Annotated in this window: 69 protein-coding genes, 1 pseudogene and 2 other annotated features (1 of these 72 running past the window's edge); of the genes and pseudogenes, 63 read left to right on the plus strand and 7 right to left on the minus strand. The window is 37.1% G+C overall.

Features of this window, described 5'->3' with window-relative positions; translation table 11 throughout:
* Positions 1–98: 98 nt before the first annotated feature.
* From B1B04_RS22220 to B1B04_RS22230, 3 genes are all read left to right on the plus strand, one after another.
* A complete protein-coding gene (locus tag B1B04_RS22220) occupies positions 99–1,898 on the plus strand; it encodes a DUF5906 domain-containing protein (RefSeq protein ID WP_079563532.1) in 1,800 nt (599 codons plus the stop codon).
* 390 nt (positions 1,899–2,288) lie between these two features.
* Positions 2,289–2,492 carry a hypothetical protein gene (locus B1B04_RS22225; protein WP_079563533.1) on the plus strand — a complete coding sequence of 68 codons (204 nt, stop codon included), beginning with the start codon at positions 2,289–2,291 and terminating at the stop codon, positions 2,490–2,492.
* 44 nt (positions 2,493–2,536) lie between these two features.
* Entirely contained in the window at positions 2,537–2,764 is a 228-nt protein-coding gene (locus B1B04_RS22230) for a hypothetical protein (RefSeq protein WP_079563534.1), read from the plus strand.
* A 123-nt stretch (positions 2,765–2,887) separates the two neighbouring features.
* Here B1B04_RS22230 and B1B04_RS22235 read toward each other — a convergent pair whose 3' ends face one another.
* Complete coding sequence (locus tag B1B04_RS22235) at positions 2,888–3,040, minus strand: YjcZ family sporulation protein (RefSeq protein WP_079563535.1); 153 nt, start codon at positions 3,038–3,040, stop codon at positions 2,888–2,890.
* A gap of 305 nt (positions 3,041–3,345) precedes the next feature.
* Between B1B04_RS22235 and B1B04_RS22240 the strand changes: the two genes are divergently transcribed.
* The 7 genes from B1B04_RS22240 (at position 3,346) to B1B04_RS22270 (ending at position 8,138) form a co-directional block, all read left to right on the plus strand.
* The gene (locus tag B1B04_RS22240; protein WP_079563536.1) at positions 3,346–3,744 is read left to right on the plus strand and encodes a hypothetical protein; all 399 of its coding nucleotides are present in this window, start codon (positions 3,346–3,348) and stop codon (positions 3,742–3,744) included.
* Between the two features lie 258 nt (positions 3,745–4,002).
* On the plus strand, positions 4,003–4,653 hold the full coding sequence (locus B1B04_RS22245; protein ID WP_079563537.1) for a hypothetical protein: 651 nt from the start codon (positions 4,003–4,005) through the stop codon (positions 4,651–4,653).
* 203 nt (positions 4,654–4,856) lie between these two features.
* Positions 4,857–5,126 carry a hypothetical protein gene (locus tag B1B04_RS22250; protein WP_079563538.1) on the plus strand — a complete coding sequence of 90 codons (270 nt, stop codon included), beginning with the start codon at positions 4,857–4,859 and terminating at the stop codon, positions 5,124–5,126.
* Entirely contained in the window at positions 5,098–5,403 is a 306-nt protein-coding gene (locus tag B1B04_RS22255) for a hypothetical protein (RefSeq protein ID WP_079563539.1), read from the plus strand. Before B1B04_RS22250 ends, B1B04_RS22255 begins: the two co-directional genes overlap by 29 nt.
* Positions 5,400–5,747 (plus strand): HNH endonuclease, encoded by a 348-nt coding sequence (locus B1B04_RS22260; protein WP_079563540.1) that lies wholly within the window; start codon positions 5,400–5,402, stop codon positions 5,745–5,747. Before B1B04_RS22255 ends, B1B04_RS22260 begins: the two co-directional genes overlap by 4 nt.
* A gap of 133 nt (positions 5,748–5,880) precedes the next feature.
* Complete coding sequence (locus B1B04_RS22265) at positions 5,881–6,420, plus strand: phage terminase small subunit-related protein (RefSeq protein ID WP_079563541.1); 540 nt, start codon at positions 5,881–5,883, stop codon at positions 6,418–6,420.
* Positions 6,417–8,138 (plus strand): terminase large subunit, encoded by a 1,722-nt coding sequence (locus tag B1B04_RS22270; RefSeq protein WP_079563542.1) that lies wholly within the window; start codon positions 6,417–6,419, stop codon positions 8,136–8,138. Before B1B04_RS22265 ends, B1B04_RS22270 begins: the two co-directional genes overlap by 4 nt.
* Positions 8,139–8,178: 40 nt before the next feature.
* On the opposite strand, the gene B1B04_RS22275 is transcribed toward B1B04_RS22270, so the two are convergent.
* Positions 8,179–8,421: a DUF1883 domain-containing protein gene (locus B1B04_RS22275; protein ID WP_079563543.1), complete on the minus strand. Its 243-nt coding sequence runs from the start codon at positions 8,419–8,421 to the stop codon at positions 8,179–8,181.
* An 82-nt stretch (positions 8,422–8,503) separates the two neighbouring features.
* Here B1B04_RS22275 and B1B04_RS22280 point away from each other — a divergent pair, with 82 nt between their 5' ends.
* From B1B04_RS22280 to B1B04_RS22390, 24 genes are all read left to right on the plus strand, one after another.
* Positions 8,504–9,718, plus strand: coding sequence for a phage portal protein (locus B1B04_RS22280; protein WP_079563544.1), 1,215 nt, complete (start codon positions 8,504–8,506; stop codon positions 9,716–9,718).
* Entirely contained in the window at positions 9,687–10,271 is a 585-nt protein-coding gene (locus B1B04_RS22285; RefSeq protein WP_079563545.1) for an HK97 family phage prohead protease, read from the plus strand. The genes B1B04_RS22280 and B1B04_RS22285 overlap by 32 nt, the downstream gene beginning before the upstream one ends.
* Positions 10,264–11,667: a phage major capsid protein gene (locus B1B04_RS22290; RefSeq protein ID WP_079563546.1), complete on the plus strand. Its 1,404-nt coding sequence runs from the start codon at positions 10,264–10,266 to the stop codon at positions 11,665–11,667. Before B1B04_RS22285 ends, B1B04_RS22290 begins: the two co-directional genes overlap by 8 nt.
* A gap of 4 nt (positions 11,668–11,671) precedes the next feature.
* On the plus strand, positions 11,672–11,929 hold the full coding sequence (locus B1B04_RS22295) for a head-tail connector protein (protein ID WP_079563547.1): 258 nt from the start codon (positions 11,672–11,674) through the stop codon (positions 11,927–11,929).
* Positions 11,910–12,248, plus strand: coding sequence for a phage head closure protein (locus B1B04_RS22300; protein ID WP_079563548.1), 339 nt, complete (start codon positions 11,910–11,912; stop codon positions 12,246–12,248). Before B1B04_RS22295 ends, B1B04_RS22300 begins: the two co-directional genes overlap by 20 nt.
* The gene (locus B1B04_RS22305; protein ID WP_079563549.1) at positions 12,245–12,673 is read left to right on the plus strand and encodes an HK97 gp10 family phage protein; all 429 of its coding nucleotides are present in this window, start codon (positions 12,245–12,247) and stop codon (positions 12,671–12,673) included. The genes B1B04_RS22300 and B1B04_RS22305 overlap by 4 nt, the downstream gene beginning before the upstream one ends.
* Positions 12,670–13,152, plus strand: a complete 483-nt coding sequence (locus B1B04_RS22310) for a phage tail terminator family protein (RefSeq protein ID WP_079563550.1) — start codon at positions 12,670–12,672, stop codon at positions 13,150–13,152. Before B1B04_RS22305 ends, B1B04_RS22310 begins: the two co-directional genes overlap by 4 nt.
* A 3-nt stretch (positions 13,153–13,155) precedes the next feature.
* Positions 13,156–14,211, plus strand: coding sequence for a phage tail sheath C-terminal domain-containing protein (locus tag B1B04_RS22315; RefSeq protein WP_079563551.1), 1,056 nt, complete (start codon positions 13,156–13,158; stop codon positions 14,209–14,211).
* 12 nt (positions 14,212–14,223) lie between these two features.
* A complete protein-coding gene (locus B1B04_RS22320) occupies positions 14,224–14,661 on the plus strand; it encodes a phage tail tube protein (RefSeq protein ID WP_079563552.1) in 438 nt (145 codons plus the stop codon).
* Positions 14,662–14,686: 25 nt separating this feature from the next.
* Positions 14,687–15,079 (plus strand): phage tail assembly chaperone, encoded by a 393-nt coding sequence (locus B1B04_RS22325; RefSeq protein ID WP_079563553.1) that lies wholly within the window; start codon positions 14,687–14,689, stop codon positions 15,077–15,079.
* 209 nt (positions 15,080–15,288) lie between these two features.
* On the plus strand, positions 15,289–17,286 hold the full coding sequence (locus B1B04_RS22330; protein ID WP_079563554.1) for a phage tail tape measure protein: 1,998 nt from the start codon (positions 15,289–15,291) through the stop codon (positions 17,284–17,286).
* Between the two features lie 13 nt (positions 17,287–17,299).
* Positions 17,300–17,722, plus strand: a complete 423-nt coding sequence (locus tag B1B04_RS22335) for a hypothetical protein (RefSeq protein WP_079563555.1) — start codon at positions 17,300–17,302, stop codon at positions 17,720–17,722.
* A complete protein-coding gene (locus B1B04_RS22340) occupies positions 17,722–18,699 on the plus strand; it encodes an XkdQ/YqbQ family protein (protein ID WP_079563556.1) in 978 nt (325 codons plus the stop codon). Before B1B04_RS22335 ends, B1B04_RS22340 begins: the two co-directional genes overlap by 1 nt.
* A complete protein-coding gene (locus B1B04_RS22345) occupies positions 18,700–18,987 on the plus strand; it encodes a hypothetical protein (protein WP_079563557.1) in 288 nt (95 codons plus the stop codon).
* Complete coding sequence (locus tag B1B04_RS22350; protein ID WP_079563558.1) at positions 18,977–19,423, plus strand: DUF2634 domain-containing protein; 447 nt, start codon at positions 18,977–18,979, stop codon at positions 19,421–19,423. Before B1B04_RS22345 ends, B1B04_RS22350 begins: the two co-directional genes overlap by 11 nt.
* Before the next feature lies 1 nt (position 19,424).
* Complete coding sequence (locus B1B04_RS22355; RefSeq protein ID WP_079563559.1) at positions 19,425–20,465, plus strand: baseplate J/gp47 family protein; 1,041 nt, start codon at positions 19,425–19,427, stop codon at positions 20,463–20,465.
* Positions 20,462–20,809 carry a phage tail fiber protein gene (locus B1B04_RS22360; RefSeq protein ID WP_079563560.1) on the plus strand — a complete coding sequence of 116 codons (348 nt, stop codon included), beginning with the start codon at positions 20,462–20,464 and terminating at the stop codon, positions 20,807–20,809. Before B1B04_RS22355 ends, B1B04_RS22360 begins: the two co-directional genes overlap by 4 nt.
* An 8-nt stretch (positions 20,810–20,817) precedes the next feature.
* The gene (locus B1B04_RS22365; RefSeq protein WP_079563561.1) at positions 20,818–21,636 is read left to right on the plus strand and encodes a putative phage tail protein; all 819 of its coding nucleotides are present in this window, start codon (positions 20,818–20,820) and stop codon (positions 21,634–21,636) included.
* A complete protein-coding gene (locus B1B04_RS22370; RefSeq protein ID WP_079563562.1) occupies positions 21,636–23,246 on the plus strand; it encodes a hypothetical protein in 1,611 nt (536 codons plus the stop codon). Before B1B04_RS22365 ends, B1B04_RS22370 begins: the two co-directional genes overlap by 1 nt.
* Before the next feature lie 13 nt (positions 23,247–23,259).
* Positions 23,260–23,667, plus strand: a complete 408-nt coding sequence (locus B1B04_RS22375; protein WP_079563563.1) for a hypothetical protein — start codon at positions 23,260–23,262, stop codon at positions 23,665–23,667.
* Positions 23,667–23,774 (plus strand): CD1375 family protein, encoded by a 108-nt coding sequence (locus tag B1B04_RS25975; protein ID WP_205756646.1) that lies wholly within the window; start codon positions 23,667–23,669, stop codon positions 23,772–23,774. The genes B1B04_RS22375 and B1B04_RS25975 overlap by 1 nt, the downstream gene beginning before the upstream one ends.
* A 59-nt stretch (positions 23,775–23,833) precedes the next feature.
* Positions 23,834–24,241 carry a phage holin family protein gene (locus B1B04_RS22380; RefSeq protein ID WP_240518373.1) on the plus strand — a complete coding sequence of 136 codons (408 nt, stop codon included), beginning with the start codon at positions 23,834–23,836 and terminating at the stop codon, positions 24,239–24,241.
* Positions 24,238–24,951, plus strand: a complete 714-nt coding sequence (locus tag B1B04_RS22385; protein WP_079563564.1) for a peptidoglycan recognition protein family protein — start codon at positions 24,238–24,240, stop codon at positions 24,949–24,951. The genes B1B04_RS22380 and B1B04_RS22385 overlap by 4 nt, the downstream gene beginning before the upstream one ends.
* A 253-nt stretch (positions 24,952–25,204) precedes the next feature.
* A complete protein-coding gene (locus tag B1B04_RS22390) occupies positions 25,205–25,405 on the plus strand; it encodes a cold-shock protein (protein WP_049664906.1) in 201 nt (66 codons plus the stop codon).
* A 227-nt stretch (positions 25,406–25,632) separates the two neighbouring features.
* Here B1B04_RS22390 and B1B04_RS22395 read toward each other — a convergent pair whose 3' ends face one another.
* Together B1B04_RS22395 and B1B04_RS22400 are read right to left on the minus strand one after the other, a co-directional pair.
* Positions 25,633–26,679: an Ig-like domain-containing protein gene (locus B1B04_RS22395; protein WP_240518374.1), complete on the minus strand. Its 1,047-nt coding sequence runs from the start codon at positions 26,677–26,679 to the stop codon at positions 25,633–25,635.
* Positions 26,680–26,811: 132 nt separating this feature from the next.
* Positions 26,812–27,333 (minus strand): PH domain-containing protein, encoded by a 522-nt coding sequence (locus B1B04_RS22400; protein ID WP_079563604.1) that lies wholly within the window; start codon positions 27,331–27,333, stop codon positions 26,812–26,814.
* 255 nt (positions 27,334–27,588) lie between these two features.
* On the opposite strand from B1B04_RS22400, the gene B1B04_RS22405 reads away from it, so the two are divergent.
* The 17 genes and pseudogenes from B1B04_RS22405 (at position 27,589) to B1B04_RS22485 (ending at position 40,156) form a co-directional block, all read left to right on the plus strand.
* Positions 27,589–28,668, plus strand: coding sequence for a GTP pyrophosphokinase (locus B1B04_RS22405; RefSeq protein ID WP_079563565.1), 1,080 nt, complete (start codon positions 27,589–27,591; stop codon positions 28,666–28,668).
* Positions 28,669–28,799: 131 nt separating this feature from the next.
* Positions 28,800–29,099: pseudogene (gene radC / locus B1B04_RS22410) on the plus strand (RadC family protein); the annotation flags it as partial.
* A gap of 628 nt (positions 29,100–29,727) precedes the next feature.
* Entirely contained in the window at positions 29,728–30,747 is a 1,020-nt protein-coding gene (locus B1B04_RS22415) for a rod shape-determining protein (RefSeq protein ID WP_079563567.1), read from the plus strand.
* Between the two features lie 13 nt (positions 30,748–30,760).
* Entirely contained in the window at positions 30,761–31,672 is a 912-nt protein-coding gene (gene mreC / locus B1B04_RS22420; protein ID WP_079563568.1) for a rod shape-determining protein MreC, read from the plus strand.
* The gene (mreD, locus tag B1B04_RS22425) at positions 31,672–32,196 is read left to right on the plus strand and encodes a rod shape-determining protein MreD (protein ID WP_079563569.1); all 525 of its coding nucleotides are present in this window, start codon (positions 31,672–31,674) and stop codon (positions 32,194–32,196) included. The genes mreC and mreD overlap by 1 nt, the downstream gene beginning before the upstream one ends.
* Positions 32,197–32,223: 27 nt before the next feature.
* The gene (minC, locus tag B1B04_RS22430; protein ID WP_079563570.1) at positions 32,224–32,892 is read left to right on the plus strand and encodes a septum site-determining protein MinC; all 669 of its coding nucleotides are present in this window, start codon (positions 32,224–32,226) and stop codon (positions 32,890–32,892) included.
* Position 32,893: 1 nt separating this feature from the next.
* Positions 32,894–33,691: a septum site-determining protein MinD gene (minD, locus tag B1B04_RS22435; protein ID WP_079563571.1), complete on the plus strand. Its 798-nt coding sequence runs from the start codon at positions 32,894–32,896 to the stop codon at positions 33,689–33,691.
* Between the two features lie 93 nt (positions 33,692–33,784).
* The gene (locus B1B04_RS22440; protein ID WP_079563572.1) at positions 33,785–34,339 is read left to right on the plus strand and encodes a M23 family metallopeptidase; all 555 of its coding nucleotides are present in this window, start codon (positions 33,785–33,787) and stop codon (positions 34,337–34,339) included.
* Complete coding sequence (locus tag B1B04_RS22445) at positions 34,329–34,940, plus strand: zinc metalloprotease (protein ID WP_079563573.1); 612 nt, start codon at positions 34,329–34,331, stop codon at positions 34,938–34,940. The genes B1B04_RS22440 and B1B04_RS22445 overlap by 11 nt, the downstream gene beginning before the upstream one ends.
* Before the next feature lie 45 nt (positions 34,941–34,985).
* Positions 34,986–35,061: a sequence feature (ribosomal protein L21 leader region), on the plus strand.
* Positions 35,062–35,075: 14 nt separating this feature from the next.
* The gene (gene rplU / locus B1B04_RS22450; protein WP_036124117.1) at positions 35,076–35,384 is read left to right on the plus strand and encodes a 50S ribosomal protein L21; all 309 of its coding nucleotides are present in this window, start codon (positions 35,076–35,078) and stop codon (positions 35,382–35,384) included.
* 16 nt (positions 35,385–35,400) lie between these two features.
* Positions 35,401–35,757 (plus strand): ribosomal-processing cysteine protease Prp, encoded by a 357-nt coding sequence (locus B1B04_RS22455; protein WP_079563574.1) that lies wholly within the window; start codon positions 35,401–35,403, stop codon positions 35,755–35,757.
* Complete coding sequence (rpmA, locus tag B1B04_RS22460; RefSeq protein WP_079563575.1) at positions 35,754–36,053, plus strand: 50S ribosomal protein L27; 300 nt, start codon at positions 35,754–35,756, stop codon at positions 36,051–36,053. The genes B1B04_RS22455 and rpmA overlap by 4 nt, the downstream gene beginning before the upstream one ends.
* A gap of 137 nt (positions 36,054–36,190) precedes the next feature.
* Positions 36,191–36,718 carry a Spo0B domain-containing protein gene (locus B1B04_RS22465; RefSeq protein WP_079563605.1) on the plus strand — a complete coding sequence of 176 codons (528 nt, stop codon included), beginning with the start codon at positions 36,191–36,193 and terminating at the stop codon, positions 36,716–36,718.
* A 5-nt stretch (positions 36,719–36,723) separates the two neighbouring features.
* Positions 36,724–38,013 (plus strand): GTPase ObgE, encoded by a 1,290-nt coding sequence (obgE, locus tag B1B04_RS22470; protein ID WP_079563576.1) that lies wholly within the window; start codon positions 36,724–36,726, stop codon positions 38,011–38,013.
* 23 nt (positions 38,014–38,036) lie between these two features.
* Complete coding sequence (locus tag B1B04_RS22475) at positions 38,037–38,492, plus strand: ACT domain-containing protein (protein ID WP_079563577.1); 456 nt, start codon at positions 38,037–38,039, stop codon at positions 38,490–38,492.
* 368 nt (positions 38,493–38,860) lie between these two features.
* Positions 38,861–39,736: a prephenate dehydratase gene (gene pheA / locus B1B04_RS22480; protein WP_079563578.1), complete on the plus strand. Its 876-nt coding sequence runs from the start codon at positions 38,861–38,863 to the stop codon at positions 39,734–39,736.
* A 30-nt stretch (positions 39,737–39,766) separates the two neighbouring features.
* The gene (locus B1B04_RS22485) at positions 39,767–40,156 is read left to right on the plus strand and encodes a thiol-disulfide oxidoreductase DCC family protein (protein WP_079563579.1); all 390 of its coding nucleotides are present in this window, start codon (positions 39,767–39,769) and stop codon (positions 40,154–40,156) included.
* Positions 40,157–40,970: 814 nt separating this feature from the next.
* Here the strand turns inward: B1B04_RS22485 and B1B04_RS22490 are convergent.
* Positions 40,971–41,504: a transcription repressor NadR gene (locus tag B1B04_RS22490; RefSeq protein ID WP_079563580.1), complete on the minus strand. Its 534-nt coding sequence runs from the start codon at positions 41,502–41,504 to the stop codon at positions 40,971–40,973.
* Between the two features lie 142 nt (positions 41,505–41,646).
* On the opposite strand from B1B04_RS22490, the gene B1B04_RS22495 reads away from it, so the two are divergent.
* The 7 genes from B1B04_RS22495 to yajC all read left to right on the plus strand — a co-directional run bounded on the left by B1B04_RS22495 (position 41,647) and on the right by yajC (position 48,169).
* The gene (locus B1B04_RS22495) at positions 41,647–42,660 is read left to right on the plus strand and encodes a LysM peptidoglycan-binding domain-containing protein (protein ID WP_079563581.1); all 1,014 of its coding nucleotides are present in this window, start codon (positions 41,647–41,649) and stop codon (positions 42,658–42,660) included.
* A gap of 70 nt (positions 42,661–42,730) precedes the next feature.
* Complete coding sequence (locus B1B04_RS22500; protein ID WP_079563582.1) at positions 42,731–43,528, plus strand: phosphotransferase; 798 nt, start codon at positions 42,731–42,733, stop codon at positions 43,526–43,528.
* A gap of 295 nt (positions 43,529–43,823) precedes the next feature.
* On the plus strand, positions 43,824–44,444 hold the full coding sequence (gene ruvA, locus B1B04_RS22505; RefSeq protein WP_079563583.1) for a Holliday junction branch migration protein RuvA: 621 nt from the start codon (positions 43,824–43,826) through the stop codon (positions 44,442–44,444).
* A gap of 18 nt (positions 44,445–44,462) precedes the next feature.
* Positions 44,463–45,467, plus strand: coding sequence for a Holliday junction branch migration DNA helicase RuvB (gene ruvB, locus B1B04_RS22510; RefSeq protein ID WP_079563584.1), 1,005 nt, complete (start codon positions 44,463–44,465; stop codon positions 45,465–45,467).
* Positions 45,468–45,484: 17 nt separating this feature from the next.
* Positions 45,485–46,528: a tRNA preQ1(34) S-adenosylmethionine ribosyltransferase-isomerase QueA gene (gene queA, locus B1B04_RS22515; RefSeq protein ID WP_079563585.1), complete on the plus strand. Its 1,044-nt coding sequence runs from the start codon at positions 45,485–45,487 to the stop codon at positions 46,526–46,528.
* Between the two features lie 53 nt (positions 46,529–46,581).
* The gene (gene tgt, locus B1B04_RS22520) at positions 46,582–47,727 is read left to right on the plus strand and encodes a tRNA guanosine(34) transglycosylase Tgt (RefSeq protein WP_079563586.1); all 1,146 of its coding nucleotides are present in this window, start codon (positions 46,582–46,584) and stop codon (positions 47,725–47,727) included.
* A 169-nt stretch (positions 47,728–47,896) separates the two neighbouring features.
* Complete coding sequence (gene yajC / locus B1B04_RS22525) at positions 47,897–48,169, plus strand: preprotein translocase subunit YajC (RefSeq protein WP_079563587.1); 273 nt, start codon at positions 47,897–47,899, stop codon at positions 48,167–48,169.
* 197 nt (positions 48,170–48,366) lie between these two features.
* On the opposite strand, the gene B1B04_RS22530 is transcribed toward yajC, so the two are convergent.
* A complete protein-coding gene (locus B1B04_RS22530) occupies positions 48,367–49,212 on the minus strand; it encodes a polysaccharide deacetylase family protein (protein ID WP_079563588.1) in 846 nt (281 codons plus the stop codon).
* A gap of 470 nt (positions 49,213–49,682) precedes the next feature.
* Here B1B04_RS22530 and B1B04_RS22535 point away from each other — a divergent pair, with 470 nt between their 5' ends.
* Complete coding sequence (locus B1B04_RS22535) at positions 49,683–50,318, plus strand: DUF421 domain-containing protein (RefSeq protein ID WP_079563589.1); 636 nt, start codon at positions 49,683–49,685, stop codon at positions 50,316–50,318.
* Here the strand turns inward: B1B04_RS22535 and B1B04_RS22540 are convergent.
* Positions 50,315–51,832, minus strand: coding sequence for a putative polysaccharide biosynthesis protein (locus tag B1B04_RS22540; protein ID WP_079563590.1), 1,518 nt, complete (start codon positions 51,830–51,832; stop codon positions 50,315–50,317). The two genes, B1B04_RS22535 and B1B04_RS22540, sit on opposite strands and share 4 nt — an antisense overlap.
* A gap of 93 nt (positions 51,833–51,925) precedes the next feature.
* Here B1B04_RS22540 and B1B04_RS22545 point away from each other — a divergent pair, with 93 nt between their 5' ends.
* The 4 genes from B1B04_RS22545 to trpD all read left to right on the plus strand — a co-directional run.
* Entirely contained in the window at positions 51,926–52,234 is a 309-nt protein-coding gene (locus B1B04_RS22545) for a post-transcriptional regulator (RefSeq protein WP_079563591.1), read from the plus strand.
* 350 nt (positions 52,235–52,584) lie between these two features.
* Positions 52,585–54,852 carry a protein translocase subunit SecDF gene (gene secDF, locus B1B04_RS22550; protein ID WP_079563592.1) on the plus strand — a complete coding sequence of 756 codons (2,268 nt, stop codon included), beginning with the start codon at positions 52,585–52,587 and terminating at the stop codon, positions 54,850–54,852.
* A gap of 472 nt (positions 54,853–55,324) precedes the next feature.
* Positions 55,325–55,720: a binding site (T-box leader), on the plus strand.
* Between the two features lie 315 nt (positions 55,721–56,035).
* Positions 56,036–57,409, plus strand: a complete 1,374-nt coding sequence (locus B1B04_RS22555; protein ID WP_079563593.1) for a chorismate-binding protein — start codon at positions 56,036–56,038, stop codon at positions 57,407–57,409.
* Positions 57,409–57,449: the beginning of an anthranilate phosphoribosyltransferase gene (trpD, locus tag B1B04_RS22560; RefSeq protein ID WP_079563594.1), read on the plus strand. Its footprint extends 991 nt past the window's final position; 41 of the gene's 1,032 nt are visible here — the first part of the coding sequence; it begins with the start codon at positions 57,409–57,411; the stop codon falls past the right edge of the window. Before B1B04_RS22555 ends, trpD begins: the two co-directional genes overlap by 1 nt.

Raw genomic sequence — 57,449 nt, forward strand, 5'->3', positions numbered from 1 at the left:
ACGACTGTGACAAATTAGACAACTTCGAAACGATAGTGGACTTAAACCATTATTACCAAATCATCAACAAGAAATTGGAACGGTGGGTGTGATGAGATGTGTATATCGAATTTAAAGAAGGTTTAAAACACGCTGTCAAAGGTGCTGATATCTCGGACAATCATGACCACTTTAAAGATGCTGGTTATGTATTGACTGATAATGATTTGATTGTAGACATTGATAATCTTCCTAAAGAAGTTATTCAAAAGATGATTAGTATTTTCAATGTTAAAACACAGATTGTGTGGACTGATCGAGGTTGTCATTTTTACTTCAAAAAACCTGTGGGATTCAGAGGGGCTACAAAAGTGTGTCCGCTCGGTTTTGAAACGGAATATAAGCATCTGACAAATACAAAGTATATAACCATCAAGCGCAACGGCATATTACGTGAAATTGAAAATGAAGGTGTGCGGGAGGACTTACCTGATTTTCTATATTCACGTAAACGTCTTGACTCATTACTAGGTCTAGACGAAGGTGATGGTCGTAATAAAGCTTTGTTCGCTCATCGTATGAAAATTAATGAACTATCTATGTGGCAAAGTGTGTTGCGGTTTATTAACAACAATATATTCGCTAAACCTTTATCCGAGGATGAATTTCAAACCATTTCACGCGATGTGAAGATCACAGCTGGTAAGGATGATGAGCCAGCCATTGCAGATTTCATCATGACGAAGTATAAGGTCGTTAAATATCTGGATATCCTATATCACTTTGAAAATGGTGACTTTATCAATGATGATAACAAGTTAAAGAGATTGATATTTGCAGAGGTTGGATTACAAAAAACCAGATATGTAGATGAGATATATAAACAGATGGAGTACAGAGCGCCGCTAATTGACTCTAATATAACATTCGACATTAAGTTTAAAAACGGTATTTTACGAGATGGTAAATTCATCGAAGTGGAATATCAAGAATTTACACCATTTAATATAGATATCTTTTACTATCCAGACGCAGAACCTGTTAAAGCTGTTGATGAGTATATTGACCATTTAACGGATAGTGACGCTGATTATCGTTTGCGTTTGTTAGAAATATTATCCCATCCTTTGATAGTCAACAAGGAATTTAAACGAATGATGGGGAAATTCTTCATTTTTATCGGGGACGGTGGGAATGGTAAAGGTACGCTATTAACCATTATTCGAGCGATATTGAATAGTAAGAACTGTACAGGGTTGAGTATCAAGAACATGTCTGATGAACGTTATTTCACAACAATGCAAGGTAAATTAGCAAACTTAGGTGACGATATCCAAGATCAACCGATAGATAACGAACAGATGAAATTATTGAAGAATATCAGCACCTGTGACTATGTGGCAACAAGGAATTTATTCAAGCAGTCTAGGGAGGTTGAGTTAACAACGTCTCTGATTTTCACAAGTAATCATATCCTGAAATCATTTGAAAAAGGTGAATCGTACAAGCGCCGTGTAGATTGGTTACCGATGTATTCAAAGCCGAAAAAGAAGGACAAGCGGTTCATCACGAATCTGACAACTACTGAAGCACTTGAATATTGGCTACGATTGATTATTGAGGGTTATTTGAGACTTTATGAAAATGAGAAGTTTACAGATTCCGATATTGTTAAAAACTTCAACGACAACTACCACGAAGAGAACAATAGTGTGCTGCAGTATCTCCAAGATTATCAGAAGGATTATTTTGTAGGTCGAAGAAGTCCAGAGTGCTTCGAGGAATACGAAATATGGGCTGAGGAAAACGGACTGAACGTACAGAGTAGGAAGTTGTTTGTACAAAGTACGTGTGAAAAATTCGAATTATCCATCGGCGTAAAGAAGATAAACGGTAAGGCAGCAAGAGTGTTTCTATAGTAAAAATGAATTGTGTCAGTTATTAATACTATTCGGAATTGTGCTAAATAACATGAATACTTTAACAAAAAATGCTCGGTTACAAAATAAAAATGTAACTTTTACGATTTTGTAACTTTTTTGTAACCCACTCAAACCCTTGGTACTACTATCTTTATTCTCTTAAGTTACAAAGTTACAAATATATATATATATATAACAGGTATTAAATTTGATGAATATAATTCATAGAATTTGATTTAGTTTATATATAGCTTTGGAAAACATAATGTAACCGTAACTTTTGATAGAAAAGGTGATGTGAACCCTTGGTATGACTGAGTTTTGTAGTTACATTATTCACTTTCTTAAAATGTAACTTTGAATATTGCGAGAAAAGGGAGTGTTCTTATGACTGTATCTGTAAAAGGTATGACAGTGTGTACACCTGAGTTTCATAGAACTGTTAAACAGAATGAAAATAAAGTTGAAGTTCTAAATAAATTAATTCAATTAACCAATGAATTGTGTAATTTAGTTAGTGAAAATTCTATCAACAACACTACTGAATTTAAAATGGTACGAAATCAGTTGAAAGACATTTTTGAATTATAGCTGGAAAGAATAAAAGTACGTATGAGAAGAAAGAGGTTAAAAGCATGACAATAGAAGAACAAATCTTAGCAAATCCAGTATTACGAGATATGCAAAATTTACTAGAATTACAGACTGCTAAAGGTATGGCCAAGTATGGTACAACGGTTAATCCAATGGATCATTCAACTATTGAATGGCTTAAACATTTCCGTGAAGAAATGATTGATGGCGCTGTATATGCGACTGTAGTCATTAAAAAACTGGAGGAATTACAAAATGGAACTAAATAAATTTCAAAAGTTATTAAAGCGCAGGCATGCCAATAAAGCGATAATAGTCGTTTATTAAAACTTTGGGGAAATAAACTATAAAAGGGTCACCAGGCTGGGATGGCGACCCTTAAATCGGAAATGTTAATATCCAGTATTCATCATGAATGTAGCGCCGACAATAATTAGAAGAATAAATAGAACTACAATTAAGGCAAATGTTGAACCATTACCATAACCGCCGCCAGAATAGCAGCCTTCATTTATGCCACCAACATTTCCACCATAGTATCCCATAAAAAACACCTCCTTTTTACTATTACTATATATTATGTTGGCTGCAGAGAAGGAGTATGGTTGTTAAACCAATCAGCTATGGGCATTAAAAAATATATTTTTATGAGATAAGACAATAAAAAAAGGGCCACCTGGGATGGAGTGACCCTAAGTAAAAAGGTAAGGAGGTGTAAGGCTAAATTAGCTTTACCTTACTATTATTATGATGTGATAGCTATGTTTGTATAGTGAATTGCCTGTGAAATAGATTTTAAAAATAAAAGTACAGCTTTAAATAAAATAAACAAACAAGGTAGGTGCTGCACATGTACGAATGGTTGAAGGATTATCGAAAGCTTGAAGAACAAATTACTTACCTTGAATACAATCTCGATAAAACAAAACGTGAATTAGCACGTTGGGAAAATGTAAATGACTTAGGTAAGTACAAGCTTGAAGCTAAATCATTAGGTGCAAATGTAGAAGAAAAAATTGAAGCAATCGAATATGAATTAGCTCATAAATTTAATGATCTTCATGATTTAAAAACCCTTATTAGTACATTCAATGGGCTTGAATATAAAATACTGTATCGTAAGCATGTGGAAGGCAAGACGCTCGAAATGATTGCTTATGAATTGAATTACAGTACAAACTACATTAAGATGAAACACGCTAATATCATGCGTATGATGCAGTATGCTGAAAAAGTATCATCTAAGTAATGTATTAAAATAGTACCTTACTATGTAGTGGCTGAATCTATTGAAAAACCGTTATATGATAGTAGTATCAAAAAGCGCACGGAAATGCGCTATAAATTAATTGCTTTACAAATATAAACACGTTCGCTTGTATGTGTGTTTCGAAAACAAGCATGAGAGGCTACTAAATTGGTAGTCTCTTTTATGTGTATCAGATTTGTATTATTGGCACATCATTCCATTTGTCTTATGATGTATAGGTAGATGGAGGCGATAAAAATGGAAAAAACTTTTGGAGAACAAAAAGATCAAAAACTAATAGGATTTTCTTTGTTGGGAAATGGTGCAGATTCTATAAAAGGGGCTCATTCTTGCATAGAAAAATTAGACGATCTTGTAGATGGAATCGCCCATAATTTAAAAGACGCTGTAATTTTTTTGAATCATGGTATAGAAATTCTATTGAAAGTAATGTTGGCAGAGAGAAGTGCTGCTTTAATGTTTACGAATATTAAAGATTATCAAAAGGCAAAAGAAAGTTTGAAAAAGGGTAATAAAAAGGATGTTTTCGAAGTAGATCCTAATCTCCAAACCGTATCGTTAAAAGAAGCATTAGCTCGAATCGAATTTTTATGTGATGTAGAAATAGACGATAATATGAGAAATGCAATATTTGAATTAAATAAGATTAGAAATAAATTAATGCATTTTAGTCTAAGCTTTAATGAGCAAGAAGTTTCAGAACTAATTGAAACATTAAAATTCTGTTACACTGTAGTGTGTGACTTTTTCGAAGTTCATATTGAAAAGTTTAATGATTATGTTGATGACTCTAGGTATGAATATACGATTGAAGAATACCAACAGGATCAAGCTGAATGGCATGCTGAATTGATGATGGAAGATATGAAGTTATTTAGATATGAATAATTAGTTGGTAAAGTCGCACTCACTACGAGTTGCGGCTTTTTATTATGCCTTGAAGACTGTATATCCTATCGACCATTAAATAATCGCAGACGATAATCGTGGGGTTATGAATAGGGTGTGCAGTCTTGAAGATGTAAAGTCGAAAGCTAAACAGACTATAAAAGCTAATGAGCTAATCATTATGAATTGTGGAGGGATGAACAGTGGCAGAAGCAAAAGTAACAATCAATATCAATGACGTATTCGCATTAAGCAATTGGACATTATCAGAAGGACGATTCTTTACAACGTTACAAAGTGCAGTCGAAGCAAGTAACGAATTTGAATCGACAGACGATGTAGCGATTCTTGAAATGGAGTTACAAGGTAATGAATTTATAGAGGTTAGGCGTTATGAATCAAATGGTGAGTTGATGAAAGAAGAGGAGGAAGGAGTGAATAACAATGAAAGTATCATATCGCACAACAGCTAACGGCACAGAGTACTGGTGCAATAAAGATAAGAAAATAATATTTATACCTGCAGGTAAGGATCCATCATTTGAAGTGACTGAGAATCCAGAGTCAATGTTATGCACAGGTGAACCAGCTACGTCAGTTGTAGAACACGTAATTAATTTAGATGGTATGACTGCTACACAGCTGAGAGAGTTTGCAGAAGAAAACAATATCGAAGTGCCAGGTAATCTAAAGAAGCCTGATACAATCCGTGAATATATCGAGGCGCAGTTAGTAGCTGATGCAGAATGAAATATTGTAGTGAGCAAGGATGCCGACAGTTAATAGACAAGGGTAGGTATTGTGATAAGCATAGACGAAAGAAAAGGAATGTAGGTGCCAGCAATAAGCCGTTCTATAGTACTGAGGCATGGAGGGATTTAAAGTCTGAATGTTATCAGCGAGATAAAGGAAGATGTACACGATGTAATAAGTTTGTGTTTGGTAAGACAGCACAACACCATCACATCATACCGATCAATGTTAGGCCTGACCTAAAGCTCGATGCTGATAACGTGACAACACTATGTCCTAAGTGTCACATGATAGTCGAGAATGAGACAAAATCAAATACAAAATATAAGTTTAATTGGTGATTAATTAGCGATAGCCCCCCCTATCAAATTAATTTTTTGTCCATTTTTCTGTAGACCGTATGAGCATGTAATTGCGCGCCTCAAAAAGATTTTTTGAAAAAATTTAAGTGTGACAAAGGTAGGTGAATAGGTATTGACCAAAAAATATGAACAGGCATTTGAGCTTTTTAAAGAGAGTGAAGGAAGTCTTTCAAATGCAGAGATAGCAACGGCTGTCGGTGCTGCAGAGTCTACGGTTAGAAAGTGGAAAAGCCGTTATGAATGGATTGAAAAAATGGCTTCTGAGGAATGTCACAGCACCGTGACAAATGAAGGTGTGACAAAACAGAAATCTTCTAATCGTGAACAACAGCAAAAACGAATTATTGACTCATTGGTTGAGGCTGGAACCTATTCACCTGCTTTAGATTTGCTAATTGAAGTGTACCTGGATTGTTTCGAAGAATACGAACAAGCAAAAGAAATTGGTGAAAATACTGAGAAGCTACGAAAAGAATTAGCTCGTTTACTTGGTCAACTTGGATTAGATGGCAAAAACAAAGATCTCATAAAAAAATCAGGAACATTACTTGCTAAAGGTGACGAGGATAAGAACAATGTTCCTACCCCTGACGAAAACGAAAATGAAAGTAGCAAACTTGTACAATTTAGACAAAGGAAAATGCAATCATGATTGATTTTGAAGTGAATTATTCTGATGAATTTGTAAAAGAGTTTGAATCTAATCCAAAAGCCTATCCTCACAGTATCAAACAAATGGTGAAGCGTTATAAACGATGGAAGAAGCGCAAGGATATTTGGTTTGATAATGACAAAGCCAATGACATGCTTTATTTTACCGAAACTTTCTTGAAACACGCGAAAGGGAAATGGGCTGGCCAACCTTTAATCTTGGAAACTTGGCAAAAGTTCTACTTTGCTAATATTTACGGATGGCAGCGTGAAAATGAATTTGGAAAAGCTGTGCGAGTTGTTCGAAATGCATATCTACAGGTGCCAAAGAAAAACGGTAAAACAATTATGGGCGGTAGTCCTGTAATTTATGGCATGTATGGCGAGGGTGTTAAAGGCGCTGACTTTTATATATCAGCCAATACATTTGAACAATGCCAAAATGCAGCTATTCCTATTGGCCTAACGATTGAAAATAGCCCTGATTTGCGTCCAGGTACACGAATTTACAAGGGTAAAGAGGATTCGGTCAGATCTGTTAAATACACCTTTGTTGAAGACGGCATAAAATATGCCAACACATTAAAAGTTCTAACAAAAGATAACGCAGGGAACGAGGGTAAAAATCCTTACTGTAATTATTTTGATGAAGTACATGCCCAAATGGATCGCGAGCAGTATGATAACTTGCGTTCTGCTCAAATTGCCCAGGAAGAACCTTTGAACATCATCACAACAACAGCTGGAAAGCAAACAGGAGCATTGGGCGCTCAAATACACGCCTATGCTAAAGAGGCTATGAAGAACGATAATGACGATTCTTGGTTTGTGATGATATACGAACCGAACAAGGGCTATGATTGGGAAGATCGCGAAGTGTGGCGCATGGTAAATCCGAATATCGGAGTTTCTGTAAACATGACATTTTTAGAAAATGCGTTTCTAGAGGCTCAAAACAACAGCTTTAACCGTGCCGAGTTTTTATCTAAGCATTTAAATATATTCGTGAACTATGCCGAGACTTATTTTGACCTTGACCAATTAGAAAAAATGACTGTTGATGATCTTGGCGAAATTGAAGGTTTAACGTGCGTTATTGGAGTCGATTTATCAAGACGCACCGATTTAACATGCGTGAATATTAATGTGCCGACATTTGATGATGATGATGGCGAACCAATCTTAAAAGTGAAGCAGATGTATTTTATTCCTGAGTTTGGGATTGAAGAGAAAGAGCTGCAGCGTAATGTTCCATATCGTGAACTTGCAGAAAAAGGATTCGTGACATTATGCCCTGGTAAAACAGTAAGTGAAGATATGGTGAATGAATATGTTGAGTGGGTATTTGATAATTTCGATTTACGCCAAATAAATTATGATCCTGCATTGGCCGAAAAGCTTGTTGAACAGTGGGAAATGTTAGGTGTACCATGTGTAGAAGTGCCGCAGTATCCAGCTGTAATGAACGAGCCATTTGACGATTTCGAAATTCTTCTTTTACAAGACAAAGTAATAACAGATAATCCGTTACTTGTTTTCTGTGCTTCAAATGCCAAAGTAATTACAAATATCAATAATTTAAAAACACCATCCAAGCGAAAAAGTCCTGAACATATTGACGGTTTTGTTGCTTTTTTAATTGCTCATAAAGAGACATTAAACATGATGGCTGAAAGTATGGATGGATTAGATGAGTATGTGAAATCAATCTATCGGTGATACAGACTACCATATAAAAAGGTAGTCTGTTTTGGTTTTGTTAATAAAAACTATAGTTATAATACTCGCCATCATTGTTGACAATAAGATACCATCTTCCAACACCTTTTACGTTTATAGTTACAGGTGTTTCTGTATAATACCCGCCGTGATATGTGTAATCTAGCCCTGATTCGTACCTGTTGAAATTAATTGAATCTACTAGAAAAACTTCAGCAGCGTGTTTTAAATCTACTTTTACAGATAGATGGCCATTTGAGTGAGCATATGGAATTTGTGTCATGATTTGTCACCTCCTTACCGGGAATATATTATCATATTTTGTCAGATGAAGGGTTAAATAGGTTTAGAAAAGAGGTGAGATAGTGGGAATAAGGGATAGGTTTTCAAGATTTTTAGTACGCCAAGTTGAGAAGCGAGGATTAATCGAGGATTCAATAGGTGGAAGTGTTAGGTTAAATGGATGGTTTGCTGATGACGAAAATATTTTACACTCAAGTGATGTTTATGAGTTGCTGCAAGACATAAGTAATCAAATTACATTGGCTCAGGTAGTTGTTGAAGACCAGGACACAGGCAAAGATATTACGAACCATCCGATTTTAAAAGTGCTGCGGAATCCTAACAAATATTTAACCGGTACGGAATTTATGAAGCTTATGGTAAACACCTATTTAGTTGAGGGAGAAGTGTTTCCTTTTTACACAGGCAAGGAGATTCACATTGTATCGAATGTAGATGCTGAATTAGACAGTAATTTAGAGGAGCGTTTTAAAATCAACGGAACTGAAATACCTTCTAAGATGATTCGGCACATTAAGAATATAGGGCTAAACCATTTAACAGGTGTTGGATTAAAGCAGTTAGGGAAGGACACGTTAGAAGGTGTTATGAGCGCTGAAAAGGTGCTTACAGATAAGTATAAAAAGGGTGGCATTCTAGCGTTCCTATTAAAATTAGACGCTCATATCAACCCTAAAAATGGTGCTCAATCGATTCTAATTAATTCAATACTGGATCAGTTAGAGGGTATTGATGAAAGTCGCACAATTAAACTCATTCCGTTGGGTAAAGGCTATGAGATTGATGAGCTTAAAAGCCCTATCGATGATGCAAAAATACTCTCATACTTAAATGTTTATAAAAAGGATCTTGGAAAGTTTTTAAATATCGATGTTGAAACATATCGAGCAATGTTAAAGACGGACTTAGAGAAAGCCATGATGTACTTACACAATAAATCTGTTAAATCTATAATGCAAAATTTCGAAGACCATTTGAGTCTTCTTTTTTTCGGCCCAAATTCAAATTTACGGTTGAAATTCAAGATTAATATTTTGGACTTTGTACCGTACAGCACGAAAACAAATATTGCTTATAACCTGGTTAGAACAATGGTCGCTACACCTGACGATGCTCGCGATGGCTTACTAGGCTTTGACCGATTATTCACCGAGGAATCAATGAAGTTGTACATTTCCAAAGATTTAATCGCAGGTGAAGACATTAATAAAGCTACTGATAACAGCTTGAAAGGAGGTGACGAGGGTGGCCAAGCAAAAGGAGATTCGGACACTTGATATTCAAGGCCTTCAAACCAGGAGCCAGGGCGATTCAGAATCAAATGTAATTGAAGGTTATGCAGCTGTATTTAATTCCCCAACTGATATTGGTGGAACGTTCACAGAAGTTATTGAACCAGGAGCATTTGCAGAGGCGATTGTCTCAAATGAAGATATTCGCGCGCTGTTTAACCATGATTGGAACAACGTGTTAGGACGAACCAAGAGTGGAACATTACGCCTGTCAGAGGACGCTAAAGGGCTTAAATTTGAGGTAGATTTACCAAATACAACATTGGCCAGGGATTTATCCGAAAGCTTAAAACGTGGTGATATATCGCAATGTTCTTTTGGATTTATTCCTACTGGTGAATCGTGGGATTGGGAACCTGAAATACCTGTTCGAACAATTAACAGCGTTGAATTACATGAAATCAGCGTTGTAAGTATTCCAGCATATGAAGATACAGAAGTATCGTTGCGTTCAAAAGAAGCTAATAAATCGATTGAAACACGATTGAAATTAATACAAAAAATAAACTCAGTTTTGGAGGAAAACAAGCATGAATAAAAAACTATTAAAAGCATTACAGAAACGTTTAAAAGGTCGTTTAACAGAATTACGATCACAATTAGAGGCTGGAAATATCGCAGAAGATGCAATCGAAGGTGTTAATGCTGAGATTGAAGAAATTTCTGTAGAGCTTACGGAAACAGAACAAGCCCTTGCTGATTTAGAAGACAATCCAGGTAATGAAGAACCTGAAAATCGTAGTGCCGATAATAAAGGTAATAAAGATGATGAAGAGAAAGACGAAGAGGACGAAGAAGAGGACGAAGACAAAGACAAAGACAAAGACAAAGACAAGAATAAATCTAACTCTAAATCTGATCCAGAAAATCGCAGTGGTGGTATGTCTCAGTCTGCACGATCTGCAGTTAATGCTATTCAAAGTGCCTTATCAACGCGAAATGCTACGTCTACTAAGAAGCGTGAAGCTGAAATTCGTTCCGCATTCGCTAATTTCGTTGTTGGTAATATCTCAGAAGGAGAGGCGCGATCACTTGGCATTGAAGCAGGAAATGGCTCAGTAACTGTCCCTGTGGAGATTGCTAAAGAAGTTATCACATATGCACAAGAAGAAAATTTACTACGTAAACACGGTTCGTATGTAGCCACAGATGCAGATGTTAAGTACCCTGTACTTGTTAAGAAAGCAGAGGCAAATGTACGTAAAAAAGAACGCGGTAAAGGTGATGAAATCGAAGAAACAGATATTGAGTTTGATTCTATCGATTTAGATCCAGCTGAATTTGATGCGCTTGCTACAATCACGAAAAAATTACTAAAACGTACAGGGGTAAAAATTGAGCAGATTGTAATTGATGAATTGAAAAAAGCTTATGTGCGTAAAGAAACAAATTACATGTTCAATGGTAATGATTCAGGTAATGAAAACCCTGGCGCACTCGCTAAGAAAGCCGTTGCATTCTATGAAACTGTTCCAGTGGATTTAGAGGCTGCAGGGTTATCAAATAAGCTATATTCTCAGCTTGTTAAAATGAAAGGTCAAGTAACAACAGAAGTTCGTAAAAAAGCAATGTGGATTGTAAATGGCGCGGCTCTGACTGCTCTTGAGGGCTTACTAGATGCAAATGGCCGACCACTTCTTTACGAGACACCTGATGGCTTAGGGTATAAATTACTTGGTCATAATTTAGATTTTACGGATGCAGCTGATGGCGAAGATTCAACAAAACCAGTATTCTACTTTGGAGATTTCAAAGCCTTCCACATTCAAGAGATTAAAGGTGGCATGGAGCTTCAAAAGCTTGTTGAAAAATATGCAGGCACAAATAAAGTCGGTTTCCAAATTTACAACCTTATCGATGGTCAATTAATCTATTCACCATTCGAACCAGCTGTTTACCGTTATGAAGTGGGAGCGACTAAACCAGGGAGCTGATTAGATGGATCAGTTATTAGAACAATTTAAGGAACACATTCGAGAGGATGGTGAAGAGGATTCTTCACTGTCCTTTTATTTAAGAAATGCCAGGCGTTATGTGAAAAATGCAACTGGCGCAGAACAAGAATACTTGGTACTGATGGTTGCAGGAATTATGTATGAATACCGAGTAGCAGAGGATGAAATGAAAAAAGCACTTGATGCGATTACACCTTTTATTGTTCAGGAGGTGTATAGTTATGCCGAAACAACAAGCTAATAACCTTAATAAAAGGATTAGTATTTGGGGTAATGTCGAGGTCGAAAATCGATTAGGCGAAACAACCAATGAATTTGAGGAGATCGAAAAGATATGGTCATCTATAATTCCACAAACAGGGTCGCTTCAAAAACAAGTAGTTGAAACCGTCCTTACGAATGTTACACACAAAATTAAGGTGAGATATTCAGCTGGGAAATTCATTTCAAAAGAAATGCAGATTAGATTTAAGGGTCATAAATTTGAAATTAAATATATTCTCAATCCTTATTTTGAAAACGAGTGGCTAGAAATCTTTGTCCAGGAGGTGTTGAATTGAGCATTCAAATGAACGGTTTAACTGACTTTCAGAAGGATTTGTATGATATAGCAATAAAGGAGATGCCAAAAGAAGCTCCAAAATTGATGCGTAAAATTGGCTCAAAAGCAAGGGCAACGGTAGCTAAAAAATCTCGAAGTCTCGTAAAAAAGAAAACAGGTATGTACCACAAAAAGTGGAAACGAGGAAAAGTCTTTGTCGGTTATCAGGGCGAGCTGGTTGTACGTGTTTACAATTCATCTCCACACGCTCACTTGATTGAGGACGGGCATTGGATGGTAGACCATGAGGGCAATAAAACAGGTGATTTTGTGCAAGGTAAAAAACCTTTAGACAAAGGAATGCGAGATTTTGAAAGCTCAGGTGACGTTGAAAAGGAAACAGTGAAATGGCTTGATGATCTGTTGAAGAAAAAGAAACTATGATTACATTCGAAAATATCAGAACAACAGTGACCAGAAACTTAAAAACAAACTTCAATGGATTAAAGGTTTCAAGTAAATCTGTAAACAAAGGATTTACACGGCCATCGTTTAAAGTGGAATTAGATAATGTGAAGCGTGAGGGCTATTTAACACAAGTTGAAAAGTCTTGCACGGTTCGCATTTTTTATTTTCCTGCAGATGAAAATGATAGCACGATTGAATTATTAGATGTTCAAGAAAAGATAGGCGATTTATTTGATCTTAAATTTAGTGTGGAAGGTCGTCATTTAGACATAGTCGAACCGTATTTTGATGAAATTGATGGTGTGCTACAGTTTGAATTTGATCTTCTATTCTTTGATGGCCGTGAATACGAAAATGAAGACATTGGTATCGAAGATGAAATAAAGAATGGAAAAGATTTTTATGAAAAATATCCAATTGAGCTTATGGGTGAATTGGTTGAGGAAGGGGATTAAAAAATGGGCCTACCTGCTATTAATATTGAGTTTATTGGTAAAGCCGAGAATGTTATCAAACGTAGTCAGTTAGGGATTGTAGCTTTGATTCTAAAAGATGAAGTGCAGACAGCTGACACGGTGGTGTACAAAAGTTTTGACGAAATAGAAATGGATGAATGGTCTCCAAAAAATTTAGATTACATTCAGAAAACGTTTATGGGTACACCAAGCAAAATTATTATTGAACGATTGCCAACGACTGCAGAGAATTACACTGACGCATTGGTACGATTAAATAATAAACGCTTTAATTACTTGGCTATTCCAGGTATTGAAGATAAGGACTCAGCAATCATTGATTCTTGGGTCAAATCCAAGCGTAATCAGAAAAAGACCTTTAAAGCTGTATTACCTAACACCCCAGCCGATCATGAAGGGGTAATTAACTTCACAACTGCAGGAATTAAAGTCGGTGAGAAAGAGTATACAACATCTGATTATACATGCCGAATTGCTGGGATTTTAGCAGGGTTGCCGTTTACTCGTTCAGCTACTTATTATGAACTTCCTGAAATCGATACTATCACAGAATTAGAAGATCCTGATGAAGCCGTTGACAACGGTGAACTTATTCTTATCAATGATGGCGAAGTTATTAAAATTGGACGAGGTGTAAATAGTTTAACGACACTTATAGGGGTAAAAACGGAAGACTTTAAATCTATTCGTGTGATGGAAGTGCAGGACATGATTAAAGACGATATACGAACAACATTTGATAAATATTACATCGGTAAATTAAACAACACCTATGACAATCAGGTACTATTTTTCCAATCTATCAATGTGTATTTTACAGGGTTAGGAGATCAAGAAATACTAGATTCTAACTTTGATAACTTAGCAGAGGTAAGTGTTAAAAAACAACGTGCTGCATGGGAAAAGATAAGCGTTGATACATCCGATTGGGACGATCAAAAAGTAAAAGAAAGAACCTTTAAACGAAACGTATTTTTAGGTGGGAAAATCAAAATTGTTGATGCTATGGAGGATTTAGATCTAGATATTGCGATTTAAGGAGGGGAACATATGACTAAAAAATTCAAATCTAATCAAGTGATTAACGGTACTTACGGTAGTGTGTGGGTAAATAATGAAAAATGGCTAGATGTTGAGGAATTTGAAGCTAAAGTTTCTATTAATTTCGAAGATGTAGACATGGCAGAAGATCCAGCCACTCATAAAAAAATGACAGGTTGGACAGGTGAAGGATCTTTAAAAGTGAAAAAAGTGTATAGCCGAGGAGCAAAGTTATTAGCAGCTGATGTAAAAAAGGGAAAAGTACCTGAGGTTAATATCGTGGGCAAGCTTGCCGATCCTGACGCTTTAGGTTCTGAGCGCATAGCCATTAAAGAAGTAACTTTCAATGAATTCATGTTAATGCAATTTGCTCAAAAATCTGTCGGGTCTGAAGAATTGCCATTTAGCTTCGCAGATTACGATCCTATCGATTTAATTAGCGCCTAAATAAATATAACGGAGGAAAATTATTATGACTAAAAAAGAAATCAAACGATTATCAGTTACGGATTTAATGAAAGAGAAAGAAAAATACCAAGTGAAGGATGATGTCACTGAGACATTGATTGTAGAGCGTTTAGGCGTTGAAGTTGTTTTGCGTAAACCTGAAAAGTCTTTATGTATCGATACAATGAAAATGGCTCGTGATGAAAATAACGATACAGACGCAGATGCGTACATGGTGTATAACACGATGGTTGAACCAGATTTGAAAGATGCAGAATTACAGAAAGCATACGGTTGTACATTACCAACCGACATCGTGGCGAAAATCTTTGATCCTGGTGAAATTGAACAATTATCAGGCATGGCACTTGAATTAGCAGGGTACAAAAAAGGCGGAGTTAAAGCTATAAAAAACTAATTGATAGTGATGATGATTTTTATTTTCTTCATCACTATCTTCAAAAAGGGCGTAAGCTTGATGAGTTATTAAATTTGCCTTATGACGAAAAGCTGTTTATGACAGCAAGTTTGGACAAGGAATTGGAAGAAAGAAATAAACATTGGAAAGCTGGAGCGATTGCAACAATACCGTTCTAGCTTTTTTCTTTTGCTAAAGGCGGTGAGGAAATGGGAAAAAGGGTTATATCTGCAATCTTAACATTGAAAGATCGTGATTTTTCCAGCAATTTAAAGCGTGCTAGTGAGCGATCAGATGATTTTGGCCGAGGTGTTACCAGGGTAGGAAATCAAATACAACGTTTCGGGCAAGGTGCTACTAAGGCATTTAAAACGGTGGCAATGGGTGCTGGAGCGTTAGGTGCTGCAGGAGTTGCAGCATTTGGTGTGGGTGTTGGTAAATCTATCTTGGACATGGGAAGCTCTTTAGATATGTTACAAGCTCAAACAGGTGCAACCGCTGAGCAAATGGAAGTGTACGGAAGTGCCGCAAAAGAAGTATTTAACAAAGGGTACGGAGAAAACATTGATGAAGTAACAAATGCATTAGCGCGTGTAAAACAAAACATGAAGAATATCGATAATGGGGAACTTAGTAATGTTACTTCCAAAGCAATGTTATTAGGTAAAACTTTTGATTCTGATGTAAACGAAGTCACTCGCGGTACGAACAATATGATGGAAGCATTCGGAATATCTGCAGATAAAGCATTTGACTTATTTACTGCAGGTGGCCAACGTGGTTTGAACTTTAGTAATGAGATGTTTGACAATGTAGCCGAGTACTCATCTTTATTTGGCAATATGGGATATAGCGCAGAAGAATATTTCGGCATCATGGAACGAGGCTCAAAAGCTGGTGTTTACAATCTGGACTACGTGAATGATGTTATGAAAGAGTTTCAAATCAGGGTTAAAGACGGCTCGAAATCAACAGATGAAACAATGTCAGCCATGAGTAAATCAACATTTGACCTTTGGGAATCATTCAATAGAGGCGAAGCAACTGTAGCTGAGGTTGCAAGTGCTGTAACAGCCGAGTTACAAGGTATGGATGACCAGGTTACTGCTAACCAATTGGCCGTTTCACTTTTCGGTACAAAATGGGAGGACTTGGAGTCTGGAGCCATGTACGCAATGCTTGGATCGAAAGAAGCTATGAAAGACTTTGAAGGGGCGACCGATGCTGCATCATCCAAAGTTGAAGGAAGCTTAAAAAATAGGCTAGTTTCATCCTGGCGAGAGTTACAGACAGGAATTGCCGATGTTGTAAACGGAGCAGGAGCGCAGGAGTTTTTACAAAGTGTTGCTGACAAAGCTGATGAACTTGTACCAGCAATTCAGGGCGTTGTTGAAAAGGCGTTCGAATTTGGTAACACGGTAAGAGAGAATTGGGGTCCAATCAAAGAAACTCTTATTGGTGTAAGTACAGCGGTAGGCGTTGTAGCTACAGGAATGGGCGCCCTGAAAGTAATCTCAACAGTTTCAACAATGATTAGTAGTTTTAGAACAGCTATGGGCCTAGCGACAGCTGGACAGTGGGCAATGAATTCAGCTATGCTTGCGAGTCCTCTTACATGGGTGGTTGTTGGTATCGCTGCAGTGGTTGCCGCTGGTGTCTTGTTATATCGTAACTGGGACACAGTTAAGAATGGTTGGGAAACAGCTTGGAACGCTATTAAACGCTCAGCTGGAGCAGGTGTGAATTTCGTCATTAGCCAGATTAACAAATTAATTGAAGTAATCAATAAAATTCCTGGTGTAAATATCCCTATTATACCTAAAGTCAGTTGGGGAGATGTTAAAGCAGGTGTCGATAAAATTAACAAGCAATCAGCTGGTGGGAGTGTTCCACAGTATGATGTTGGTTCAAATCGCATACCTAACGATCATTTAGCACAAATCCACAAAGATGAAATGATTATTCCAGCAAGACAAGCTGAACGTGTTCGCGCTGCAGGTGGAAACATAGACAACATTGACAAAATGATTCAGCCAACCACATCAACAGGAGGAACAACGGTTACAAGTTCACCTAATGTTTCACCTCAAAGTCAAACAAGTGGCGTAACTGTTATTATTCAAAATTTGAACGCTAAAGGTGTAACAGCACAAGAAGTTGTGGAAGAGTTTGTACCAATGCTTAAATTAAGATTGGCCAATATGTAGGGAGGTTGAAAAGATGGATATATTTTTAAGTATCAATAATCGCAAACAAATAATTCAACTTCCTATAGTGCCAGCTGAATTTAAAATACCTAGCCCGATGAATAATGAAACATTCACAACAATTAACCAGGGCGATATTAAAGTAATTGGCCGTAGGGGATTGAAGGCTTTAACAATTGAAACCTTTTTCCCTTTAAAACATTATCCTTTTTCTCGAAATCGAGCCTATAAAGGTTGGGAATACGTTGAAATCATTGAATCTTGGATTGATAAGAGAGTCCCTATTCGTTTAATCATCACAAACACACCAATTAATTTAGCAATGACTATTGAAAACTTTGAATATGGCCCGCAAGATGGGTCGGGCGATATTTATTACAGTCTCAGCCTATCAGAATTTAAGTTTATTAATCTTGAAAAGAAGAAGGTGAAATGATGGCCCACGAATTATGGTTAATCAAGGGTGGTACTAAGACGAATATAACACCAATGATAGGCACTCTAACCTGGCGTAGTAACATGGCGGAATTAGGGGATGAACTTAATTTTAGCATTGCTTTCAATGATACAAATTACTTTCCAGTGAATCCGTGCGATATAGGCGATATGGTTGTTTTGCTTAACAACGGAAAAGAAATCACGCGTGTTATTATTGTGGACGAGGTAAAGAGTGGTACTTCTCCTATTTCATACATTGGATTTGACTATGCCTTTTATTTAAATAAATCCACAGCTGTATATCAATTTAAAAAGTTATCTGCGGATGCCTGTATTAAGAAAATAGCTAAAGACTTTAATATTCAAATTGGTAAAATTGTATCTATTCCTAAACCAATAGCACAAATTTATAACGATAAAAAAGTAAGTGAAATTATTAAAGACATTTTAGAGACTGCAGAAAAATCGTTAGGCGTGAAATATTTAATGGAAATGCGCCAGGGTAAACTATATATCGAAAAACAAAGTAATGTAGTAGTTACTGGAACATTTCAACTTTATGCAGGTGGTACAAAGTACGACATCCATTCAGCTATTATGAATCCATCTAAAAAACGTAGCATTGTGGACATGGCCAACACAATTCAGATTGTAGGCAACAATGATAAAGTTGTTTTAACAAAAACGGATAATAAAATGGTTGAGAAATATGGCCGAATTACTAAAGTAGTTAAGCTAGATCAGAATGAGAAGAAAAGCGCTAAACAGATTGCTGAAAATGAATTAAAGCAGTTTTCAAAAGTTATAGAGGAAAATGATGTTGAATTAATGGGTGATGATAATTTTAGAGCTGGACGCCTGTTTAAATTAGAGGAGCCAGTGACAGGCATTAAGGGTACATTTTTAATTAAAGATGTGTTGCATACAATCAGCAAAGGAATCCACACGATGAAGCCTAGCTTAGAGGTGAAGTAAATGGATGCAATAACTGAACTAGCTGTGATAATTAAAAATGGCGGTGGTGGTGGTGCCAGCACTGCAGGTACTTCAAAATCTATGACAACTGGAATTGTCATATCACCTCCACCAAATACAAATATACAGCTAAACGAAACAATCACTTTAGATAATGAGCATTTAATATTTACTGAAACAATTATTAATAAAGGCTTAATTAACGGTGATGAAGTTATTTTAATACCAACAGCTGATGATGAACTCTATTATGTTATCGATAAGGCGGTGAAGTTTGATGTTACCTAAGATTGCAGAACTTGAATTTAATACACAGGAAACTGAAATAGACTTGCCGCCACTTGGTAAGTCTTTTTTATATGATTTTGATAAAGGTGACTTTGTAATTCGTAATGGAAAGATGGTTGCAATTCATGGTCTTGAAACATTGAAGCAATGGATCTTAAAAGTTTTAAAGACTGAGCGTTTTCGTTTCAGAATTTACAAGGATATTCCTTTCGGTGCTACATTGGAGGATTTAATAGGATCTAGCTTGCCGCGCGCTTTTGTAGAAGCTGAAATTAAACGAGAAGTTACTGCAGCATTATTGGAGCATACACACATTCAAGATGTCCAGGAGTGGCAATTTGTTCGTGATGGGAAATGGATGCGAATTCAATTTAGAGTTATCACGGTAGAAGGTGCATTTGATATTGATGAACAGTTAAAGGAGGTGGCTGCTTAAAGTGGAAAATGAAAAACTCATTCATGATCGTATGATGTTAGGCATTAATGACGAGTACGACAAGGCAAAAGGCGAATTTATTTATGATGCAACAAAACCTGCAGCTGTTGAGTTTGCAAATCAGCAAAAGAAGATTGCAGAAGTACAAGATAAATTAGACGTTGAAAAATTAACAGGTGATGAATTAACACGTACCGTATATCAACGAACAGGGCAAAGTCGAAAGTTGGCCACACAAGCTACAACTACTGTCATTGTATCGGGTGCAGCTGGAACGATTGTAAGAACTGGCGAAATGGTAGGTACTGAAACCATTTTATTTACGGTAATCGAAGAAGTAGCACTAAATGAAAGTGGATTAGCCCATGTCAGAATACAATGTAACGAGTTTGGCCAAATAGGAAATGTGCCAGCTAATACAATTAAAAATTTCCCTGTATCGATACCAGGCTTAATCAATGTGTATAATCCTGAGCCTGTTGTGGATGGCTACGATGAAGAAAGCGATGATGATTTACGCCAACGGTATTACGATAAGTTGCAACGTCCAGGGAAAGCAGGTAATAAATATCATTACCACGAATGGGCCTTAGAAGTTACAGGCGTAGGAGATGCAAAAGTATTCCCTCGCTACAATGGCCCATTAACAATGAAAGTTGTCATTATCGATGCGAATAAGCTACCTGCACCGATTGAGATAGTCGAAGATGTAAGGGAACACATCGAGAAGGAAATGCCGTTTGGTGTTGAGGATCTTCTTGTAATACCTGCAGTTGCATTGTTTCTCAATTTAAAAGTGGCCCTAACATTAATGCCTGGGTTCACTGAGGAAATTGTAAAAACAAATGTCAAAAAGAACGTTACTAAATACTTAAAAGAAATAGCCTTTAAAGCTTCATTTGTAAGTTATGCAAAGATTGGAGCGCTCATTATAGATAGTGACGGAGTTATGGATTATCAGGATCTACTTATCAATGGATCAACAGCAAATGTAGTTATCCCTGATGATGGGGTGCCAGTAATGGGAGGTGTTAATGAATGAATCACATGACAGTGTATTTGAAAAATAAGGTTCTAACGGACAATATAAGGACAGCGACAGTATATGTAGCCCTCTTTAATAACGATGTTGAAGTGAACACGACAAGTTATGCAAGGCAGCAAGGCATATTCGCAACACCAACAGATGGTCAAACATCGAATAACGCTGATATTTTATTCCCCATTGCTACAGAGTCCTGGGGAGATATTTCACACATTGGCATTTATGATGCGAAAACAGGTGGCAATTTGCTGTTTAAATCGCAAGCAGAATTTACAAAGAATATCGATGTGTCTAGCCAATACAAGATTCCTAAAAACTATCTAATTGTACGGCTTAAGTAGGTGAGGACATGCACGTATTATCACAAACAGAATGGGGCCAGGTGTCCACATTTACATGGGGCGAGTTAACGTCTCACCAATGGGAATGTTTTAGATTAGCATTGATGATAACCAAAACAGAACTGCAGGCACAGGGCGTAACCGTAGCAACGTCAGGTACTTCACAAAATGAAGTCATAACAGAGCTACAATCGCAAGGTGTTAAAGTAGTTCAGTCGCCTATTATCATGCAGACACAAACTGAAATGATTACAAGTATAGTTGTTTCTACAAAAGATTATCTAATAGACTTGGTTAAGCAATTACCACTGTATGAGCGCAAATCAACTATTTTCAGGGCTGTTTTAAACTCAGAGGACAAAGAGTTCCGCAACACTGAACAACAGCTAGAAATAGTTGATAGGAACCTTTTTGTGGACACAGCTATTGAAGCCTTGCCGATTTACGAACGTGACCTTGGTATTAAACAAAATAGCTCATTGCGTTATGACCAACGCAGGGAACAAATTACATCACGTAATCGAGCAAGCTTTGACCAAACAACCAAAGCAACTATTAAAGCTGTAGCATCTGCTTTTGGCAACGGAGAAGTAGAAGTAAATCCAACAGATACGCCAGGTGTTTATGAGATTCGTTTCGTTGGCTCAAAGGGCATTCCTGACAACATAGAAGGACTAAAGCAAGCTATTGATATTATTGTTCCAGCTCATTTGCAATTTGATTATGCTTATACGTTTAATATTTGGGGTTCTGTAAGTAATCGAACATGGAACGATGTAAGCAAAATGACTTGGGACGAGGTAAGAATATGGGATGAGGTGATTTAATGAAACTTACGCCAAAATTAAATTTAAAAAAGCCTGATTTAACGGACAACGTGAACATTCAGGATTTAAACGACAACATGGTCGTATTAGAGAATGCAATCAGTGAATTACAAGAAGGTGCAACTACGATTCCTGATTTAGAAACGAATGATAAGACATTAGCAGGAGCCATTAATGAGCTAAAGGACGAAGTAACAAACGTTGAAACAAATGCTAAAGAGTATACGGATCAGCAAGCTGAGGTTATCGATACAGCTTTAAAAGTACATGAAAGTTCATTACATCACACAACATGGGTAAGTGGAGGCGGCACTATTAACACGTTAGTCGTAGTTTCTGACAGTGTACCTATGGACACCGCCAATAAAAAACCAAAACAAGGTGCGGGACTTAGAGTATTCAGTAACTTTACTAACTCAGGCAATATGACCCTGGCAATAAAAACAAAGGATTACACAACCGCGGCATTTCCGATACTGCGTTTAAACGGCGCGCAAGTTGCGAGCGGCCAAATTGCGTCAGGTTCTATATTTTCCGTAGCTTTCAACGGTTCGGCTTTTATCTTACAGGGTGAAGGGGGTGGATATTATAAAGACGACTTGATAAAAGTAAAAGACCTTGTAAACAGGGACTATATACAAACTAGTGTAAGAGAAAATATAAGCACTTATCATAGGTGGGACTCTACACAAGTTGCGACAGTCAACGGCATTGAGTTGGGTTTCGCCTATCGTGGGTCTACTCGCGATACGTGGCTGTATTGTTGGGAAACTAGAACAGGGTTGCCACGCTACGTTAAAAGCGTTAAATACGAATATATGGGTAGTCTGCTTGTTATTGGCGATAAACTATACGCCTGTTACCGGGACTACGATGGTGTCCTTACTGGGGGTATCGGAATCGAGACGATGGACGCTATGACAGGCTCGCGTGTAAATTCTGATAGAGTACCTAGTATTACTGGATTTGAAAATGTTCGAAATACTTGCGTACAAGTACTTGGTGGAAATGCATATATACTAGTGGGCGCTGGAAGCAGTAACTACGAATATCTCGCAAGGTTCGATAGTAACGGCAAATACGTGACAGTAAGTTCTAACTATTATCAATACCTTTACACCAACGACTATCCATATTGGATTACTACTGTAGAGGACCAAATTTATGTAGGGAGTTTCACAGCTGTTTATTGGTTTTCATTCGGTTTTGTATATAGTGGAAAAACCTCAGTGCAACCCGCGTACTCTTATGGCGGTCTAGCTCCAAATAATACAGGTGGTTTAGCTGTATTGACCAGTGGTGCTATTGTGCAATACACGAGGTCGTTATCAGTCGTAACCACTGTAACCGTTCCGTATAACGGCACGGGTTTAGGTTTTAAGGGTGACTACTTTGCATTTTACACAGATACAGGGGCTACATTACAAAAGATGTCTGCTGACGGTAAAATCGCGATTCCTGAAGCCTCCCAAGTATGGAGTGCGGGTTTCAAGACAAATAGTCCCGCAAAGTGTCTAGGCTTTTCCGAAAACGCGTTTGTATTAGGGTCTTATGATACGTTTAACGTTGTACCGACTGTAGTAACAAGAACACTAAAAGTAATAAGATAAAGGGGATATACACATGGGAAAAGTATTTTTATTTTTAGAAAAGACAAATGAACCAAGCATAAAACGTATTGCGTCATACGTCTACGTACCAGAGTATCTAACGGAGGAAGAGTTAAAACAAGGTATTCTAGTAGACGAAGTGCCGCAAGCTGAAAACATTCCTGGTAAACGCGCTGATTTATTTTATAACACGGATACACAGGAACTATTTTACAAGTATTTTGACGAAGTGTTACCGCCTACATCGCCCGAGCAACAAATTAAGGACTTGCAAAAAGAGCTAAACGCCGTAAAAACAGAAAATAAAACGTTAATGTTGGCATTGGCTGAATCAGCAGAAGCACAACAACGAGACAAAACAGAGAATCAATTAGCTGTTGCTGATTTAGTAGAGACATTAATAAACAAGGAGGTTTTATAATGGCTAAATTATATTGGGATTTAATTAAAGAGAATTTGCGAACAGTTGACCAGGTGCCGTTGTTGTGGCGAGAAGCTGTACAAAAATTAATAGATGCAGATAAGTAAACGCAGCAAAAGCTAGCGTTATTTTTTATGCCTTCCGCAGATTGTGGAGGGCTTTTATTATGCAAAAAGGAAGGTGTCTTATGGACATTGCACAATTAATTCAATATCCGTTTTTATCATTAGTACCAGCAACGATTTTATATATGCTACTTGCATATTTCGCATTTAAAGCACTGGATTTTGTAACAGGTTTATTGAAAACATGGAAAAAGGTATCACCTTATCAATCACGGATTATGCGAGATGGTATTATTCGATGGATTGGGGAGCTAGTTGCTATTACATTTGTTATTCTACTTGATTTGATTTTTGGCTTAGATTTCTATTTAACAGGTTTCACATTAGCATTATTCCTATACAAAGAAGGTGGTTCAATCGCTGAAAATCTTCAAACATTAGGTGTAGATATGCCAGGAATTGTTGGGGAATCACTTGAAAAACTTAATAAAGAAGGTGGGCGCAAATGACATATACATTCAGACAAATCTTATTACCTCCAACCAAGTATCCAATTAAGGCACCGTATATCATGTTCCCTCAATTTATTACAGTACACAATACAGCCAATGATGCACCAGCAGCTAATGAAATTGCATACATGCTTAGTAATAATAATCAGGTTTCTTATCATGTAGCTGTAGATGATAAAGAAGTTATTCAAGCAATACCTTTCAACCGTAACGCTTGGCATTGTGGTGACGGTGGAGGTAGTACCGATCCTAACGCTCTAACTAAAGGTAATCGCCTTTCAATTGGAGTTGAAATCTGCTATAGCAAGAGTGGTGGCGCTTGTTACGTTGCTGCAGAAGAAAACGCAGTACAGTACATTGCCAAGTTATTGAAGCAATATGGTTGGGGTGTTGACCGTGTGAAAAAACACCAGGACTGGAACGGCAAATATTGCCCGCATCGAATTTTAAGTGAAGAACGTTGGAATAGTTTCTTAAATCGTATTGAAGAAGCTATGAAGCCAAAAGAAACAGAGAAGGATGATGATAAAATGCAATTCACAAACGAAACTACAAAGGCAGCAGTACGTGATTATATTAAACAAGCTGTTGATAAAAAGCTGATTGAAAAGTCGTGGTTAGATAAATTTGATAATGGAACTATGACTACTGGTGATTATGAAGGTTTGAAGCTTATCATTGCTCAACGTGAAAATAATAAGAAATAGTTCGTTTTAGTACGGTACCCAAATATTTTCATCATAATTTAGCTTAGTTTATAGTTAATGAGTTCGCTTTTACACTAGACAAATATGATTTTTTAACATATAGTTGATGTAATAAAATCGTTTGCAAGGGAACAATGAATTCACATATTACAAAGAGTAATCGTGTTTTGTTAGATACTTTTTGTAATGTGTGAATTTTTTTCTTTTAAAGTAGTATGATTTTATTTAATACAATTAATGGAGGTCATTATAAATGGCACAAGGTACAGTGAAATGGTTTAACGCAGACAAAGGTTTTGGTTTCATCGAGATGGAAGGCGGGAAAGATGTATTCGCACACTTCTCAGCTATCCAAGGTGACGGATTCAAATCACTTGAAGAAGGTCAAAAAGTTGAATTCTCAGTAGAAGATGGCCAACGTGGACCACAAGCTGCAAACATCGTAAAACTTTAATTTTTAATGAAGAAAACCACTCATTAGTAGAGTGGTTTTTGTTCAGAATTTGTTTAGGTTGTTGTGTTGTTTATTAATGTAAGATTTCATATTTTTCCTAAACCTAAACTTCAAAAAAAGCCCAGGTACTCAATTAATTGATATGCTCCCTATTAGGTAGACAGATTAAAAAATAAAATCTGTTTATCTAAGGGGAGCATATCATTGAGTACCTGGTCTTTTTACGTTTAATATTCTCTTACTTCAAATGAAGCAATCTTATCATGTACGATATATTCTGTTACATTTTTATAAGGTGAAATTGTTTTTGAAAATTTGAATGTCGAAGTACCTTGTGCACTTTCAAACCAATTTAAGTAATTGTTTAAAACGGTATTTGTAACATCATATTCTTTTGTTATACCGTTCACCAATGTGATACTTAGAATAGCATTCGATGATTCATTGTTTAATTTTTTAACGATAATTGTAGCAGTCGCAACTAGTTCAGTGTTTTCGACCTTAGCAGTAATAATTGCTTCACCTTCACGAAGGGCAGTTACATTACCATTTTGATCTACAGTTGCAATAGATTCATCACTAGAAGTCCATATTACATTTGCTGTATCTGGGGTAACTGTTGCAGTTAATTTATCTTGGCTTCCTTCTAATAGTTCTAAATTATTTTTGTCTAATGTGATGGATTCACCGTTAGGAATCTCGTTTTCTGATAATAAAGTTCCTTCGACATCAATTGCATCGATATCAAGATATCTACCGGTTGTGTCTTTAATTACCACATTGTGGATTTTATTTTCTAAATTTGTTTTTTCAAATGCTAAATAAGTTGGTAGTATACCAGTACTAGAAGTAAATTTTGTTGAAAAAACATAGCTTTCACCATCAATAATTATGTTAACACTCTCGGAGCGATTACTAGATGTATTAACAATAATCCTAAGTTTGGAACCTTTAAAATTGAATTTGAGCAATTTGTCAGGGCTATCGGAAATATGTCTTGTTCCATTCCAAGAATACGGATAAATAGTATTGTTATCCCATTTTCCTTCGTATTTTATTTTTGCATTTGAATCGTCATACCTTTTCCAACCCTTTTCAGGCTTTTTTAAAATATCTAGGACTACTGCACTATTATCAGGAGTATTATTTAAATTAGTTACTCCTTCCTCATAATCAACTACTTCTGTAGCAGAAGCACTTTCAACGTTAAAACTTACTAGTACTAACAGCATTAACGCTAAATAAATAAAACCTTTCTTAAATGAATTTACCACTTATGTATCCTCCTTTAAATTAACAAGGCTATTATAAATAACCTATAAAAACAACCTTAACCAATACAATACTTATTTACCATAATAAATATCTTGTATATTTAATAATAAAAAAGCCACTCAAACGAGTGACTAGATCCCTAACAATTGCTTTTTCTTCGCGTCAAATTCTTCCTGAGTGATTAATTCATCCTCTAACAGTTCCTTCAATTCACGAATTTCATCGGCAACATCGTACATGTCCTTTTCCTTCTTAGCAGATGGAGCAGACGCAGTTTTATTTATTGTCTTTAAGTTCTCGATACCTGATTTAATTTCAAGTGCAATATGAGCTGGCACATCGTCAATGATAGCTACGTTTCCAGTAGATACGATTTCAATTTTTGAGTAAACAAGTTTGTTAGAAATGTTGATACTGCTAATAGAAGATAAAGGAATGCTTCTTTCATCGTTTGAAACAATGCCTTTAATCTCATGTAATAAGATACGTTGGTCAGTGACATAAAGCTGTTTTGTACCTTTAACGGATGCACATACAGCGAGTAGCGTTTCGCCTTGTTCTGTCAGTCTATCGTCAAACATTTGAATTTGTTTCGCCATTGCTTTCTTCTTTCCAAAGCCTGCAAATTTAATTGTTTCTGCTATTGTATCCATGTCATGCACTCCTTACAGAATAATGTAATTTAATTCTATAGAAAATCTTGCCAATAGTACATATAAAAAAAGATTACCAAGATTAGTTTTCTGCCTATCGTAGATTTCAATTTAAAAGATATTTCTTCTCCAACTAAAGCAACCTTTGCTTCCTTGTTAGTATATTCACTTAAATAATTATTTATATATTGAATTTATGGATAATATAGGTTTAATATATTTATTAGATATGTAATAAATTGAGGGGGATATAGGGTGGAAAATACTAATGATTTAGTAACGGAATACGAAAAAAAAAGACCAAAATACATTGCTTTTACAGATAGAATAGTTCACTTGTTAGAAGAGCTACTTATTAATAATGAAATTAATATTCATAATATTGAGGGTAGAGCAAAAGAAGTCAATAGTTTTAGAAGTAAAATTATAAAAAAATCTAATAAATACGTAAATCCATTAAATGAAATTACTGATTTAGCAGGTGTAAGAATTATTACATATTACCAAGATGATGTTGAGTTAGTAGAAACGTTAATAAAAGATGAATTTAAAGTTGATGATAAGAACTCGCTTGATAAGGGGGCACTCCTCAAATCGAATGAATTTGGATATAGATCAGTTCATTACATATTATCACTTTCAGAAGAACGATTAAGATTACCCGAATGGTCAAAATATAGAGAATATAAATTTGAAGTTCAAATTAGAACTGTGTTACAACATGCTTGGGCATCCATTTCACACTCTATACAATACAAGCATGAAGAAGAAGTACCTAACGACTTAAAAAGAAAACTCTTTAGACTTGCGGGTATTTTTGAATTGGCTGATGAAGAATTCATGGATGTGAAAAAAAAGAATAGTGCAATCATCGCTAAAGTTAAGAGTAGTAGTAAAGGAGATGGATTGGAATTTTTTGGACTTAATCTTTTGACGATAACTGAATACATACAAAATTCATCGAATGTTAAAATTCTTGTAGAAAATGCCGAAGAAGTGGGATTTAATTTGGACTATGAACGGTTTAATACAGATGAAGTACACAAAGATTCTGCTTTACAATTAATATTAATATGTAAGCTCTTTGGAATAAAAACGATAGGACAATTAGACAGTATAATTAAAGATAACTTAAGCGAATCTTCTGGTGTCTTCAGAAACATTTACCATGGTTCTGGGTGGTCAATTTCTAATTACTTTGCAGTAATTTTTTTGTTAATTCATATATATATACAGTCTATTGATGTTCTAACTCTCGTTGAAATGGGGTGGGATGAAGATATAGCTGAGAGAGTAATAGAACAATTAAGAGAATATAAAAAAAGTATTGTGTAGTTCTGTATTATTAAGAGAATATTTCAACATTGAAAAAGACCACTCCGTGATGGGTGGTCTTAATGCTATATAATAGAAGAAATACATCTACAATCATCATTTTATTAATAGTTTGTATTTATGTTAAGTTGGTAGTTCTTTTTTTGAATGTGAAAAATCAAATTATTCATAGAAAGACAATTTTTATAGGCAGTCTAAATGCTTCGATTGTCCATCCAAGGGAGATATATCGCGAAGCTGTAAAAAGATCTGCCGCTTCTATAATTTGTGCACATAATCATCCTAGTGGCGTTCCAACACCTAGTGATGAGGATATTGAAGTGACGAGAAGAATTTTAGAGGCTGGTTATATTATAGGCATAGATTTAATCGATCATCTCATCATCGGTGATCATCAGTTTATTAGTTTGAAAGAAAAAGGATATTTTTAACTCTGCAATATATTTTGCAGAGTTTTTTTATTTAGTTTAAAGATGACAATCTCTAGCTAAATAAGATTTGTTGAGGTATATAATTAAGATTGTAGAGTGGTCACCGAATCATTTCGTGAAGCCTCACAGTGTTCCTTGTTTCTAAAATTTAGTGAAAATCAAATCGCTCCATTATTTTACAAAAAAAATTTTTTTGTATTTTTTTGCGAAAAGCTAATAATGAAAACGAACCTTTTCTTATAGAATACGTTATTGTATTCATAGAAATGTCTATAATATTCACAAAAATTGGTAGCCTATTACACGTTGTCTTACAAGAATAAAAATTATATGCTAATCTATACGTACTGTTTTTGTTTGGGAGGGAATTAAAATAGTATCTTTTCCGTGAGAAGAGGTATGTGGCACTATAAATTCTTGCGTTTTTCCGTTATAATGAACGGTATGATTTTATTTTTATTCAGAAAAAGACTCTCATTCCAACAGGTGTGAGATAATTGAGTGTGTAGTTTTTTTCAGTAGGTGTCTAACACCGAGTGAATGAAGATAAAGCCTCGGGGTGTAAACGCGCCGAGGTATAAGTTGATGTCAACGAAAGTATGGCTTAAATAGAAAGGGAGTACACAAATTGTTTGGATTAGGAAATAAAGATGTCGGGATTGACCTTGGCACAGCGAATACATTAGTGTTTATTAAAGGGAAGGGAATCGTTTTACGCGAACCTTCAGTCGTAGCGAAAAATACAAAAACTGGAGATATCGTTGCAGTAGGTAACGATGCAAAAAATATGATTGGTCGTACACCTGGCTCAATCGTAGCAATTCGTCCTATGAAAGATGGCGTTATTGCTGATTTTGATATTACTACAGCAATGATAGAATACTATTTAAAAGAAGCTTGTAAAAATTCTGGTGGTAATTGGAAAAAACCGAATGTTATGATTTGTGTGCCTTACGGTATTACATCGGTTGAACAACGTGCGGTTATTGATGCTGCTCGCCAAGCAGGTGCTAAAGAAGCCTTTACAATTGAAGAGCCATTTGCAGCAGCAATCGGTTCAAACTTACCAGTATGGGATCCAACAGGGTCAATGGTCGTTGATATCGGTGGTGGTACAACAGAGGTAGCGGTTATTTCATTAGGTGGTATTGTAACAAGTGAATCCGTGCGTGTCGGCGGGGATGCAATGGACCAATCCATCATTTCGTATATTCGTAAAACATATAACTTAACAATCGGTGAACGTACTGCGGAAGCAGTGAAAATGGAAATTGGTACAGCGTTGGCTGAAGGTCCAGAAGAAAAAATGGAAATTAGAGGGCGCGATCTTTTAACAGGATTACCGAAAACGATCGAAATTTCATCACAGGAAATTTCTGAATCATTACGTGAAGCGGTAGCATCTATTATTGATGGAGTTCGAAAAACGCTTGAACAAACACCTCCTGAATTATCTGCAGACGTAATGGAACGCGGAATTGTCCTAACAGGTGGCGGTGCGCTATTAACAAACTTAGACAAAGTTATTAGCCAAGAAACTAATATGCCAGTATTTATCGCAGAAGATCCACTAGACTGTGTTGCTATTGGTACAGGTAAAGCTTTAGAACATATTGACTTAATTCGTCAACAACAAGTTAAAGGGTAAGGAGGTTTAGGCAATGCCACACTTTTTTTTCAATAAGAAATTAATTTTGCTGCTTGTGGGCATGGTTTTTATTGTGGCATTGATTAGCTTCTCATTACGTGAACGGACTAATGCAACTTTACCAGAGCAAATTATTAAAGACACTGTCGGCGTCGCACAATCTATTGTTGCGAAGCCGGCGAATTATATTGCTGGTGTTTTTGATAATATTGATTCCCTCTTAAACACGTACGAAGAAAATAAACGTTTAAAAGCACGCTTAGATGAATTTGTTGCTGTACAAGCTGAGGCATCGGACTTGAAATCTGATATTAAAAAGTTTCAAGAGCTTATGGACAAATCGGAAAGCTTAAAAGCATATGATCCGATTCATGCCACAGTTATTGCTAGAAACCCTGACCAGTGGGAAGACAAAATTATTTTAGATAAAGGATCTTCACACGGTGTAGAAAAAAATATGGCAGTTATGACAGCGAAAGGTTTAATCGGTAAAGTTACTAAAGTGACGCCTTTTACCTCTACGGTAGAGCTTTTATATTCAAATAATCCAAACTATCGTGTTTCTGCGATGGTTCCAGGAGATAAACAAGCATACGGTTTAATCGAGGGCTATGATAAAGAGCGTAATGAACTCATCATGAAGCGAATCGATTCAAGAGTAACAGTTAAAAAAGGTCAACAAGTAGTTTCATCGGGACTTGGCGGTATTTTCCCAAAAAATGTGCCAATCGGAGAAATAACTGAAGTAAGTACAGATGATCATGGCTTAACGAAAATGGCTTATGTAAGACCATCTGCTGATTCTTCAATTTTAGATTATGTTGTTATTGCTAAACGTTCCTCTACGATGATAGATGGATCTGATGGTAATAAATCGAACGGAGATTTAACACATCCACAACAGGGTAACGAGGAGGTTGAATAATGGTTCGATTTCTCATTCCCTCTGTGGCAGTTTTACTATTTTTACTAGAACCAGAGTTTGCTATGCTTTCACCGATTGAAGTGAAAGGGCATATCTATTATTTGGTCCCTAGATTTTTAATCTTATATTTAATATTTATATCCATCTATTACAGCCGTCAACGAGCGGTAATGTATGGACTTTTTTTTGGTGTCTTGTATGATGTGTTTTACATTGATATTATTGGATTATATTCAGTACTGTTTCCGCTAGTATGTTTTTTAGCAGGGTCAATTGTGAAAGTTATTCATCAGCACTTAGTTGTGACAACGACGATTTCAGTTGTTTTAGTAGCAATTTTAGAATTTATACTTTATCAATTCTTCTATCTTATCGACTTTACAACGATTCCATTTTCGGATTTCTTACGTTCACGACTACTGCCAACGATCATTGCTAATGCACTATTTTTAATGATTCTTGGTTGGGCCTTCAAGTATCTGATTAATGCGCGTGTCTTACAGAGAGCACGTGAAGTTTCTTAACAAAGAGCAACGTGGGGTGAGGCATTCATGAAAAAACAGTTAGTTAATATGAAGGGAACAAAGGATGGATTTGTTCTTCATTTAGACGATCAATGTGCGTATGTCGATTTAGTAGAAGAGCTAAAAAAGAAAGTTTCAGAGAGCGGTATCGATAGTAAAGTAGATGTACAATTATATTTGGGCTATCGATACTGTTCTGATGAACAAATCAAAGAGCTTATTAAAATTGTTCAGGAAACAGAGCAACTAATCGTTTCAAAAGTGCAAAGTGAAGTACTGACTGTCCATGAGAGCAACCAGAAAAGGATTGAAAGTCAACAAGATACATATTTAGGTGTGGTCAGATCGGGTCAAGTTCTACGTTCGCCAGGCGATATTATTATCGTAGGGAATGTCAATCCGAACGGGCGTGTAGAAGCAGCTGGCAATGTGTATGTCCTAGGTAAACTTAAAGGAATTGCACATGCTGGTGTTCATGGTAATAAGGAAGCAATCATTGCAGCATCTTGTTTTGAAGCCACACATATCATGATTGCTGATCAGGTTCAGGCAATGTCAGACGAACATGTAAAAACGATTAATCAAGAAGAGATGACTTGTGCATTTATTGGCTATGATGGGCGCATTACGTACGATCAAATTCACGCGTTAAAAAATATTCGACCATTGTTAAATGTGTCTAAGGGAGGAAGCTAGTGTGGGAGAAGCGATCGTCATAACTTCAGGTAAAGGCGGCGTCGGAAAAACGACGACAACGGCTAACCTTGGGACTGCATTGGCTCTACAAGGTAAAAAAGTATGTTTAGTAGATACAGATATTGGCTTACGTAATTTGGACGTGATTTTAGGTCTTGAGAATCGAATTATTTATGACTTAGTAGATGTTGTTGAAGGGCGCTGTAAGATTCATCAAGCGCTAATAAAAGATAAACGTGTAGATGAAAAACTATTTTTATTACCTGCTGCTCAAACGACAGATAAAAATGCTGTTAAACCTGAGCAAATGAAGAGCTTAGTAGAAGAATTAAAAAGAGATTATGATTATGTTTTAATAGACTGTCCAGCGGGCATTGAACAAGGCTATCGCAATGCGGTTGCTGGTGCTGATCATGCAATTGTAGTAACAACGCCAGAGATTTCTGCTGTGCGTGATGCTGATCGAATTATTGGCTTACTCGAACAGGAAGAAATTACGGCACCTAAACTAATTATTAACCGTATTCGCCAGCATATGATGAAAAGCGGTGATACTTTGGATGTGAATGAAATTACAACACATTTGTCTATAGATTTATTAGGAATAATTGTAGATAATGAAGGGGTTATTTCATCGTCCAATAAAGGTGAACCAGTAGTAATGGATCCTGCTAATAAAGCATCTCTTGGCTACCGTAATATTGCTCGAAGAATACTTGGAGAGTCTGTACCACTTATGGCCATTGAAGATGAACATAAAGGTGTATTTTCAAAACTAAAAGCGTTATTTTCAAAATAATCATCAACCTTTTCGTGCATTTGTACGAGAAGGTTTTTTCTTTGTGCATGAATGGACATGCAAGCTCATATAGTGTGAAAAAAGGATGAGGGCTTGTTTAAAAAATGGAAATGGTTGGTCGCGATATTACTTGTGGCTGCAACTATGCTAGTAATTCGTTTAGAGGATCAAGGCGTATTGGAAACACCGGTGCGAAAACTTGTTACAACATCAGCTGATTTGACTTATTTAAGCGAGCTCGGACAAAGCTGGTTAAATAAAGATGATGCAACAATTTTAGTATCGAGTGATGTTGGACAAACTGAACTATTAACATTTGCCAATGCGGAAGTTTTTAAGGAAGGCTTTTTATTGCAATATGACATGGGCTTACCGGTTTATGCTGGAAAGAGTGGTCTTGTCGTTTTTACCGGTCATACAAAATATACTGGTAAAACAATGACAATCAGTTATGACGATGGTACAACTGTATCCTATGGTATGCTAGATAGTTTAGCACAACTTCCATACACAACAGTGCAGGCAAACGATTTAATCGGCATGAAAGAGACGGGGCAACTCTATATCTCAATTGAGAAAGAAAAGGCACAATATAATTTGGAGCAGATTGTACAGTGGCTTGAAACAGCGGAGTCCAATGAAAATTAAACTGCATCTTCTATGTATCCCTCTCGTATTTTTAATGATTTTTACCGGTCAAATTGCTTATTACGCTATTATTTTATCTTCGTTATTATGGCATGAAGCAGGTCATTTGTTAATGGCGATGCTTTGTGGCGTTAGCGTAAAATCATGCGTAATTACACCTTACGGAGGGGAAATAGAATTTGAAAATCCAGCGGCTGTGCCAGCAACGTCACTCCTTTGGATTGCCTTAGGGGGACCAATCGCTACAATATTAGGGATTGGCCTCGCTTTTTTTATGCCAGAGCTGCTTGCGACTAAGCTTATTAATGTGCAACTTGTGCTATTAGCAATCAATGTTATACCGATTATTCCATTGGACGGTGGCAGAATATTTTTAGCGTGCTTATTTTTATTCAATCCAAGTGTTCGTGCGTTTGAATATTACTACTGGCTTTCTCTTATAATTGCCTTTATACTATTCATGATAACTTTAAGTTACCTTCCGCAATCTATTTTTATAGCAATTTTATGTTTATTTATATGGCTTCAAGTGTTAAAGGAATGGAATTATCGAAAATATCGTTTAGCATTTGAGAAATATGTAATGAAAAGATTGACTTGATAGAAATCGTGTGGTAATATTTTAATGTTATTGTTTGTAGCACCTGTGCTACTATAACCGCTCTGGAAAGGTTTAAGTATCGTATGATCACCTTTATAAACAGGCGAGTCTGAGTCTATGAGGAGGTGCAGTAAAATGTACGCAATTATTGAAACTGGTGGTAAACAAATCAAAGTAGAAGCTGGTCAAGAAATCTATGTTGAAAAATTAGGTGTAGAAGCTGACGAGGTTGTAACTTTCGATAAAGTTTTATTCGTAGGTGGCGAAAACGTTAAAGTTGGAGCTCCATTCGTAGAAGGCGCTACTGTAACAGCGAAAGTTGTGAAAGAAGGCCGTGCGAAAAAAATCGTTGTTTTCAAATTGAAAGCTAAAAAGAACTACCGTCGTAAACAAGGTCACCGTCAACCTTACACAAAATTAGTTGTTGAAGCTATCAACGCTTAATTATGAGGTGTAGCGAATGATACAAGTTACGATTCATCACAATGAAAATAGACATGTGTCAGCATTTGAATTTTCAGGACATGCGGAATACGATGAATCTGGTAAGGATTTAGTATGTGCAGGAGCATCTACCATTGCCATCGGTACGGTAAATGCTATTTATGCACTATTACAATTACAGCCAGAAGTCGAACAAGCTGCTGAAGGTGGAGGCTATCTTAAGGTAGACTTACCATCAGATTTAGAGCCTGAGATTGATGCAAAACTACAGTTAATTGTCCAAGTAATGACAGCCCAAGTGTATTCTATGGTGCAAAATTACGGACAATATATCCAAATCAACTACAACCAAGTAGGAGGTGGAACACAATGAAATTATTATTAACTTTAGACTTACAATTTTTCGCATCTAAAAAAGGTGTAGGTTCTACTAAAAACGGACGTGACTCTGAGTCTAAACGACTTGGTGCTAAACGTGCTGATGGCCAATTCGTAACTGGTGGTTCAATTCTTTACCGTCAACGCGGTACAAAAATTTACCCAGGTACAAACGTAGGTCGTGGTGGTGACGATACACTATTTGCTAAAGTTGACGGCGTTGTAAAATTCGAACGTTTAGGTCGCGATCGCAAACAAGTATCTGTATACCCAGCAACACAAGAAGCTTAATCTTTTATAAGATAACATAAAGCGGAGGACTGCATTTATTGCAGTCCTTTTTTTGGCTAAATTTCGATGAAGATTTAAGGGAAAAATACAGCAAAACTTGTTATACTAGTAAGGATAACTTTATTGGAGTGAATGGGATGAACAATCAATCACTAACCATTAGTGAAGTAATACGTTTTGCAAATCATGATTATGTGAATCAGCTGCAGCTTATTCGCATGAATTTAGATTTAGGTAGAATTGATGAATCAAAAAAACTTATTCAAAATTATTCAGAACAGTTACAAGTACTTTCTATCCTTAATCGAATACAATTACCGCAAACAATCGAATGGCTGCAAACGGCAGGCTGGCGCTATCCTTCATTGCCAATGAAGCTTAGTGGTGATATAAAAATGCCTGTCACAAATACGATTGATTCGGAAGTTGTAGATTACTTAAACAAAACAGTTATGCATGTTTATGATACATTAGATCCATTTACAGAGCAGAGCTTAGCGCTCGATGTACGTGTTGACGATCATACATTTGCCGTGACATTTACGCTAAATGGGCAATGGAGTGCTGATGCATTCACCGAAAAAGGTTTGAAACAATTAGACATTCAAACAGTGGAAGAGACAAATACGTCTTGGATATATGTATTGAGTGCAAGCAGGGAGTGAATTAAATGTTTGTCGATCACGTCAAGATTTATGTAAAAGGTGGCGACGGTGGGGATGGAATGGTAGCCTTCCGTCGTGAAAAATTTGTACCGAATGGTGGTCCTGCTGGTGGCGATGGTGGTCACGGTGGGAATGTTGTCTTTCAAGTTGAAGAAGGTCTGCGAACGTTAATGGATTTCCGTTACAAACGCAACTTCAAGGCTGACCGTGGTGAGCATGGTATGAGTAAAGGGATGCATGGTAGACGTGCAGATGATTTAATCGTTAAAGTACCACCGGGCACGGTTGTAATGAACGAAGAAACAGGCGTTGTTATTGCGGATTTAGTAGAGCATGGTCAACAAGCGATTATCGCAAAAGCTGGTCGCGGTGGCCGCGGGAATTCCCGCTTTGCAACACCAGCCAATCCTGCTCCAGAACTTTCTGAAAAAGGTGAGCCAGGACAAGAATTAAATGTTATATTAGAGCTGAAAGTACTAGCAGATGTAGGATTAGTTGGCTTCCCAAGTGTAGGTAAATCAACATTATTATCTGTTGTTTCTGCGGCAAAGCCAAAAATAGGTGCTTATCATTTCACTACAATCGTACCGAACTTAGGAATGGTTGAAACGGATGATCATCGTAGCTTTGCAATGGCCGATTTACCAGGTTTAATCGAAGGTGCGCACGAAGGTGTTGGTCTAGGTCACCAATTCCTCCGTCATATTGAACGTACACGTGTTATCGTACATGTAATTGATATGTCGGGTATGGAAGGGCGCGATCCTTATGAAGATTACTTAACAATCAATGATGAGCTAAAACAATATAATCTTCGTTTAACAGAGCGTCCACAAATTATTGTGGCAAATAAAATGGATATGCCAGATGCAGAGGAAAACTTAGAAATTTTCCGTGAAAAAGTGGGCGATGATGTGAAAATATTCCCAGTATCAGCGGTTTCTCGCCAAGGTTTAAAGCCAGTATTATTTGAAATTGCTGACTTACTGGAAGTAACTCCAGAATTCCCATTATTCGACGATCTAGATGAAGAATCAGATGCAACGGTACTTTACAAACACCAATCTGAAGCAGATTCAATCGAAATCTCTCGTGATCCTGATGGTACATTCATTCTTGGTGGATATGCGATTGAGCGTATCTTCAAAATGACAGACTTCAGCCGCGAGGACGGTGTACGTCGTTTTGCACGCCAATTACGTGGTATGGGCGTCGATGAAGCATTACGTGAACGTGGTGCACAAAATGGCGATATTGTACGCTTATTGGAATTCGAATTTGAATTTGTCGACTAAGAATAGGTTTTAGGGGGAAGCGTATGAAGAATGTTGCGAATCAGCGATATTATTTAGTTCGTGAAGATGTTTTAACGGATGCTATGCAAAAAACTTTGGAGGCGAAACACTTACTTTCAAGTGGTACGGTAACTTCCATTTGGGATGCGGTAAAGCAGGTGGATTTATCGCGTAGTGCGTTTTACAAATATCGTGATGCTGTATTTCCTTTTCACTCAATTGTGCAGGAACGCATTTTAACAGTCTTTGTACAGCTTCAGGACCGTAAAGGAACACTTGCAAAGCTTTTAGAAACAGTGACAATTACGCATTGCAATGTACTGACTATCCATCAGACGATACCGATTCAAGGACGTGCTAATGTTACGTTGTCGCTAGATGTCACTAGTATGACATGTGAACTTGATGATTTAATACAGCAACTTAAACGTTTAGATTTTGTAGAGTCAGCGGAAGTAATTAGTTCGGGTGCATTGTAATGACTGACAGCATGTTTAAATTTTTGACAAAATGTAAATAAGCTCAAAAGGAGCAGTCCCATGTGATGTAATGATCACTTCATGGGACAGCTCCTTATTCTATATCGATAGAGAAAATTCATAGAGAAGAGGAATGGATAACCATAGAGGCTCCGGAGCGTTTGGGAAGCTTCATACTATGCCTTACCTAATATTTGATGTAGAATAAAAGGAGTTTTTTAGGAATTAAAAATTCCGAATTTTTACATTAGTGAAACTAAAGAGGCTTGTCTCCAAAAGTTAGGGATGACATTTGTTAAAACGTATATCATGTATATACGTTTTGGTGGTGAGCCAATTAAATAAAACCATGAACAGGAGGAAATGTTATGACAGAGCAACAATGGGAAAAACGAATAGGATATTTAGGACCTGAGGCATCATTTACATACTTAGCAACAAAGGCAACTTTTCCGAATGAGTGGCTTGTCCCTTGTTCTACAATTCCAGAATGTATTGAGGCGGTAGCGAAGGGGAAGGTGGATTTAGCAGTTGTACCACTGGAAAATGCTTTAGAAGGATCTGTATCGTTAACGCTTGATTATTTATTTCATGAGGCGACCTTATATGTTACAGGTGAGCTTCAGTTAAAAATACAGCAGCATTTAATGGTCAATAAAGCGCAGAAAGACAATTGGGAATCAATCACAGGAGTTTATTCACACCCACATGCTCTAGCCCAATGTCATAAATATTTATTTTATCGTTTCAGCCATGCTCCGTTACATCAAACGACATCAACGGCAGCAGCGGCAAAATTTGTATCCGAAAATCCTAATGAGTGCATTGCCGCAGTAGGAAATGCAGCGGCAGCAGAAAAATATGGCTTAGAAATCGTTCAAACTAATATTCATGACTTCCATTTTAACCATACACGATTCTTCGTATTATCTAAGCAAAATAAACGATTACCGCAAGAATTATCAGATGGACAGGCGAAGACAACTTTCATGATTACATTACCAATAGATCGTTCAGGGGCGTTACATCAAGTATTATCAGTTTTCGCATGGCGACAGCTAAATTTAAGTAAAATCGAATCACGCCCATTAAAAACGGGCTTAGGCGATTATTTCTTTATGATTGATGTTTTAGCAGATGAAAAGGAGCCAATGATGCGTGGGGCTATGGAAGAACTAGCTGCACTTGGTTGCAAAGTGAAGTCACTTGGGACATACTTTACTTATCGAACATCAGACGAGTAATCAATGTCGTCTTCGCTAGGAGGAAATTGTATGGGCGGCGTTATTTTATTTGACGGAGTGTGTAATTTTTGTGATAGCAGTGTGCAATTTATTATCAAATATGATCATGCAGCATATTTTCAATTTGCATCCATCCAGAGTGATGCAGGGCAGGCGTTTCTTGCTCAATACGAAATACCAGAAAATATCGATAGTGTCATATTAATTGAGCATGGGAAGGTCTATTTTGAATCTACTGCAGCACTTAAAATTTGTAGGAGATTAAATAGTTTTTGGCCTGTCTGCTATGTTTTCATTCTTATTCCTCTATTTATACGAAATATAATGTACCGACTATTTGCTAAAAATAGATATCGTCTTTTTGGACGGAAAGAAAGTTGTTTATTGCCAACACCTTCACAACGAAAAAGATTTCTTTAACTTTGAAGCTATCCAATTAATGTGGATGAAAGCTAGATAAAGTATGGCTCTTCTGCAAAACGAGGGGGTGATTTCCGTTCCGACTGAGCGCTTTCCTGGGGGCGTCCGATGAGTCGCTTCACTCGCAAGGCTCGCTGCAGGGTCTCATCTGTGACGCTAATCCCCAAGGAGTCGCTCAGTCTCCACTCCAATCAACCATTTCTCATAGTATGTATATTCTAGCATGTCACTTAAAACATACAAAAAACTTCGCAGAAGTTTTTTGTGCGTAAGAGTAGTCGAGAATACTGTAACAGCAGTCTTACAGTCGCGTCACTGTTATAAGTTTATTCCGTTTGATTAAGTAGCTAGCATTCATTTTTGAAATGCATTGCCATCATAGTTTTCAACAAAATGCGCTATCCAATTAATGTGGATAGCTCTTTTTTTGAAATTGCAATAGCATTTTCCATATGATTACATAAATAATGAAATAAGCTTCAAAAAATTAAATAATAATATTATCAGGTTGTCGATAGAGAAAAAAGAGGATTATATTTGAGTGATATATAAGGATTTTTTTGTTGCTATTTTGCTAATATATCCCCATTTTAACTGATTGTAGCGTAGGGCTACTCGACTCCCGCGGGAAAGCGAGTAGCCCGTAGCGGAAATCAGCCTTTCGAATTAATTAGAATGTATAAATGGTTAATCAATACACCTGATAGTAAACCATATAAATTCATTTAAATAGAAAGCTGCTAGTCTCCGTGAAGGCTAGCAGCTTTGAATCAATTATTTGATTTTATACATTATGGAAGGAAAATTTGTTGACTTATTGATCGACAACTAAATAGCCTTTTTTTCGTAAAGTAAGCTCAATTAAATCTAAAATTTCAACAGAAGGCGCGGAAATAACATGAAGATGTGTACCACCTGTTAGTTCGGATAAATAACTTGCTTGTGTTTCGTTGACACGTTGAATAAATTTTTTTACCTCATGACGGTTAGAGACCATAATGGATGCAGTAATTTCTCCATAAATAGGATGTTCAACAATAACATTTTTTACTGTCCCACCGCAATCAACTATTGTTATCAGTTCATCTTCTGCATTTTCTGCTGTATGAAAGCAAGGAATTGTCCGTTCAACGGTCTGCTGTATTTGTTCCTGATGCATATAAAGATATCCTTGGCTAGTAGCAATAATAGGCTCATTCCTAGCCTTTAATAATGTCATATCATTAACAATGACTTGTCTAGAAACATTAGCGAATTTAGCTAGGTCTGTCCCTGTTATAGGTGCTGTGCTGTTTTTTAGTTGTGCTAGAAGTTGCAGTCGGCGTTCTTCGCCTAACATTTTTTTCATAAGAGATCACCTCTGCTTGTAATAAAGGAAGCAGTTTTCCTTAAAACCTAGTGTACCATGAAGCCTTTCTAACATGGGTGAATTTTTTGTATCCAATTGGAACATTGAACATATGATACGAAGAGAGGAAGGGAGGAAAAAATTGCGTATTCATATTGTCCAAAAGGGAGACACGTTGTGGAAGATTGCGAAAGAGTACGGAGTTTCATTTGAAGATTTAAAGCGGCTTAATGCCCATCTCGCTAACCCAGACTATATTGTACCGGGCATGGAAATTATCCTACCTGAAAAAATAAACAAAGAACCACATAGAGAACATCATCGAGAAACAGATCGTGGAATGCATAGAGATGGACATAGAGAGGGGGGACATAGAGACGGACATAGGGAATCACATAAAGAGGGACACAAGGAACATATGCATAAGGAGTCACCTACAAAGCACTTTAAGGAAAAAGAAGTACAGCGACCAATGCCACCACCAATTATTGCACCACCACCACCAATGCCAGAACCACAGATGATTCCAATTCCGTATCCAATGCCGATGCCGATGCCGATGCCTCAGCCAGCGCCAGTTGAGCTTAGCTGGAATCAACAAGTTGTCATGCCAAGTGTAGAGCAAACTGTATCACCAATTCAAATTCAACCACCACCACAACCTGTAGCCCAACCGACGCCAGCACCAATGCCAATGCCGCAACCGATTTTTATCATGCCACAAATGCCAGCAGTACCACATTGTGCAAGCTGCCATCAGCCAGTGCATCATCATATGTATTGGCCAATGCCGATGCATATGCCAATGCCAATGGAGCCGCAAGTTGAGGCGTATACAATGCCAGAGCAACCATCATGTGAAATGGGATGCGAAAAAGTTGCTGGGGTAGGGGATTTCTTAGAATCTAGTACATCTCCATTCTTCCCTATGAAACCAGAATTTGAAGCTATGCCGGAAATGGAACAGCCTTGTGGTTGTCATGCTCAGCCAGCTATGATGCCAAATTGGCACATGGACCCATGTTTCTGTCAGCCACCATGCCCGCCACCATGTCCACCACCATGTCCATCACATTGCCCAATGCCGTATTCGTCAGTAGGACCATGGATGTCACCGCACTTTTTCCCAGGCGGGATGACGCCTTATCGATGGTGAAAAAGCGTATATCATTGAAGAAGTAAAGCCGAATATTTGGAAGTATAAATATCAATCCAATAATTATTTTGTGAAACGAGCAAAGCAGATAGAAATAGCAGAAAAGGTGAGGGCTATTCATCGACAGCTTGGATATCTAGAACCCTCGTTGATTTTGCCTTTAATGAAAAGTGATGACGAGTATTTAATCGTGCAAGATTGGCAAGAGGGAAGTCATGGTGCTAATTTTGCTCGTAAAAAAGATCGGAAGGAATCACTGAAGTTATTAAATATGTTACATGATACACATAAAAAAATTGCTTGGCAACGTGTGCCAGGCTTGCACACATATTCACAGCTTTTAAAATGGCAAATGCGTTTTATGCGTTTTAAAAGCAGACGGAAAGAGTTTCGCCCATTTTTAACAAAAGAAGAAATCGATCAAATTTTACATTATAGTGAGAAATCATTACAGTTAATCGCGCAGGAAGATGTACCTGAAAAAGAAATAACGCTTTTACATGGAGATGTCGTACATCATAATTTTTTATGGTGCACAGATGGTGAATTACGTTTAATCGATTTTGATCTGGCTCACCTTGGAGAAGCGGATGATGAATATATTTTATGGTTGCATCGTGTACTGCCAGCTGTAAATTATGACCTTGGTAAAATATTTGCAGAGCTACCAGAGATGAAACGATTAGATAAAAAAAAGCTACATCGTTTAAAATATCCAAATGAGCTATTACGTGAATGGCTTTTTGCAATAGATTTACCATTAGCTCAGCAGCTGGTATTTTTAGATTATTTAGTGCCATTTACAAAACGAGCTCTCACATATTGGCCAAAACTGTGGTACGATATTGATAAAATGATAAAGAAATGACCGTCTTTCGGCGGTCATTTTTGTCTGTGAATGAATACTTGTGCCATTTCTTAATGGTAAGGAAATTATAGATTCTTAACTGTGTATAACCTAGAGCATAGTTTTCGTCTAGGCTAAAGCGCTACATTCTCGAGGTCGTTTCGATCCCTCGGGAAAAAGTGGTGAATCACTTACTTTTGCTTCGGGCTCTCTAGCGCTTGTCGGATGTAAACGAGCGCTTTAGCGCATTTGTTATAGTCGAGCATTCGTTCGCAATATGCTATAATCGAAGACGATGATTGTGAGGGATTATAGAATGTATGATTATTTAAACGGGCAAATAAAGCGTATAACTCCTGAGTATATCGTCCTAGAACAACAAGGGATAGGCTGGCAGCTGAATACACCTAATCCATTTGCGTTCAGGACATCAGCACTTGAACAACAAATTTATGTACATTTGCATGTACGCGAGGATGCACAAGTGTTATATGGCTTTCCAAATTTAGACCAACGAGAGCTGTTTCGTAAACTTATTTTAGTGTCAGGGATTGGACCAAAGGGTGCGCTTGCTATTTTAGCTACTGGGAATCCACAACAGGTTATCAGTGCCATTGAACGAGAGGATGAATCGTTTTTAGTAAAGTTTCCTGGTGTCGGTAAGAAAACGGCACGTCAAATGATTCTAGATTTAAAAGGTAAACTTGGCGGATTGTTAGATACTATTGAACTACCAAGTACAGAAGATGAGCTACCGTTATTTGGTGTGAATCCATATAAACATGAGCTTGAAGAAGCTATTCTTGCCTTAATGGCACTAGGTTATTCTGAAAAAGAACTAGAAAAAATACGACCACAGCTCGAAGATAACGACAAGCTTGAAACAACAGATGCATTTATGAAACAAGCTTTACAATTGCTATTAAAGTTAAAATAGTGAAAGGGGGGAAAGTACATGTCTGAACGTATGATGGCTAGTGAGGCAGGTAGCTATGATGAACATTTTGAATTATCTTTACGCCCACAAAGATTAGCACAATATATTGGTCAACATAAGGTAAAGGAGAATTTACAAATTTTCATTGAAGCGGCAAAGCTTCGTCAGGAAAGTTTAGATCATGTGCTGTTATATGGACCACCCGGACTTGGGAAAACTACATTAGCTGCTGTCATTGCTAATGAAATGAATGTCAATGTGCGCATGACTAGTGGCCCTGCTATCGAACGTCCTGGCGATTTAGCAGCTATTTTAAGCTCACTGGAGCCAGGAGATGTGCTATTTATTGATGAAATACATCGCCTGCCTCGTGCAATTGAAGAGGTGCTTTATCCTGCCATGGAGGATTTTTGTTTAGATATTGTCGTTGGTAAGGGCCCTGAAGCGCGTTCTGTAAGACTTGATTTACCGCCATTTACACTCGTGGGTGCAACAACAAGAGCAGGTGCATTATCAGCACCTTTAAGGGATCGCTTTGGCGTATTATTAAGATTGGAGTATTATGATAATACTTCACTTGCAGAAATTGTTGTACGTAGTGCACTTTTATTTGATGTTGATATTGAACAAATAGCAGCACTTGAAATGGCAACTCGCTCACGTGGTACACCTCGTATTGCTAACCGTCTGCTAAAACGAGTACGAGATTATGCACAGGTGCTTGGAGATGGTATGATAACGGAGGGACTTGCTAAGCAAGCGCTTGAGCTATTACAAGTCGATCCTAGAGGGCTTGACCATATTGACCATAAACTTGTGACCAATATGATTGAGCGCTTCCGAGGTGGCCCAGTAGGCTTGGATACGTTGGCAGCATCTATTGGTGAAGAACGCGTTACAATTGAGGATGTGTACGAGCCATATTTGATGCAAATCGGCTTTATACAACGGACGCCGCGTGGACGTGTGGCAACACATTTGGCCTACGAACATTTTGGATATGAATATCCCCAACAAACCTAGAAGAAGGAAGTATTTTCATGCGTGTAGAAGATTTTGATTTTGAATTGCCAGAAGAGCTTATTGCACAAACCCCACTTTTGGATCGTACAGCTAGTCGATTAATGGTAGTGACGCCAGGCTCAGCAAATGTAGATCATCACCATTTTGCTCATATTTTAGATGAGCTACAAACTGGAGACTGTCTTGTGTTAAATGATACAAGAGTATTACCAGCACGTTTAATGGGTGTTAAAGAGGAGACAGGTGCTCATATAGAGGTACTGCTATTAAAGCAAATGGCGGGTACGGATGAATGGGAAACGCTTGTTAAACCAGCTAAGCGTGTAAAAGTTGGCACAGTTGTAACATTTGGAGATGGCTTACTGACAGCTACTTGTACAGGAGAGCTTGATCATGGTGGACGTACATTTGAGTTTAAATATAACGGCATTTTTTATGAAATTTTAGAGCAACTTGGTGAGATGCCACTACCTCCATATATTCGCGAAAAGTTAGAGGATAAGGATCGCTACCAAACCGTTTATGCAAAAGAGCGGGGTTCAGCAGCAGCACCAACTGCAGGTCTGCATTTTACTGAAGAATTACTAGAGCAAGTGAAAGCAAAAGGGGTCGAAGTTGTTTTTATCACTTTACATGTGGGACTTGGAACTTTCCGTCCTGTAAGTGTAGATTCAATTGAAAATCACGAAATGCATTCTGAATTTTATAGTGTAACGGAAGAAACCGCATCTATCATAAACCGAGTAAAGAGTAATGGTGGTAAAGTAATTGCAGTTGGTACAACCTCTACACGTACTTTAGAAACGATCGGCTCTAAATATGGAGGTGAAGTACGAGCAGAACAAGGTTGGACGTCTATTTTCATTTATCCGGGATATGAATTTACTGTTGTGGATGGTTTAATTACAAACTTCCATTTACCAAAGTCTACCCTTGTAATGCTTGTTAGTACGCTTGCAACAAAAGAAACAATTTTAAGTGCATACCAACAAGCTGTAGAAGAAAAATATCGTTTCTTTAGCTTTGGTGATGCTATGTTTATTCGTCCAAAAGGCGAATAAAGAAAAAATCGGAGTACTGTTTTTACTTTAGATAAGAGAGGAATTTTTATAATATGACACAACCAGCAATTCGTTATGAGCTACTTCATACTTGTAAACAAACTGGAGCACGCCTTGGTATCGTGCATACACCGCATGGCTCTTTCGAAACGCCAGCATTTATGCCTGTAGGGACACAAGCAACTGTTAAAACAATGTCACCTGAGGAATTAAAGGAAATGAATGCAGGTATTATTCTGTCAAATACGTATCATTTATGGCTACGACCTGGGAATGATATTGTTAAGGAAGCAGGGGGCCTGCATAAATTTATGAACTGGGATCGCCCGATTTTAACAGATTCAGGTGGTTTCCAAGTGTTCTCACTTAGTCAATTCCGTAAAATCGAAGAAGAAGGGGTTCATTTCCGCAATCATTTAAATGGGGACAAATTGTTTTTAAGTCCTGAAAAGGCGATGGAAATTCAAAATGATTTAGGTTCGGATATTATGATGGCTTTTGATGAATGTCCACCTTTCCCTGCGACATATGACTATATGCTGCAATCAGTAGACCGTACAACACGTTGGGCTAAACGTTGTAAAGAGGCACATAAACGTCCAGAGGACCAAGGTCTATTCGGTATTATTCAAGGGGGAGAATTCGAGGATTTACGCCGTCGTTCTGCAGAAGCATTGGTAGAGCTTGATTTCCCTGGTTATGCAATTGGAGGCTTATCTGTTGGTGAACCTAAGGACATTATGAACCGAGTATTAGAGTTTACAACACCATTAATGCCAGCAAATAAACCACGTTATTTAATGGGTGTAGGTTCACCTGACTCATTAATTGATGGTGCTATTCGAGGTATTGATATGTTTGACTGCGTATTACCAACACGTATTGCACGTAACGGTACATTAATGACATCTGAAGGCCGTTTAGTTGTTAAAAATGCAAAATATGCACGTGACTTCGGACCAATTGATCCAAACTGCGATTGCTATACATGTAAAAACTATTCACGCGCTTATATTCGTCATCTAATTCGTACGGAAGAAACGTTTGGTATACGTTTAACAACTTACCATAACTTACACTTCCTATTGAAACTAATGGAGCAAGTACGTGAGGCAATACGAGAAGACCGTCTTGGTGATTTCCGAGAAGAATTTTTCGAGAAATACGGCTTTAATGGGCCAAACGCAAAGAACTTCTAATATTTAGTAAAAAGATCATGTAAATTTGTGTGAAATGAGAATGTTTTTAGCAAAAAAATGTCTATCGTAGAAAAAATATTAGTAATGTAGAAAAATTTTGGGCTTGTCCATCGCTTTTTTATGGTGGAATAGTCTATACTAAAGTAGAATTGGAAAGGGGGCAAGAATGATGGAACAATATTCTGGCTTAATCATGATTTTAATCATGTTCGTTGCAATGTGGTTTATTTTAATCCGCCCTGCTAAAAAGAGACAGCAGGAAACACAAAATATGCAGAGCAGTTTGCAACGTGGAGATAAAATTATTACAATCGGTGGTTTACATGGCGAGATTGACTCAATCGAGGACACAGCTGTGACATTAAAAATTGCAGACAATGTGCGCGTTAAATTTGACCGTCAAGCAATTGGACGAGTAGTAAATGGCGACCAATTAAAATAATTATGAGAAAAAGACTTACATTAGTTGTAAGTCTTTTTTTAACTTCTTTCAGTAAGTGTTTTTGAAGCGACAAATACTGAGATCTCCTCCACGTCTTAAGGCATTATCGAAACATTGTATCAACTCTCATCCAAACCTAAGCGCAAAGCCGATTCAGGACGTAACGCCGGCATAATCGATGTTCTTTTTTATTTTAGCTAAGTGCCACCATTTTTTAATTTCTTAATTAATTCTGCTCCAGTGTCATTGCCATTCACCGTTATTCTGCTTAAAGCAAATGCATTATCGCCCATAGTAACACCTTTATTTTTAATAACAAAAGCCATTTTAAATCCAGCATCTTTCGCCAATTTCATTGCATCTTCAGAATTAGTTCCGAAGGGATAGCTAAGAGCAATTGGTTCATAACCTAACTTTTCTTTAATAATTTCCCTAGAAAGAATAAAATCTTTTTTAACTCGTTCTTCGTACTCTTCTTGTGTTTCGAGCTTTCCATTAATGTAACTACGACCATATATAGCACCTTTCATTCCGCCATTGAATGACTGTAATTTATTATGTGAATTCCAAGTATGGCTTTGGATGGTTATATAATCCTCCATTTCTTTTAATTGATCCCAATTCATTTTGGGAATTTCGTTTGGATACGCATTTTTTCCGTTTCTTTCTAGAACATGACTGGTGATAACAAAAATTTCTGCATGCATTTTGTATTTTTTTAAAATCGGATAAGCTTTTTCATAGTTGCTTAAATAACCATCGTCAAAAGTTATTAACACCGGATTTTTAGGCAATTCTGTTTTACCGTTCAAGTAATCATATAATTCTTGTGCTGTAATAGAGTTGTATCCATTCTCTTTAAGTGTTTTGATTTGTTGTTCAAAATTCTCTGGGGAAATGACTGTATTATTATTCATGTTTTTATCCAAATGGTGGTACATTAGAACGGGAATCTTCTCATTATTATATCCGTAAATAGGGAAAGGTTTAATGAGCGAAATACTATAAGCAACAATAACTAGAAAAATTACTAACCTTTTCATTTTCTCACCTTGTTTTCATGTTTGAATTAGCCTGTTAAGTTGGAAAAAAGCAGGGTGTTTACTAAACGGAAGTACAAGAAGGACCTTATAAACAATAACTACATGGGTGAGCATTTTGAAACGTCCTGTTAACTGTCCGAGAAAATTTTGTTTTTTCCACTTAAAAAGCAGGAATTATAGCTCCTTTTATTGTACACAAACAACTAAGGTTTATTCTTTTGATTTACGAAAGTTACATGGTGTCATTTCCTAATTAAAGAGTTGTTGTTTTTTTATGTTATTCGTGCGTTTTTTTAGGTTTTGCCTTAATTGAAAACACGATTTTCAATTAAGGTTAGCATGCAAAATAATAAAGTTCCGTCATAAGGAATTCCGAGAAGTTAAGTGTTAAAAATCAAAGCTAAGATATACCATCATCCTGTATAAAAAAAGATAAGTAAGGTCACCTTGAATAGTATGGGGGTGACGATATGGAAGAATATTTAATGATTGTTTTTAGAACCTGCTTTTTATATGTGTTTATCCTAATAATTTTTCGTTTAATGGGTAAACGTGAGGTCGGCGAATTATCTGTAATCGATTTAGTTGTATCCATTTTAATGGCTGAAGTTGCTGCGTTTGCACTTGATGATTTCGAAAGTCCTTTATTTAATGTGATTTTACCAATCATCGTGTTGTTTTTCATTCAAATAGCAACTGCATATTTGTCACTCAAAAATAAAAAATTCCGTGACCTAGTTGATGGTGATCCAGTATTGCTTATAAAAGACGGTGTCATTTTAGAAAGTGAAATGCGCAAGCAACGCTATAACTTAGATGATTTGTGTCAACAATTACGCGAAAATGGAAATGCTTCCGTTACAGATATTGCTTATGCTTATTTAGAGCCATCTGGCAATTTGTCCGTCTACCAAAAAGATGAAAAGGCATTTGTTTACCCATTAATTATCGATGGTGATATTCAGGAGAGGCATTTAAAGGTATTGCACAAAGATGCTGATTGGTTAATGGCAGAGCTTGCTAAAAATAATATTACGGATAGTAACACTGTATTTTTTTGTGTTTGGGAGGAAGATCGGCTGCATATTCAACTGAAAGAATCTTAAACTTTCTTGGCCAATTTACGAATGTAGCGCAAATCAGTTATTCGTAATTGATTGGAAACTAGTAAGAATGTAAAAAGTAAAAACAAAGTTACACAGCTACTTAAAATAAATGGTAGTGGCATTATTTGCATCAGAAAATACTGGGTAACACAAACAGCAATAAAACAGCCATATGGAACAACAAACATTCTAAAACCAGCACGTAAATTTTTACGTTGCCTTACTGTTGCAATATGCAAAAACGAAGTCAGTAAAACGCCAAAGCCAATCGCCACAACGGCACCTTTTTCTTGTATACCCGGCTGAGAGGCAAGTACGAACATGACAAAGAGCTTACCAAGACCACCGTATATGGAGTTCATCATTGCTGCGCGTGCTTCTCCAATTGCTTGTAATATAGAGTGCAATGGACTTTGTATATAATAAAAATAAAAAATAGGAGCCAATATTTTCACATAACCACGATTTTCTTGTAAGTGAAAGAGCTTCACAGCTAATTCGTCTCCATGAACGAAAAAGTACGTAGCGGCAACACAGCCCACTAAAGAAGATAGTCGCAATGAAACAGAGATACGTTCCTGTAAGAGTGGTATATGCTGACGTGCAACCGCGTCACTTACAGCTGGTATTAGTACAATTGAAAGTGCTGCAGACACAAAAGCAGGGAATAATAATAGGGGGACTAGTACACCCGAAATAACCCCATATAAAATTGTTGCAGCGGAGGCTGTTAAACCAGCCATAGTTAACGCCTTTAAAAAAATGATAGGTTCTAAAAACCAAGTAAAAGATCCGAATAGCTTGCTTCCTGCAGAAGGAAGGGCAATTCGTAACATTGGAGAGGCAGGATAAGCCTCGATTTTGTTTTTTCGTGTCAATAATTTTTTCTTTGAGACTATATAATGAATCCACAAATACAAGAAAGCAACGATTTCAGCTAGTAGTGTAATACCCATAGCAGCGGCTGCTGTAACGGCAGCATTATTATAGGCAGCCACATATGGCAGTGTCAAAGTGATGAAACTAATACGGATAATTTGCTCAATCATTTGAGCCCAAGCTGTTGGTGTGATTTTCGCAATACCCTGTAAATAAGCGCGTAATAAACCTGAGCCAACAGAAACTGGTACAGCAAAGAGTGCAATCCAAAGCGTAAATGTTGTATGTTCATTATGTAAAAGTGTAGTCGATATATATGGTATAGTTAGTGCAACGATTGGCATAAAGACGATCATTCCAATAAATGACCAAAAAATAGCCGTACGCATAACACCATAGATGCTCTCGCGTTTGTTTTTTGCTAATAACTCTGCTACAATTTTTGCCACAGCAATAGGTAGTCCAAGTTGAATGAGTGAGATGAAGAAAATGAACGCCGGATAGACGGTCATATAAATGCCGACTGCCTCTTCACCAGCGATCCGCATAAATTGCATTCTATAAAAGAAGCCAAAGAGTTTCGATAAAAAAATCACGAACATTAAAAATAGTGTTCCCCGTACAAAAGAACTCATGCCATCCGTCCCTTCTCAAGCCACAAAAATTCATTTACACTATTTGTATGCAAACTTGTCTTACGATACGACTTTGATTGGAGATGATTCAAAATGAGTATGCAGCATGAGCAACTATTTGAAAAAATCCGTCCTGCAATTGATAGTAAGATGGAAGAGTTTAAATATTACCAATACAATGCGATTACAGCAGAAGAACTATGGCGCTATTGTGTAGAGAAAAAATGGCGCAGAAAAAATATTGAACAATTACGCATACATGAAATTATCGCCACTATTTTTGCAGTATCACCGTCCGATATCGTATCTTTTAATCAAGTAGAATTCTTACAAAGTAATGATTGGTTTACAGAATTGAATACGGAAGAGTTAAAAATGCTGCTTGGCCCGGTTAAAACTTAAGAAGAATGTGTGAAATTTGTCAAATAATAATAGAATACTAAAAGTGTTGAATTGACACCAAGCGCAACGTGTTTCATAATGAGTGTGTTGCGCTTTTTTTTATTTGTATAAGTATTTTTACCAAAACCCTCCTAATAGTTCTTTTCTAAATTTGGAGGCAAAACACCTATTCAAATACAGGGATAAATTTGCGCGTTATGAACGATCGAAATAAGTAGAGCAATCTTTTTTGAAGCACAGGCAACATTATTCTAAAGGAAAAGGAGGAATAAACGCTTCAAAAGGACTTGCTATTATACTTGTTTGTAGTGTAAGGAATTGCCTTACACCAATTCGAGGAGGATTTATAAATGAAACTTAAAAGTCGTATAGTTGCATTCGTACTACTAATGGTTATTTTTACAGCAGCCATCGGTACGACTGTAGGCGGCGTCTTAAAGGACATTAAGCTAGGCCTTGACTTACAAGGCGGGTTTGAGGTTCTTTATGAGGTTAAAGAATTAAAAGAGGGACAAAAAATTACACCAGAAGTTGTATCGGCAACAGCAACAGCTCTTGGTGAGCGTGTAAATGCTATCGGGGTAAGTGAGCCGAGCATTCAGGTTGAAGACAAAAACCGCATTCGTGTGCAATTAGCGGGTGTCGAAGACCAAGAATCAGCACGTGAATTATTGTCTACTTCTGCAAATTTAACATTCCGTGATGTCGATGACAATTTATTGCTGGATGGTAATGACTTAAAGCCAGGTGGCGCTAAAGGTTCTTTTGACCAACAAAATCGACCTATAGTTTCGCTAACGTTAAAGGATGCGGAAAAATTTGCTGATATCACAAGTAAAATTGCTGCTAAACCAGCAGGTCAAAATTTACTTGTTGTATGGTTAGACTTTGAAGAAGGTGTTGATTCATATAAAACTGAATCACAAAAGGCGAAGCCTCGCTATGCATCTGCTGCGACAGTTAACCAAAGATTAGATACAACAGATGTTATGATTAGCGGGAATTTCACAGTTGAAGAAACGAAAAATCTAGCGGGTATTTTAGATGCTGGGGCACTTCCTGTTAAGCTTAATGAAATTTATTCTACTTCAGTTGGTGCACAATTTGGTGACCAAGCACTGAAAAGTACAGTTTTCGCCGGTATTGTGGGCGTAGTAATAATTTTCTTATTTATGCTATTCTACTATCGTTTACCTGGCTTTATTTCCATCATTACACTTGCTATTTTCACTTTCCTAGTACTAGTTGTATTCAGTTGGATTAATGCGGTGTTAACGCTTCCGGGTATCGCAGCAATCGTGCTCGGTATAGGGATGGCGGTAGATGCAAATATTCTTGCCGCAGAACGTATCCGTGAGGAATTACGTGTCGGTTATTCGGTTAAACAAGCATTCCAAATTGGCTCGAAGGAGTCTTTGTCAGCCATTGTCGATGCACAGCTAACTACATTATTAGCAGCTGCCGTATTATTCCAATGGGGTACAAGCTCTGTTAAAGGGTTTGCCACAACATTAATTATTAGTATTTTACTAAGCTTCCTAACAGCTGTTTGGGGCTCTCGTGTCTTACAAGGAATACTTGTAAATAGTGGCTACTTCAACAATCCAGGATGGTTTGGTATTCCAAAATCTAAACAGCATAGCCTGGATGAAAATATCGGAACATTAGATTTATCAACGAAATTTGATCGTTTTGACTTTGTACACAACCGTAAGAAATTCTATACATTCTCATTAGCTATTTTAGTGGCCGGTTTAGTGGTTCTTGGTATTTTCCGCTTAAACCTTGGTATTGATTTCTCTAGTGGTACACGTGTGCAAATTGAAGCGGAGCAAACGTTGAATAAAGAAGAAGTATCCAAATATCTAGATAGTATTGGCTTCTCATCAGAAGATATCGTTTTGACAGGTGAAAAGAGCAACGGAGCGGTTATCCGTTATAAACATGACCTGACGCAAGCAGAAATTATAAAGTTCAAAAAAGAAGCAGGCGAAAAATATGGTCATGAACCTGGCATAAGTACAGTGTCTCCGACCGTTGGTAAAGAGCTTGTGAAAAATGCGATTAAAGCATTATCTCTTGCGGCTATCGGTATCATTATCTATGTAGCGGTTCGTTTTGAGTGGCGCATGGGTATTGGGGCAATTGTTTCGTTACTACATGACGTATTCTTAATTGTTGCTGTATTTAGTTTTATGCGCTTAGAAGTTGATATTACGTTCATTGCGGCTGTACTGACAATTGTCGGTTATTCTATTAACGATACGATCGTTACGTTTGACCGTATGCGTGAAAACTTAGATCGATATGATACGATTAAAGACCGTGAAGTGTTAGCGGATATCGTAAACAAATCATTACGTCAAACAATGGGTCGATCTGTTAATACAGTATTAACGGTTATTATCGTGACAGTGTCACTTCTTATTTTAGGTGCACCATCGATTCAAAACTTCTCAATCGCGTTATTAGTTGGTTTAATCACAGGTATGTATTCTTCAATTTGTATTGCTGCACAAATCTGGTATTCACTTAAAGTTCGTGAAATGAAAAAATCAGATGGTCAAATACACAAAAAAGAGAAAAAACAATGGGGTACTGACGAGCCTACTGTTTAACATAAGCATTAAAATGAAGCAGGGAAGGAAATATTTCTTTCCCTGTTTTTGATGAAAAAAGAATCTTCTGGCTATCATGAGAAAGCTGAAGATTCTTTTTGTTTTTAAGTTTAAATTGCCGTAGTAAGATTGCGGTTGTAGAACATTGTTGCTTAATGCAGCAGCTACCCTATTCACCTGCTGCATTGTAGGCAGTGACGTCTTTCGCACTTGCTGAAATTTGTACTGAAGTGGCTGAAATATCTTCAATTAGGTTAATGAATACTTGTACAAACTCTTTAAAATAGAATCAATTGCAACACTGTTTACCTTCCTTAATTTTTTTTAACATTTTTCTTTTTCTCTGAATTGATTGACAATTATCGTAGTTTAGCATAGAATAAGGCTAACTTTTTTGTTCGGTACAAGGTAGTTGGTCTCGGGAGCGAGGCCAGCCTTAGAACAGATGAGCTTAGTTTAGATGAGAATAGCTGAGAAATTGTTGAATAAGAGTAGTAGCATAAGTGTGCAATTTAGAGAGTCAGTGGATGGTGCGAACTGATTTGCAGCTTATGTGAATGGACTTATGAGAGTCGCTAATTATAATAGCGAACGGATTCCCCACGTTAAAGGGGGTGCTTTGACTTAGATAAGACAAATCTTTTTGACATAAATTCAAAAGATCTGTCAATTTAACTTCTTTCAGCAGGTGTCCAATCATCCGCTGAAAGATTACGGAATCGGAAGGAAGTTCTTTGTGCAAATACAAAATCGATTCCGGACACAATTATGCCGAGGCATAATTGATCTGGCGAACTAAGCTGAGCATTTAAGGGAGAGCAAATATGCTCTAATATGAGGTGGCAACGCGGTCATGATCGTCCTCTGCAATTAGGAAAAATCCTTTTTGCAGAGGACTTTTTTTGTTGTTTTTAATTTGCAGGTATTGAATGCTACGCTTTCGCACAAAAAACATCTGTCGCTGCCGCTACGTTGCACTACGCTTTCGCGCAAAAAACATCTGTTGGCCCGAGACCCTGCAGCGAAGCGAAGCGGCTCATCGAACGCCCCTAGGAAAGCGTCCAGCGGGAATGGAAATCAACCCTACGCTATGCTGATCTTTTTTTCAACAAGAACTGATTCAGTAACTAAACATTTGTAAGTCTAAAGGTAGTGGATTTTTAAGAAAAGGAGCTTGGTCATTATGCTATCAACGAGTTCAAGAACAAAAATGAAAACTATTAATGCTGATTCATTAACACCGATTTTAATTTTTAGACGCCTTCAAGGGAAACATAAATTTTTGCTGGAAAGTTCAGCACAGCATGAAGGAGCAGGACGCTTTTCTTTTATCGGCGCTAATCCAAGAAAAACATATAAAGGCTTTGGAGATGAGATTCAGGAATATTCATATAAGACTGGACACACCTATACACATAAGGGCGACATGTTTGTTTTAATGAAAAGGTTAATGCCACGTATATCCAATACGACACAATTCCCATTTTCAGGCGGAGCTGTTGGCTATGTTGGTCAAGGTACAACAACAAGGTTTTCGACTGAACAGGATAAAGCGGAGTTACCAGATGTGCATTTCCATGTATATGAGACAGTTATTGTGTTTGATCATGTAACAGATGAGGTTACTTTAATTTATACGAATATTGATGCGGAAAAAAAAGAACCAAATTTAGAAGTGTTGGCAGAGCAGCTTTTAAAAGGGAGAGAGAATGAGGATACGGCTTGTAGCTTTGACCCTTTCGAATCGACTACGAATGAACAGTTTGCAACATCTCTTGCATCGATCAAAGCTACTTTAGATGAGGATATTACTAGGGTTATGTTATCAAAGTGCATTTTAGCAAATTTACAAGGAGATGCTTTTTCTTTATATCGTCAATTGCGAAAAAAACATCCTGCTCCCTATATGTATTATGTAGAATTTGACGATCATATTGTCTTAGGGACATCTCCTGAAAGTCTAATTCGAGTAAAAGGTGAGCGTGTGATTGCCACACCAACTGAGGGGGCATTTCCTAGAGGCTCCACAAAGGGTGAAGATTTAGAGCAGGAACGCAAGCTACATGAAAACGCAAATATTAGGGAGTCGCATGCTGTACTTGTTTCTGCCGTGCAACAAGAGCTACAGTCTGTGTGCTTCCGAGATTCCATTCAAGTCATTGAGGCGATGAGAATTGAGCGTTCCACGCATGCATTGCACATGACATCGAGAGTCGAGGGACAAATCCTACCGATGCTTCAAGCACTTGATGTATTAGCTGCGACATTACCATCCTTTGCATCAACGTGTGTTCCAAAGGGTCAGGTAAAGGATAATTTAGATGAATCTAATCAAACTACTGGGATATTTAGAGGTGCTCTTGGATTTCTTGGTTTTAACGGTCATCTTGATTTTGCCTTAACAGGGAAATCCGTTGTCATAGAAAATGAAACGATGCATATGCAATCGACTGTAATGGTGACCAAATATACAAATATTGAAGAAGTTTTGAATCAAGTAGAAGAGGACGAACAGGAATTTTTACAGCTACTTGAAAAAGAAGGAGGTTCCCACTAATGGAAGGTATTCGTGAAAAAGTACAACGCCGAGAGCATTT

The organism is Lysinibacillus sp. KCTC 33748 (assembly GCF_002237755.1).
Lineage (GTDB): Bacteria > Bacillota > Bacilli > Bacillales_A > Planococcaceae > Lysinibacillus.

Coding starts and splice junctions, on each gene's coding strand:
- B1B04_RS22225 (WP_079563533.1), top strand. CDS start 2,289: ATGACTGTATCTGTAAAAGGTATGACAGTGTGTACACCTGAGTTTCAT.
- B1B04_RS22230 (WP_079563534.1), top strand. CDS start 2,537: ATGACAATAGAAGAACAAATCTTAGCAAATCCAGTATTACGAGATATG.
- B1B04_RS22235 (WP_079563535.1), bottom strand. CDS start 3,040: ATGGGATACTATGGTGGAAATGTTGGTGGCATAAATGAAGGCTGCTAT.
- B1B04_RS22240 (WP_079563536.1), top strand. CDS start 3,346: ATGTACGAATGGTTGAAGGATTATCGAAAGCTTGAAGAACAAATTACT.
- B1B04_RS22245 (WP_079563537.1), top strand. CDS start 4,003: ATGGAAAAAACTTTTGGAGAACAAAAAGATCAAAAACTAATAGGATTT.
- B1B04_RS22255 (WP_079563539.1), top strand. CDS start 5,098: ATGAAAGTATCATATCGCACAACAGCTAACGGCACAGAGTACTGGTGC.
- B1B04_RS22260 (WP_079563540.1), top strand. CDS start 5,400: ATGAAATATTGTAGTGAGCAAGGATGCCGACAGTTAATAGACAAGGGT.
- B1B04_RS22270 (WP_079563542.1), top strand. CDS start 6,417: ATGATTGATTTTGAAGTGAATTATTCTGATGAATTTGTAAAAGAGTTT.
- B1B04_RS22275 (WP_079563543.1), bottom strand. CDS start 8,421: ATGACACAAATTCCATATGCTCACTCAAATGGCCATCTATCTGTAAAA.
- B1B04_RS22290 (WP_079563546.1), top strand. CDS start 10,264: ATGAATAAAAAACTATTAAAAGCATTACAGAAACGTTTAAAAGGTCGT.
- B1B04_RS22295 (WP_079563547.1), top strand. CDS start 11,672: ATGGATCAGTTATTAGAACAATTTAAGGAACACATTCGAGAGGATGGT.
- B1B04_RS22300 (WP_079563548.1), top strand. CDS start 11,910: ATGCCGAAACAACAAGCTAATAACCTTAATAAAAGGATTAGTATTTGG.
- B1B04_RS22310 (WP_079563550.1), top strand. CDS start 12,670: ATGATTACATTCGAAAATATCAGAACAACAGTGACCAGAAACTTAAAA.
- B1B04_RS22315 (WP_079563551.1), top strand. CDS start 13,156: ATGGGCCTACCTGCTATTAATATTGAGTTTATTGGTAAAGCCGAGAAT.
- B1B04_RS22320 (WP_079563552.1), top strand. CDS start 14,224: ATGACTAAAAAATTCAAATCTAATCAAGTGATTAACGGTACTTACGGT.
- B1B04_RS22325 (WP_079563553.1), top strand. CDS start 14,687: ATGACTAAAAAAGAAATCAAACGATTATCAGTTACGGATTTAATGAAA.
- B1B04_RS22330 (WP_079563554.1), top strand. CDS start 15,289: ATGGGAAAAAGGGTTATATCTGCAATCTTAACATTGAAAGATCGTGAT.
- B1B04_RS22335 (WP_079563555.1), top strand. CDS start 17,300: ATGGATATATTTTTAAGTATCAATAATCGCAAACAAATAATTCAACTT.
- B1B04_RS22340 (WP_079563556.1), top strand. CDS start 17,722: ATGGCCCACGAATTATGGTTAATCAAGGGTGGTACTAAGACGAATATA.
- B1B04_RS22345 (WP_079563557.1), top strand. CDS start 18,700: ATGGATGCAATAACTGAACTAGCTGTGATAATTAAAAATGGCGGTGGT.
- B1B04_RS22350 (WP_079563558.1), top strand. CDS start 18,977: ATGTTACCTAAGATTGCAGAACTTGAATTTAATACACAGGAAACTGAA.
- B1B04_RS22360 (WP_079563560.1), top strand. CDS start 20,462: ATGAATCACATGACAGTGTATTTGAAAAATAAGGTTCTAACGGACAAT.
- B1B04_RS22365 (WP_079563561.1), top strand. CDS start 20,818: ATGCACGTATTATCACAAACAGAATGGGGCCAGGTGTCCACATTTACA.
- B1B04_RS22370 (WP_079563562.1), top strand. CDS start 21,636: ATGAAACTTACGCCAAAATTAAATTTAAAAAAGCCTGATTTAACGGAC.
- B1B04_RS22375 (WP_079563563.1), top strand. CDS start 23,260: ATGGGAAAAGTATTTTTATTTTTAGAAAAGACAAATGAACCAAGCATA.
- B1B04_RS25975 (WP_205756646.1), top strand. CDS start 23,667: ATGGCTAAATTATATTGGGATTTAATTAAAGAGAATTTGCGAACAGTT.
- B1B04_RS22380 (WP_240518373.1), top strand. CDS start 23,834: ATGCAAAAAGGAAGGTGTCTTATGGACATTGCACAATTAATTCAATAT.
- B1B04_RS22385 (WP_079563564.1), top strand. CDS start 24,238: ATGACATATACATTCAGACAAATCTTATTACCTCCAACCAAGTATCCA.
- B1B04_RS22390 (WP_049664906.1), top strand. CDS start 25,205: ATGGCACAAGGTACAGTGAAATGGTTTAACGCAGACAAAGGTTTTGGT.
- B1B04_RS22400 (WP_079563604.1), bottom strand. CDS start 27,333: ATGGATACAATAGCAGAAACAATTAAATTTGCAGGCTTTGGAAAGAAG.
- mreC (WP_079563568.1), top strand. CDS start 30,761: ATGCCACACTTTTTTTTCAATAAGAAATTAATTTTGCTGCTTGTGGGC.
- mreD (WP_079563569.1), top strand. CDS start 31,672: ATGGTTCGATTTCTCATTCCCTCTGTGGCAGTTTTACTATTTTTACTA.
- minC (WP_079563570.1), top strand. CDS start 32,224: ATGAAAAAACAGTTAGTTAATATGAAGGGAACAAAGGATGGATTTGTT.
- B1B04_RS22445 (WP_079563573.1), top strand. CDS start 34,329: ATGAAAATTAAACTGCATCTTCTATGTATCCCTCTCGTATTTTTAATG.
- rplU (WP_036124117.1), top strand. CDS start 35,076: ATGTACGCAATTATTGAAACTGGTGGTAAACAAATCAAAGTAGAAGCT.
- B1B04_RS22455 (WP_079563574.1), top strand. CDS start 35,401: ATGATACAAGTTACGATTCATCACAATGAAAATAGACATGTGTCAGCA.
- rpmA (WP_079563575.1), top strand. CDS start 35,754: ATGAAATTATTATTAACTTTAGACTTACAATTTTTCGCATCTAAAAAA.
- B1B04_RS22465 (WP_079563605.1), top strand. CDS start 36,191: ATGAACAATCAATCACTAACCATTAGTGAAGTAATACGTTTTGCAAAT.
- obgE (WP_079563576.1), top strand. CDS start 36,724: ATGTTTGTCGATCACGTCAAGATTTATGTAAAAGGTGGCGACGGTGGG.
- B1B04_RS22475 (WP_079563577.1), top strand. CDS start 38,037: ATGAAGAATGTTGCGAATCAGCGATATTATTTAGTTCGTGAAGATGTT.
- pheA (WP_079563578.1), top strand. CDS start 38,861: ATGACAGAGCAACAATGGGAAAAACGAATAGGATATTTAGGACCTGAG.
- B1B04_RS22485 (WP_079563579.1), top strand. CDS start 39,767: ATGGGCGGCGTTATTTTATTTGACGGAGTGTGTAATTTTTGTGATAGC.
- B1B04_RS22490 (WP_079563580.1), bottom strand. CDS start 41,504: ATGAAAAAAATGTTAGGCGAAGAACGCCGACTGCAACTTCTAGCACAA.
- ruvA (WP_079563583.1), top strand. CDS start 43,824: ATGTATGATTATTTAAACGGGCAAATAAAGCGTATAACTCCTGAGTAT.
- ruvB (WP_079563584.1), top strand. CDS start 44,463: ATGTCTGAACGTATGATGGCTAGTGAGGCAGGTAGCTATGATGAACAT.
- queA (WP_079563585.1), top strand. CDS start 45,485: ATGCGTGTAGAAGATTTTGATTTTGAATTGCCAGAAGAGCTTATTGCA.
- tgt (WP_079563586.1), top strand. CDS start 46,582: ATGACACAACCAGCAATTCGTTATGAGCTACTTCATACTTGTAAACAA.
- yajC (WP_079563587.1), top strand. CDS start 47,897: ATGGAACAATATTCTGGCTTAATCATGATTTTAATCATGTTCGTTGCA.
- B1B04_RS22530 (WP_079563588.1), bottom strand. CDS start 49,212: ATGAAAAGGTTAGTAATTTTTCTAGTTATTGTTGCTTATAGTATTTCG.
- B1B04_RS22535 (WP_079563589.1), top strand. CDS start 49,683: ATGGAAGAATATTTAATGATTGTTTTTAGAACCTGCTTTTTATATGTG.
- B1B04_RS22540 (WP_079563590.1), bottom strand. CDS start 51,832: ATGAGTTCTTTTGTACGGGGAACACTATTTTTAATGTTCGTGATTTTT.
- B1B04_RS22545 (WP_079563591.1), top strand. CDS start 51,926: ATGAGTATGCAGCATGAGCAACTATTTGAAAAAATCCGTCCTGCAATT.
- secDF (WP_079563592.1), top strand. CDS start 52,585: ATGAAACTTAAAAGTCGTATAGTTGCATTCGTACTACTAATGGTTATT.
- B1B04_RS22555 (WP_079563593.1), top strand. CDS start 56,036: ATGCTATCAACGAGTTCAAGAACAAAAATGAAAACTATTAATGCTGAT.